This window comes from Castellaniella daejeonensis, assembly GCF_039523555.1.
Taxonomy (GTDB): domain Bacteria; phylum Pseudomonadota; class Gammaproteobacteria; order Burkholderiales; family Burkholderiaceae_B; genus Castellaniella; species Castellaniella daejeonensis.
On record NZ_BAAAFN010000006.1, the window covers coordinates 246,825 to 303,172 of the forward strand.

Sequence of the window (56,348 nt, forward strand, 5' to 3'; positions counted from 1 at the left end):
GAGCAGGTGGGCATCGATGCGCGAGACCTGGATGGTCATGTCGGCACGCACGCCCATGGTCAGCCCGGAAAGCTGATCCACCAGCTTGCAGGTGCGCAGGCGCAGGGCCTCGTCGTCGGCCGGCATCAGCGAATCCAGGTATTCCACCATCGGCGGCGCGACCAGCTCGAAGCCGTAGGTACGGTACAGGTCCAGCAATTCGCGGCGCAGGTCCTCGATGCGGCGCGCTTCGGCGGGCAGGACGTCCGACAGGTTTTCCGGCAATAGCCAGCTTGACATCATGGTCTGTCGATCCTCGTTCAGCGGACGGCGGGCTGCGCGGCGGTCTTGCCGCCTCCGGCGCGATCCCAGAAGCGGAAGAAATCCGAATCCGGACTCAGGACCAGGGTGCCGCTGCGGTCGGCGAAGGCCGAACGGTACGCGTCGAGGCTCTTGTAGAAGCTGTAGAACTCGGGATCCTGGCCGTAGGACTTGGCGTAGATGGCGGCCGCAGTGGCATCGCCTTCGCCGCGCTTGGCCTGGGACTCGGCATAGGCCTTGGCCAGGATTTCCTGGCGCTTGCGGTCGGCTTCCGCACGAATGCGTTCGCTGTCGGCGGCGCCGCTGGCCCGCAGGCGGTTGGCTTCCTGCTTGCGCTCGGCTTCCATGCGCCGGTAGACGGATTCGGAGATCTCGGGCGCGAAATCGATGCGCCGCAGGCGCACGTCGACCACATCCACGCCCAGGGGCTTGGCACGGCGCGCCACGGCCGTCTGGATTTCCTTCATGATGGTGTCGCGGTCGCTGGAGACGACCTGCTTGACCGTGCGCACGTTGACGGCGGCGTTCAATGCATCGCGGATCTGCGCCTGCAGGCGCTCGACCGCGGCATTGCTGTTGGCACCGAAGGTGACGTAGTACTGGCGGGGATCGGCGATGCGCCACTTGACGAAGGAGTCGATCAGCAGGTTCTTCTTTTCGGCGGTCTGGATGCGTTCCGGATCGCGCGTCTCGATGGTCTGCAGCCGCTTGTCGAGGTAGACGACGTTTTCGAAAGGCGGCGGGAACTTGAAGTACAGCCCGGGCTCGGTGATGGTTTCGCGGACTTCACCCAGGGCGAACAGGAGCGCGGAATCACGCTCGCGCACGACGAACATGCACGAAGACAGCACCGCGACCAGCACGACCAGACCGACCAGGGCGGGGAAAAAGCGTTGCATCTTGGGCTCCTAGTTCGAATACGGGCTGGTCATCAGGCTGTCGAGGCCGGACGGCACGCCGCGCTGCGACGCGCGGCCGGACCCGGATTGCCCCTGGGCAGCCTGCGCGGCTCCGGCCGCGGCCGATGCCGACCCGCCGGCATCGCGCGAACCCGACGACGAGGAACCCCCGGCCGCGCGCGCGGCCTGGCCCATGATCTTGTCGAGCGGCAGGTAGAGCATGTTGTTGCCCACCGGCGCATCGATCATGACCTTGGCGCTTTCGCTCAGGATGTCCTGCATGGTTTCCAGGTACAGGCGCTCGCGGGTGACGCCGGGCGCCTTGGCGTATTCGGCGGCGATGCTGTCGAAGCGCGAGGTGTCGCCCTGGGCCTGGCCGATGACCTGGGCGCTGTAGCCCTCGGATTCCTGGATCATGCGGGCTGCCTGGCCTTCGGCCTCGGGGATGACCCTGCTGGCATAGGCATTGCCTTCGTTGATCTGCCGCTCGCGGTCCTGGCCGGCCTTGACGGCATCGTCGAACGCGGCCTGGACCTGCTCGGGCGGCTGGACGTTCTGGATGGCCACGGTGGAAATCTGGATGCCGGTCTTGTAGCGATCCAGGATGGACTGCGCCAGGGACTGAACTTCGGACGCGACTTCGGTACGGCCCGAATACAGGACGAAGTCCATGGGCTTGCGGCCGACGATCTCGCGCATGGCGGTCTCGGCGGCCTGGCGCACCGATTCATCGGGCTGGCTGGTGTTGAACAGGTAGGCCGGCGCACCGTCGGGCAGCAGCCGGTATTGGACCACGAACTGCACGTCGACGATGTTCTCGTCGTTGGTGAGCATCAGCGATTCGGACAGCACCTTGTTGCGCGACGAGCCCCGGAAGCCGACTTCGAAGGTGCGCAGCTGGGCGATGTTGACCTGCTGGGAGGCTTCGATGGGATACGGCAGGCGCCACTGCAGGCCCGGGTTGAGCGTCTTGACGTACTGTCCGAAGCGGGTGACGACGGCCACCTGGCCTTCCTGGACGATCATGAAACCGCTGGCAAGCCACAGCAGGATGGCCGCCACGACCAGCAGCAGCACGAAACGGGGCGACGGGCCCGGCAGGGACGGCAGGCCGCCACCCGAGGGCATGCGGGGACCGCGTCCGCCGCCGCGGCGGCCGAACAGGCCGTTCAGCCGCTTGCTGAAGTCGCGCCAGACTTCGTCCAGATCGGGGGGACCGGAAGGCTGATCGGGTTTGCCGCGGGAGTCGTCGTCCTGGTTCTGGCCGCCCCGCCCCCAGCCCGGATCATTCAGGTTGAACAGTTTCATCAAACGCATTGTTTCCCGTAGGCTCCCCACCAAATTCAACGATCGACTGCCGCAAGCCGTCCAGCCCGCTGCGCTGCAAGGCGCTGACAAAGACTCGCGCAATCGTACCATGTTCGTTTCGCTCGACCCGGGGTTCATACCCCGCCCTGTCGATTTTGTTGTAGACCAGGATCTGCGGAATTTCGTGGGCTTCGATGTCCTGCAGGACCTGGTTGACCGCCATGGCCTGCTCGTCGCGCTGCGGGCTGGCGGCGTCGATCACGTGCAGCAGCAAGTCGGCGTGGACGGTTTCTTCGAGCGTCGCCCGGAAGGCCGCGATCAGCATCGGCGGCAGGGACCGGATGAAACCCACGGTATCGGATACGACGACCTGCCCCGCGCCCTCGATCCAGACACGGCGGGTCGTGGTGTCCAGCGTAGCGAAAAGCTGGTCGGCCGCATAGGCGTCGGCCCGGGTCAGGGCATTGAACAGGGTGGACTTGCCCGCGTTGGTGTAGCCGACCAGGGAGACCGACAGGGTCTTGCCGCGCACCCGCGCGCGGCGCTGGGTCAGGCGCTGGCGCTGGACGCGGTCCAGGCGTTCCTTCAGGGCGCGCACGCGCACGCCGATCAGGCGGCGGTCGGTCTCGAGCTGCGATTCGCCGGGGCCGCGCACGCCGATCCCGCCGCGCTGGCGCTCCAGGTGGGTCCACATCCGGGTCAGCCGGGTGGACAGGTGCTGCAGCTGGGCGAGCTCGACCTGGAGCTTGCCCTCGTGGCTCTTGGCGCGCAGGGCGAAGATGTCTAGGATCAGGGCCACCCGGTCGACGACCCGAACCTCGAAGTGGCGTTCCAGGTTGCGCTGCTGGGCGGGCGTGAGCGCCTGGTCGAACAGCACCACCTCTGCCCCGGTGGCCTTGACCAGGGCGGCGGCTTCCTCGATCTTGCCCGAACCGATGAAGCCCGCGGCATCCGGCCGGGAGCGCCGGGCGGTGAGCACCTCGACGATGTCGGCGCCCGCCCCGCTCGCGAGCATCAGGAATTCCTCGGCATGGGCCGCGTAGTCGGGTTCGCCCAGGTCGACGCTGATGACGAGCGACTTCATGGCAGCGTGCCCGTCACGCGGCGCAGGCCACAAAACGAATGCCCGCCGCGGCAGGGCGCGCGGCGGGCCGGGAAGAGAGGCTGCGGCGAATTATTCGGCAGAGTCGTCCACCTGGAAGGAAACGGGACGGGCAGGCACGACAGTGGAAATGGCGTGCTTGTAGACCATCTGGGTGACCGTGTTGCGCAGCAACACGACGTATTGATCGAAGGACTCGACCTGGCCTTGCAGCTTGATCCCGTTGACCAGGTAGATCGAGACTGGAACGTGGTCCTTGCGCAAGGCGTTCAGGAATGGGTCTTGGAGAATTTGCCCTTTGTTGCTCATGGCCGAGGCTCCGGTTATTGAAGTTATGGTGGAGGATCTATTTTAATGCGTTTCGATATTGATGCATTGCAGCGACGGCGCCGGCTCAGGCCGGCGGCAGCGCGCGCAGCGCGGCGCACAGGCGGGCGCATTGTTCCGGCGTGCCCACGGTGATGCGCAGGTGCTGGTCGATGCGCGGCGAGCGGAAATGCCGCACCAGGATGCCGGTCTCGCGCAGGCTGGCGGCGATCGCGGCCGCGTCGCGGCCCGGATGCCGGGCGAAGACGAAATTGGCCTGCGAAGGCAGGACATCGAACCCCAGGTCGCCCAGGTCGCGCGCCAGTTGCTCGCGCGCTTCGATCACGGCCCGCCGGGTGCGGTCGAACCAGGCTTCGTCTTCGATCGCCGCCTGGGCTCCGGCCAGGGCCACGCGGTCCAGGGGATAGGAATTGAAGCTGTCCTTCACCCGCGTCAGGCCCGCGATCAGGTCGGCCTGCCCCAGGGCGTATCCCACTCGCAGGCCCGCCAATGAGCGGGACTTGGACAAGGTATGGATCACCAGGATGTTGGGGCATTCGCCGATCAGCGCGGCCGCCGATTCCGCGCCGAAATCCACGTAGGCCTCGTCGACCACCACGGCACTGTCGGGGTGCGCCCGTGCGATGGCCGCGATCTCGTCCAGGGACAGGGCGCGACCGGTGGGTGCATTGGGATTGGCGAAGATGATGCCGGCGGGTTCCGGATCGGCCGGCCGGGTGTAGTCGCCGGCCCTCAGGACGAATTCCTCGTCGAGGGGAATCAGCCGGTGCGGCACGTCGTACAGGCGGCAGTAGGTCTTGTAGAAGCTGTAGGTCACGTCGGGCAGCCACAAGGGCCGTCCGCCGCGCAGGAAGAATGCGTTGAACACATGGGCCAGGATCTCGTCCGAGCCGTTGCCCAGGAACACCTGCCCGGGCGTCAGGCCGAAGCGGCGCGCAATCGTGCCGCGCAGGCCCTGCGCCTGGTAGTCGGGATACAGGCGCATGTCGTCGGACAGGGCGGCGCGCATGGCCTCGATCGCCTTGGGCGAAGGCCCGTACGGATTCTCGTTGGTATTCAGCTTCAGCAGGTTCGGGATGCGGGCCTGCTCGCCCGGCACGTAGGGAACCAGGCTGGCGATGTGATCGCTCCAGAGCGTGCTCACGTCTCGTCCTTCAGGTAGGGATTGCGAGAAGATTTGAATTCCACCGACAGCGGCGTGCCGGCGAGCTTGAAGGCTTCGCGGAACTGGCCTTCGAGGTAGCGGCGATAGGAATCCGGGACCGCGTCCAGGGCGTTGCCGTGGATGATGATGCGCGGCGGATTCTGGCCGCCCTGGTGGGCGTAGCGCATCTTCGGCCGGAAAATGCCCTTGCGCGGTGGCGGCTGCTGCTCCACGGCGGCCTGCAGGGTACGGGTGAGCCTGGGGGTGGACAGCTTGGCGAAGGCGGCGGCATGGGCCGCGTCCACGGCCTTGAGCACGGCGCCGACACCCTGCCCCTTCAGGGCCGACAGGTGCAGCACGCGGGCGAAGGACAGGAAACGCAGCTTGCGGTCGTACTCGCGCTGCACCCATTCGCGCTGCTCGCGGTCCACCGCGTCCCATTTGTTCAGACCCACGACCAGAGCGCGGCCTGTCTCGGTGATGAAACCGGCGATGTGGGCATCCTGGTCGGAAATACCTTCGCGCGCATCGATCAGCAGCAGCACGACGTTGGCGGCCTCGATGGCCTGCAGCGTCTTGATGACCGAGAACTTTTCCACGGTCTCGAAGACCTTGCCCCGGCGGCGCAGGCCGGCGGTGTCGATCAGCGTGTAGCGACGGTCGCCACGCTCGAATTCGATCTCGATGGCGTCGCGCGTGGTTCCCGGCAGGTCGTAGGCGATGACGCGGTCCTCGCCCACCAGGGTGTTGATCAACGTGGACTTGCCGACGTTCGGCCGGCCGGCGATGGCGAGCTTGATGCGATGATCGGGTTCGCCGCCGTCTTTTGCTTCCTCGGGGCTCTCGCCGGCCTGCGCAGCACGCTCGGCCAGCAGCGGGGCGAGCGCCTCGTCGGCCAGGGCCGCCACGCCGTCGCCGTGGGCTGCCGAGATCGGATGCGGCTCGCCCAGCCCCAGTTCGTGGAATTGGGCCAGGTCGGCATGGTGGCGCATGCCTTCGGCCTTGTTCACGGCCAGCAGCACGCGCTGACCGGATTTGCGCAGCAGGCGGGCGATCTCGTGGTCATGGGCGTTGATGCCTTCGCGCCCATCCACCAGGAAGATCACCACGTCGGATTCGGCAATGGCCTGGGCCGTCTGGCGGGCCATCTCGACCAGGATGCCGCGTGTGGCGACCGGCTCGAAACCGCCGGTGTCGACCACGATGTAAGGATATTCGCCCACCCGCCCTTCGCCATAGTGGCGGTCGCGGGTCAGCCCGGAGATGTTCGCCACCAGCGCCGCGCGCGAACGCGTCAGGCGGTTGAACAGGGTCGATTTGCCGACATTCGTGCGCCCGACCAGGGCCACGACCGGCTTGAAGCGAGTATCAGCCACCGACGCCCACCAGGATCAGCTTGCCATCGCCCGTCTGGACCACCACCCCGCGCGGAGTGGACACCAGGGCGGAGACGACCGGCCCGCCGCCCACCAGCAGCCGGGCCATCAGGGTGCCGTCGGCGCGCGACAGGAAATGCACGTAGCCTTCGTAGTCGCCCACGGCCACGGCGGAACCCGCCGGCGCGGGCGCACCCAGGCGGCGGTTGAGCAACGCGCCCTGCTTCCAGAACTCGTGGCCATCCTTCAGGTCGAGGGCGTGAACCACATCGCGCGCATCGGCCAGATAGAGACGCTGGCCATCGGTGTGCATGCCGGTCGCGGACGAGATTTCCTGGGACCAGACGGCGCGCCCGCCCTGGGACACGTCGAAGCAGGTCGTGCGGCCCTGGTAGCTGACACCGCACAACAGGGGGCCGGCGACGACGGGTTCGCCGACCACGTCGGTGATGCGTTCGAGATCGGAGGCACCCCGCGAGGTGGAGACCGTGCCTTCCCAGCGCACGGCGCCGGAGGCTGCGTCGATCACCATCAGGCGGCCATTGGGCATGCCGGCGATCAGCAGGTTGGGCACCGACAGCATGCGGATGCTGGTGCGCAGCGCCAGCGCGGGCCCGGGGCGCTGGACATTCCAGCGCAGCTTGCCGGAGGCCGCATCGAAGGCCTGGATTCGGTAGTCGGTGGTGCGTACGGCCACAATGCCGTTGCCCACGGTGGGCGGCACGTTGACGGCGCTGGCGGCCTGGCTGCGCCAGAGTTCCTTGCCCTGGGCGTCGTAGGCGATGACCATGCCCGACTGGCTGACCACGGCAACCACTCTTCCGTCGCTGCCTGCCCCGGCGGACAGCGGGCCGGCATCGATGCGCCAGCGCAACGCACCCGAGGAGGCATCCACCGCCGCCACGGCCCCGGAAGGCGTCGCGGCATACAGGGTGTCACCCACCAGTTCGGGCGAGAAACCATAGCCGCCCCCGCTGCCGATCGAGGCCGACCAGCGCGCCGACACCGCCAGAGAGGGCGCGTAGTCGGTCAGCGGCGCGGGGTCGAAGCGGGCATCGGAATGGGAAAACAGGCCGCAACCGGACAGCCCGGCGGCGACCAGGCCGACGAGCGCCGCACGAAACAGACGGGAGGTGGATCGCATGAGAGGTCAGGCTCCGTTCAGGGCATCGATTTTCAGCTGGACGATCTGGGCCGCAGGGTCTGCGCCCAGGGATTTCAGGGCCTCTTTCCAGGCCTGGACAGCCTGGGCGTTCTGGCCCTGGGCGGCCAGGATATCGCCGCGGCGGTCGGCATACAGGCTGGCGAAACCGGCGGGCGGCGTGCCCTGCAGCTGGGCCAGGGCGGGTTCGTATTGCTTCTGGGCCAGCAGCACGCCGGCCAGGCGCAGGCGGGCCACGGCGCGCAGCGCCGGGGCCGTATCGTCGCGCACCAGCCATTCGAGCTGCTCGCGGGCGCCATCCAGGTCCTTGCGCTGCTGCAGGGCCCAGGCCGCCACCAGCACGCCGCGCGCGGCATAGCCGGAACCGGCGTAATCGTCGCGCAGGGCCGCGCTGGCTGCCTTGATGCGGGCCACGGCATCATCGCCCGGCTGGGCCGCGGCGGCTTCGAGCGCCTCGTAGTAGCCCATGGCCTGATTGGCCTGATGCGATTGGTACCACTGCCAGCCGCGCCAGCCGGCGAACACGGCCAGCACGGCGAAGACCAGGGCCATGGTGAGCGTGCCGTAGCGTTCCCACCAGGCCTTCAGCGCGTCGATTTTTTCCTGTTCTTCGAGATCGTATGCCATGCCTGTGTTCAGATCCTTTGTTGGAGTTGCTCGGCCAGCCGGTCGAAGGCGACCGATTCCTGCTGTCCGTCGCCGGCCGCGCCGGTGCGCAGCCATTTCACCGTAGCCTGGCCGGAGGCCAGTTCGTCTCCGCCGATGACGACGGCGGCCACTGCGCCGCTGGCGTCGGCCCGGCGGAACTGTGATTTAAACCCAGTCGAACCGGCATGGACAAGTGCCCGCAGCCCGGCGTCGCGCAGGGACTCGGCGAGCTGCGCTGCGCGGCGCTGGGCGGCTTCGCCCTGGTGAACCAGGTAGACCTGGCACTCGGCCGGATCCTGGTCGGGCGCGTCCTGCTGCCAGAGATCGAGCAGACGTTCCATGCCGATGGCGAAGCCCACCGCCGGCGCCGGCTTGCCGCCCAGCAGCTCGATCAGGCCGTCATAGCGTCCGCCGCCGCAGACCGTGCCCTGGGCGCCCAGGCGGTCCGTGACCCATTCGAACACCGTCAGGTTGTAATAATCCAGCCCGCGCACCAGGCGCGGATTGAGCGTATGGGAAATTCCGGCGTCGTCGAGCCGGTCGCACAAGCCCCGATAGTGCGCCAGGGATTCTTCCCCCAGGAAATCAAACAGGCGCGGGGCGGCGTTGGCCATGTCCTGCATGGCCGGATTCTTGGTGTCCAGCACGCGCAACGGGTTGCTGTACATGCGGCGGCGCGCTTCCTCGTCGAGCACGTCGGCATGTTTCTCGAGGTGGGCCACCAGGGCCGCACGGTGGGCGGCGCGCTCTTCGGCCTGGCCCAGGGAATTGAGTTCCAGGCGGATGTCCTGCAGGCCCAGCAGGCGCCACAGGCGCGCCAGCATCACGATCAGCTCCGCGTCCACGTCGGGGCCGGGGAACCCCAGGGCTTCGACGTCGATCTGGTGGAACTGGCGATAGCGGCCGCGCTGCGGGCGCTCGTGCCGGAACACCGGCCCCATCGCATAGACGCGGCGCGGCCGGTCGTAGAGGAAATTATGCTCGATCACCGAGCGGACGATGCCGGCGGTGAACTCGGGCCGCATCGTCAGGCGCTCGTCGTTCAGGGGGTCGACGAAAGAATACATTTCTTTCTCGACGATGTCGGTGACTTCGCCGATGCCGCGCGCGAACAGGCGCGTGTGTTCCAGCACCGGCGTGCGCAGGTTCTGGTAGCCGTAGCTGGCCAGCCAGTCGCGCACGATGGACTCGAGCCGTTCCCAACGCGCCGTTTCCGGCGGCAAGGCATCCTTCATGCCGGTCAGGCCGGCGACTTTCTTGAATTCGGACATGGATTCAGTTTGTGTGGCGCGCCACGACGCCCGGGCGGCGCGGGGGCTCGGCGCCCTGCTCCTGCCCATAGCGCCGGGCCACGTAGTTCTCGACGATGGCCTGGAATTCCTCGGCGATATGATCGCCCTTGAGTGTCACGGTGCGCTCGCCATCCACGTACACCGGCGCGGACGGCACTTCGCCCGTGCCCGGCAGGCTGATGCCGATGTCCGCATGGCGGCTCTCGCCCGGCCCATTGACGACGCAGCCCATGACGGCGACGTGCATGTTCTCAACACCCGGGTAACGGGTCTTCCAGACCGGCATCTGGGCACGCAGGTAGGCCTGGATGCTGGCCGCCAGTTCCTGGAACACCGTGCTGCTGGTACGCCCGCAGCCCGGACAGGCCACGACCATCGGGGTGAAGGCCCGCAGGCCCATGGTCTGCAGGATTTCCTGGGCGACGACGACTTCGCGGCTGCGATCGCCGCCGGGCTCGGGGGTGAGCGAGATGCGGATCGTGTCGCCGATGCCTTCCTGGAGCAGGACCGCCAGGGCCGCCGTGGAGGCGACGATGCCCTTGGAGCCCATCCCGGCCTCGGTCAGGCCCAGGTGCAGGGGATAGTCGCAGCGGCGCGACAAATCGCGGTAGACGGCGATCAGGTCCTGGACATGGCTGACCTTGCAGGACAGCACGATGGCATCGCCCCGCAGGCCCAGTTCCTGGGCGCGCTCGGCATTGCTGATGGCCGAGACCACCAGGGCTTCGCGCATCACGGCATTGGCCGACCAGGGCACGGGCCGGGCGGCGTTCTCGTCCATCATCCGCGCCAGCAGTTCGTGATCCAGGCTGCCCCAGTTCACACCGATGCGGATCGGCTTGTCGTGGCGGCAGGCGACCTCGATCATCTGCGCGAAATTGTCGTCGCGGCGCTTGCCGCCGCCCATGTTGCCGGGATTGATGCGGTACTTGGACAGCGCCTGCGCGCAATCCGGAAACTGGGTCAGCAGCTTGTGGCCGTTGTAGTGGAAGTCGCCCACCAGGGGTACCGGCACGTTCATGCGGTCGAGTTCGTCGCGCAGGGCGGCGACCTGGGCGGCGGCCTCGGGGGTGTTGACGGTGACACGCACCAGTTCCGAACCGGCCCGCCAGAGCTCGCGCACCTGCTGCGCGGTGGCCCGGGGATCGGCCGTGTCGGTATTGGTCATGGACTGCACCACGACCGGCGCGGCGCCGCCCACCTGGACCGTGTGGCCGCCCCAGCGCACGGCGACGGCGCGGGTTGGCCGCCGGGGAGCGGCGGCCGGCTCGGGATTCACGGAAGGAACGGTCATTGACGCAAGGCCCTCAGCCAATCGAACACCAGCCATTCGTCGGGCACCCAGCCGCGGTTGACCGCATACACGCCGATCACGCAGAACAGCAGCAGGATCAGCAACAGCCAGGCCCAGGTGCGATGCGCCGGCTCGCCCTTGGGCGTCATGTCGGCCTGCTGCAGGGCGCGCCGCGCGCCCAGGGCCGTCACGGCGGGCCTGGGCCGGGTCGGCCCGACCGCCTCGTCGAGCAGCTTCAGGGCGGCATCCACGTCGGTTTCCAGGAAGCGCGCATAGTTGCGCACCAGCCCGCGCAGGGGCACGCCTTCTGGCAGCCGCGACCAGTCGCAGGCTTCCAGGTAGCCCAGCTGCACCGAGGAATACTTGATGCGTGCGGAGACTTCGGACAACGACAGGCCGCGCGTCTCGCGCATGGCCCTCAGCGCATCACCCAGCGACAGCGCATCCTGATCCTGAACCGCATCCTGGCGCCGCAGCCCCAGAGGGGAGGTTTCGCTCATCCATGCTCCTTTTTGCGTATGACGATCTTGGCCCGGTCGGGCAACCGTTCTGTAATGCGCGTCCGGTCGCGGACTTCCCCCGCCAGCTGGCCGCAGGCGGCGTCGATGTCGTCGCCGCGCGTCTTGCGGACCGTCACCACCAGCCCTGCGTCGATCAGTTGCTGGGAGAACAGGCGGATGCGCGCCGCCGGGGAACGCCGCAGGCCGGACTGCGGAAAGGGATTGAAGGGAATCAGGTTGAACTTGCAGCGCACGCGTTTCGCCACCTCGATCAGCTGGCGTGCATGCTCGTCGGCGTCGTTCACCCCGTCGAGCATAATATATTCGAAGGTGATGAAGTCGCGCGGCGCATGCTCCAGGTAGCGGTTGCAGGCGTCCAGCAGTTCATCGAGCGGGTGCTTGCGGTTCAGCGGCACCAGCCGGTCGCGCAGTTCGTCGTTGGGCGCATGCAGCGACACCGCCAGCGCCACCGGACAGTCGCGCGCCAGGCGGTCCATCATGGGAACCACACCGGACGTGGACACGGTCACGCGGCGGCGCGACAGGCCGTAGGCATGATCGTCCAGCATCAGGCGCAGGGCGCCCAGCACCTGGTCGTAGTTCAGCAGGGGCTCGCCCATGCCCATCATGACCACGTTGCTGACGGCCCGGTGGGTTTCGTCCGCCGGGGCGCCCAGCCGCGCGGCCGCCGGGTCGGCGCGCAGGGCGCGGTTCGCGTACCAGAGCTGGCCGACGATCTCGGCGGTGGTCAGGTTGCGGCTGAAGCCCTGGTAGCCCGTGGAGCAGAACGGGCAGGCCACGGTGCAGCCGGCCTGGCTGGAAATGCACAGCGTGCCGCGGTCGTCTTCGGGAATGAAGACGGTCTCGATGGCATTGCCCAGGCCCATGTCGAACAGCCACTTGCGGGTGCCGTCGGCGGAGCGTTTTTCCAGGTTCAGGGGGGGCGCCTGCACGACGCAATGCGCTTCCAGGCGGGCGCGGAAATCCTTGGCCAGGTCGCTCATGTCCTGGAACCGGTCGACGCCGCGCTGGTGCACCCACTGCGACAGCTGGCGCGCACGGAAGGGCTTGCCGCCCCACTGCGCCACGAGCGATTCGAGGGAGGCCGGGTCCAGACCCAGGATGTTGGTGGTTTCGGCGCCGGACATGTGCGTATTTTCTGCATGGAGTCCCGGCCACGGCCGGGACTCGTGCCGCAATCAGCGGCTGTGGATGTTGCTTTCGGGGAAGAAGAAGGCGATTTCGGCGGCCGCCGTTTCCGGGGCATCGGAGCCGTGCACCGCATTGGCGTCGATGCTCTCGGCGAAATCGGCGCGGATCGTGCCCGGCGCGGCCTTCTTGGGATCGGTCGCGCCCATCAGGTCGCGGTTCTTCGAGATGGCGGATTCACCTTCCAGCACCTGGACGAACACCGGGCCCGAGACCATGAAGTCGACCAGGTCCTTGAAGAAGGGGCGTTCCTTGTGCACGGCGTAGAAGCGTTCGGCTTCGCCGCGGGAGAGCTGGCGCAGCTGGGCGGCCACCACGGTCAGGCCGGCCTTTTCGAAACGGGAGACGATCTCGCCGATGGCGTTCTTGGCGACGGCGTCGGGCTTGATGATGGAAAGGGTGCGTTCAATAGCCATGAAAGTTTCCGGTAGGGAATGGAAAACAGGGTTTTCCGGTGAAAATGTGGAATGACACCGCCGCGGCCGCCCCGACGGATCGGGCCGGTGATCGGGTCTTGTGGTCAACCGCGCATTTTACCATGGGCGGTTTTCTCGCCATGCGCCTAAAATGATCGTTTTTTCGTCGCCGGCCCCCTGCCAAGAAAAACCCATGAGCGATCCCGCCTCCCCGTCCCTGCCCAAAAGTTTCGAACCCAAGGATATCGAGTCCCGCTGGTATGAAGAATGGAATCGCCGCGGTCTGTTCGCCGCGGGCCAGCATACCGAGCCCGCCGCAGGCCGCGCCCCGGAAGCCTTCGCCATCCAGTTTCCGCCGCCCAACGTGACCGGCACCCTGCACATGGGGCACGCTTTCAATCAGACCGTCATGGACGGTCTGATCCGCTATCGCCGCATGCGCGGCGACGACACGGCCTTCATCCCCGGCACGGACCATGCCGGGATCGCCACCCAGATCGTGGTGGAACGCCAGCTCGACGCCCAGGGCGTGTCGCGCCACGACCTGGGACGGGAAAAATTCCTGGAACGCGTCTGGGCCTGGAAGGAACAGTCCGGCAGCACCATCACCGGCCAGTTCCGCCGCCTGGGTTCGTCCTGCGATTGGTCGCGCGAATACTTCACCATGGACGAGCGCCTGTCGCGCGGCGTGGTGGAGGTCTTCGTGCGCCTGTACGAACAGGGCCTGATCTACCGCGGCAAGCGCCTGGTGAACTGGGACCCGGTACTGGGCACGGCGGTGTCCGACCTGGAGGTCGTCAGCACGGAAGAGGACGGCCACATGTGGGAAATCCGCTATCCGCTGGCCGAGCCCGTGGACGGGCTGACCCATCTGGTGGTCGCCACCACCCGCCCGGAAACCATGCTGGGCGACGTCGCCGTGATGGTGCATCCCGAGGACGAACGCTACGCCCACCTGATCGGCCGCAGCGTCGTCCTGCCCCTGGTCGGGCGCAAGATTCCCGTCATCGCCGACGACTACGTGGACCGCGAATTCGGCACGGGCGTGGTCAAGGTCACCCCCGCGCACGACTTCAACGACTACGCCGTCGGCCAGCGCCACGGCCTGGACATGATCAGCGTGCTGACGCTGGATGCGAAGATCAGCGACCAGGCCCCCGAGGCCTACCGTGGCCTGGACCGCTTCGAGGCCCGCGAGCGCGTCGTCGCCGACCTGGAATCCCAGGGTCTGCTGCGGCAGGTGCGCGCCCACAAACTCATGGTGCCGCGCGGCGACCGCACCAACAGCGTGATCGAACCCATGCTCACCGACCAGTGGTTCGTGGCGATGAGCAAGCCGGCGCCCGAGGGCAGCCTGCATCCCGGCCAGAGCATCACCCAGGTGGCCCTGGACGTGGTGGCCGACGGCCGCGTGAAGTTCGTTCCGGAAAACTGGACCGTCACCTACAACCAGTGGCTGGAAAAGATCCAGGACTGGTGCATTTCGCGCCAGCTGTGGTGGGGCCACCAGATCCCCGCCTGGCACGCGCCCGACGGCCGCATCTTCGTCGCCCGCTCGGCCGAAGACGCCGAACGCCAGGCCCGTGCGGCCGGCGTGGAAGGCCCGCTCGTGCGCGATCCCGACGTGCTCGATACCTGGTTCTCGTCCGCCCTGGTGCCCTTCACCGACCTGGGCTGGCCCGACCAAACGCCCGACCTGGAACGCTACCTGCCGTCCGGCGTGCTGGTCACGGGCTTCGACATCATCTTCTTCTGGGTGGCCCGCATGATCATGATGAGCATGCACCACACCGGCCAGGTGCCATTCCGCACGGTCTACGTCCACGGCCTGGTCTGCGACATGGAAGGCAAGAAGATGTCCAAGTCCAAGGGCAATACCATCGACCCGGTGGACCTGATCGACGGCATCGACCTGGACCCGCTGATCGCCAAGCGCACCTCGGGGCTGATGAACCCCAAGCAGGCCGACGCGATCCGCAAGCGCACCCGCAAGGATTACCCGGACGGCATCCCGGCCTACGGCGCCGATGCGCTGCGCTTCACCATGGCGGCCTACGCCACGCTGGGGCGCAACATCAACTTCGACCTGAAGCGCTGCGAAGGCTACCGCAACTTCTGCAACAAGCTCTGGAACGCCACGCGCTTCGTGCTGATGAACGTCGAAGGCCACGAACTGGGCCAGGCCCGCCCGGGCGACCTGTCCTTTGCCGACCGCTGGATCATCGACGGCCTGCAGCGGCTGATCGACGAAGTCGACGCCGGCTTCGCCCAATACCGCTTCGACCAGATCGCCGACCGCCTGTACCACTTCATCTGGGACGAATACTGCGACTGGTACGTGGAACTGGCCAAGGTGCGCCTGCAGACGGGCGATGCCGTGCAGCAGGCCGCCACGCGCCGCACCCTGATCCACGTGCTGGAAACCCTGCTGCGCCTGGTCCATCCGATCATGCCCTTCATCACCGAGGAACTCTGGCAGAAGGTATCGGTGGCGGCCGGCGTTCGCGCAGTGGACACGCCCGCCAGCATCAGCGTCCAGCCCTGGCCGGCCGCCCGCGACGACCTGCGCGACGCGGACGCCGCCGGGCGCATGACCGCGCTGAAATCGCTGACCGACGCGATCCGCGCCCTGCGCGGGGAAATGGGCCTGGCGCCGGGCCAGCGCGTGCCGCTGCTGGTCCAGGGCGCCGAGGCCGGGCTGGACGAACTGGCGCCCTACCTGGTGGCGCTGGCGCGCCTGGAAAGCGTCCAGGCCGTGGAGCATCTGCCGGACGTGGGCGCGCCCGTCCAGGTGGTCGGCACCACGCAGCTGATGCTGCACGTGGAGATCGACCTGGACGCCGAGCGTGCCCGCCTGGACAAGGAAATCGACCGCCTGGACAGGGAAATCGCCAAGGCCTCCGGCAAGCTGTCGAACGCCAGCTTCGTCGAGCGCGCCCCGGCGGCGGTGGTCGAACAGGAAAAGGCCCGCCTGGCCCAGTTCGGCGAGACCCTGGAACGGGTCCGGGCGCAGCGGGCGCGGCTGGGGAACTGAAGACGGACACCGCCGGCCGGATCCGCGCCCCGGATCCCGGTCGGCGACCTCGATGCTCAGACGCCGCCGTACTCGGAAGCCCGATCTGAGACGAGGCACGGCACCGGTCCGCACCAGGCCGGCAGCAATTCGGCCGTCCCCGGACCGCGCGCACCGGCGTCCGGCGCGTCGCGGACCAGCACGGACACGCCCAGGGCTTCCAATTCGCGCGCCAATGCGTCGGCCGGCCCCGCCTGCGCATGGGCTCTGGGCCCGGGCAGTTCGATGGACAAGCGCTGCGCCAGTGACGGACGCCCGCCCAGGTAGCTCGACAGTTCGCGCCAATAGGCGTCGAGCCGGAACGTCGCGGCCGAAAGGGCGCACCCTACCCGGCGGGCCGGATCGATCTCCAGCAGGCTGATCAGCGTCCAGAGCACGCTCCAGTCCAGCCGCCGGATCAGCCCCAGCCGTTCCAGCGCCTGGAACGCCTCGGCGGCCGGGGCGTCCGGGTCGGCCAGGCGCCGCGGCAGGGCCAGGAAATAGTCCAGACGGGACCCCGGACGGCGTGCCGGCGGGTGGCCGTCCACGCCTCCGGAGCCTGCCGGGACGGCGCGGCGCACAGGCCGGAAGGCCAGCGCCAGGCGGTCGCCGCGCAGGTCGTCCAACCACTGCGCGGCCAGTCTCAGGTCTGTTCCCAGGCGCTGATGCGCGAGCCCCGCGTAGGCGCCGGCGGCTGGCGGCGCCTCGTCCCGCAGATCCAGTCCCGGGCCCAGCCCCCACAGATCCATGTGGACCGAAGGATAGAACCGCAAGGCGCCGCATTCGACGGGGTCGCGGTCCAGGTCCGCTCGCAGGCCGCGCCAGAACTGATCCACCCGCCGGGGCGTGGCGGCGCCGCTGAAGGGCCAGGCCCTCGCCAGGTCGAGTTCGAGCGACTGCCCATTCAGATCGATCGCTTCGCCGGGTATGCCGCGGCAGGCCAGACGCGCGCCCAGCCGGCGCAGGATGCCCGCATGACTGGACACGCCCTGCAGGGCGGCGATCTCGAGCAGATGGGCGATCCGGATCGCGGCCCGCGGACCGGCGCCTCCCGGATCATCGGAATGGACCGGCCGCGGACCGGAAGCGCCCTTTTCCGGAAGGCCGGAAAGGTTCCTTTATTGTCAAACCAAAACCCCAATATTCGCTGATCTTTCAATGCGCAAACGCTATAAACATCAACAGACAAGTGTTTGAATTATTTAATTAGAAACATTAAATTTTTTATCCGTGGATGCCAAATCATCGGGTGGGAGATCATCCCTGCCCAGTTCCACCGGGGCGCCCTATCCCGCCGAGCAATAGGTCGCGACATGAAAACCTCTTCCTCCACCCCCGAAGGCAGGCTCGTGGGCTACGCCCGGGTCTCGACCGACGAACAGCACCTGGGCCTGCAGCTGCAGGCATTGCGCGAGGCCGGCTGCAAGACGATCTACCAGGATCACGGCGTCTCCGGCGCCACGATGCGGCGCGAGGGCCTGGGACGCCTGCTGCAATCCCTGGTCAGGGGCGACAAGCTGATCGTCTGGCGCCTGGACCGGCTGGGACGCTCGCTCGGCGGCCTGATTTCCCTGCTCGAACAGCTCGGGCGCCGCGGCGTGCGCTTCTGCTCGCTGTGCGAACAGATCGACATCGACTCCCCCGGCGGCAAGCTGGTGTTCCACATGATGGCCGCCCTGGCCGAGTTCGAACGCGCGTTGATCGGCGAACGCACCCGCGCCGGCATGGCCGCCGCCCGGGCCCGCGGGATCCGCCTGGGGCGCCCCCCTTCCCTGAGCCCCCCGCAGTGCCTGCAGGCCCGGGCCATGATCGACGCGGGCCATCCGCCCGCGCAGGTCGCGGCCCATTACGGGGTCAGCCCGCGCACGCTGAAACGGCTGCTGGACGCGGCCGCCCCCTTGCCCGAGGGGTGAGATGGGCTCTCCTCCGGATCCTGTAGAATCACGGGTTCCGGGTGTTAGCCGCATCGTGCGGCGGGACAGGACAACGCGCTGGTCGGGCCGCCACGCAGGAAACCCACGACCATGTCCCGGACCCCGTCGCACGAGATCCCGCGTGCCCAGCTGCTCGCCGAGCGCGCCTTCGCCACGCTCGAACGCTTTCTCCACATCGAGGCCGTCAGCGGCGCCATCCTCCTGCTGGCGGCCGCCGGCGCCCTGATCTGGGCCAATTCCCCGCTGGCCCCCAGCTACCATGCGATCTGGCACGCGCCCCTGTCCATCGGACTGGGGGACTTCGTCTTTTCGCAATCCCTGCATTTCTGGATCAACGACGCCCTGATGACGGTGTTCTTCCTGGTCGTCGGCATGGAAATCCGGCGCGAGATCCACGAAGGCGCGCTCAGCAGCCTGCGCCAGGCGGGCCTGCCCCTGGCCGCGGCCCTCGGAGGCGTGGCCGTCCCGGCGCTCATCTATACCGCGCTCAACACCGATCCCGCCAGCCTCCAGGGCTGGGCGGTCCCGACCGCCACCGACATCGCCTTCGCCGTCGGGGTGCTGGCCTTGCTGGGCCGCTCGATCCCGGGCAACGTCCGCGTGTTCCTGCTGGCGCTGGCCATCATCGACGACATCGCCGCGGTGCTGATCATCGCTTTCTTCTATTCCGGCGGGCTGCAGTACGGCGGCTTCCTGGTGGCGATCCTGGGCATCCTGATGGTCGTCGGCCTGCAGCGCATCGGCGCCGGCTCGGCCCTGGCCTACGTGATCCCGGGCGCGGTCGTCTGGAGCGGCCTGCTGATCACCGGCGCCCACCCCACCCTGGCCGGCGTGGTCCTGGGCCTGATGACGCCGGTGCGCTCGATCCCCATGCGCGAACAGCCGCTGGATGCGCTGTCGCGCTCGATCGGCGACCTGCTCGGCCGGAATGCAGGGACGGCCCCGGACGTCGGCCAACTGGCCGGACCGCTCCGGCAGCTGCGCCTGGCCCAGCGTGAAATGCGGCCGCCGGTCGTGCGGGTGCAGGCGGCGCTGCACCCCTGGGTGGCCTTCGGGATCATGCCGCTGTTCGCGCTGGCCAATGCCGGAGTCACCCTCGACGGCGTGGACCTGTCCCTGCCGGGTCCGCAATGGGTGATGGCCGGCGTGGCCGTGGCGCTGGTGGCCGGCAAGGCGGCCGGCGTGATCGGTGCAAGCTGGCTGGTGGTCCGCCTGGGCTGGTGCCGTCTGCCGCCCGGGGTGACCTGGGGCGGCGTGTGCCTGATCGGCTTGCTGGCGGGGATCGGCTTCACGATGTCGATTTTCATCGCCATGCTGGCCTTCGCCGACGAAGGCCTGCTGGCCGCCGCGAAGCTGGGCGTGCTGCTGGGTTCGCTGACGGCCGCGATCCTGGGGCTGGCCTGGGGATCGGTGCTGATCCGGCGGCGCGCCTGACCCGGTACGCGGTCCCCGTCTCAAGGAGCGGGAGGCCGCGACCGGCCGGAACGATCAATTCCGGGATTTCAGCGGGCAGGTGTTGACGCCCAGCAGCATGTACAGCGGGCAGAAGCGGAACAGGGCCGTGGCCACCGCCACCAGGCCCAGCCAGCCCCACCAGCCGATGGTGCCGTTGGCGGCCAGCACGATGAGGACGAGGCCGAGGACCAGGCGCAGGATGCGGTCGATCGTGCCGATATTGACTTTCATGAGGACTCCTTTCGAGAAAAGTCGGGGAGGGGGTCGGGCAGGTCTTCGCGCAGCGCGGCGAAGGCCGCCCGCTGCGCGGCCGACTGCTCGATCTGCCGCAGGATGCTGCCGCAGACGAGATCGCACAGGGCATTGACCGAGGGATCGGCGATCCGGTAGTAGACGCTGTTGCCGCGGGCCTCGCGCGCGACCAGCCCGTGCTTCTTCAGCACGGACAAGTGGCGGGAAATGTTCGCCGCCGTGTAGTCGCATTCCAGCGCCAGGTCGCCCACGTTGTATTCGCCCTGGCGCAGCAGGCTCAGGATGTGCAGCCGGGTCGGTTCGGACAGCGCCCGGAAATAGGCCGCGACCGGCTCGAGCACTTCGGGGGGCAGATGTCCCATTCCTGAAAACTCACAGAATGACGGACGAACCATGAGTGTATCCCGCTGATCCCGACAGATCAATGATGTGTCTAATTGACTATTTGCGTGATTAGTTAAATAATAACATCGAATCCGATGCCGTATCCACCGAAGACACGGGAACCATGTCCGCACACCGTCCGCCCTCATCCGCCCGGCCCGCCCCCTCCCGGTTCGTCCTTTGGGCCGGGTTCGGCCTGCTATGCGCGGGGACCGCGCTGGCCGCCCAGGCCCTTCCTCCGCCGCGGGCCGTCCAGGTCAGCGCCCTGTCAGCCCCCGACCGCCTGAATCTCGACGGCACGATCCAGGCCATCCGCGAAGCCACGCTGGCGGCCCAGGTGACCGGAACGGTCACCGCCGTGAACATCCAGGCCGGCGACGCGGTCCATGCCGGGCAGGTGCTGCTGCGCCTGGACGGCCAGGAAGCCGGACAGGCGCAGCGGGCGGCCCAGGCCCTGATCCGCGAAGCGGACGCGGAACTCGCCCTGGCGCAGACCGAACTGCGGCGCCGTGAAACCCTGTACGCGCAGCGCTACATCAGCCAGGCCGCCTACCAGCAGGCCCGGGCCCGCGCGGAAACGGCCCGGGCGCAGGCCGCGGCCCGGCACGCCCAGGCGGCGGCCGCGCAGACCCACCACGACCACTTCACGCTCAGGGCGCCGCACGACGGCCTGATCGGCCGCCTGGACGCCCATCCGGGCGACATGGTCATGCCGGGCCAGCCGCTGGCCACGCTCTTCGATCCAGGCGCGCTGAGGATCCAGGCCGCCGTGCCCCAGCGCCACATCGGCCAGCTGGCGCCCCGCGCTCACGTCGAATGGCCCCCGGGCTTTCCCGATCTGCCCGCGACCCTGCCCGTCCAGGTCCTGCCCGCGCGGGACGCCGCCAGCCTGACCGGCACCATCCGGCTGGCCCTGCCGCCCGGCGTGCGCGGCCCCGCGCCCGGCACGCCGGTGCGCATCGGGATCGACCTCGATGGCACCACCCGCATCCGCCTGTGGGTGCCGGCCGGCGCCGTGGTCCGCCGAGGCGATCTGTCCGGCGTCTACGTGCTGGACGCGAACGGCATGCCCCGCCTGCGCCAGGTCCGTCCGGGATCGCGGGACGGCGACCGCGTCGAAATCCTGAGCGGACTGGTCGAAGGAGAATCCATCGTGCCGGAACCGGGCAGCATGTCTCTGGAAGACCGCAGGCCATGAAGACCACGACGCCGGGTATCGCCGGGCGCATCACGGCCCTGTTCCAGGACAACCGCCTGACGCCCCTGCTCGCGCTGGCCCTGCTGCTGGCCGGACTGTTCGCGCTCGCGGTCACGCCCCGCGAGGAAGAGCCCCAGATCGACGTCACCATGGCCACGATCATGGTGGCATGGCCGGGAGCCTCGTCCGGAGACGTCGAGCGCGTCATCGCCACGCCCGGAGAACGCATCCTGGCCCGGATGGAAGGCACCGAGCACGTCACATCGATGTCCATGCCCGGACAGGCCGTGCTGACCGTCCAGTTCGAGGTCGGCATCCCGCGCACCGAGGCGCTGGTGCGCCTGCACGACACGCTGCGGACGGAATCGTCCGCCTGGATGCCGCCGGGGCTCGGCATCCAGCCGCCCGTGGTCCGGCCGCGCGGCGTCGACGACGTCCCCATCGTCGCGCTGACGCTGCACGCCGCGGACAAATCCCCGCGCGACCTGGAATGGATCGCCCGCGGCATCGAGCCCGAACTGAAACGCGTCCCCGGCACGCGCGACGTCTGGCTGATCGGCGGAGCCGACAACACGGTCCGCGTGAACCTGGATGCCGGCCGCATGGCGGCCGCCGGCGTGACGACCCAGGACATCGCCCGGATCCTGGACGACGCCAATCATCGCCTGCACGCGGGCGACTGGATCGCCGCCAACCGGAGCCTGACGGTGGACGCGGGCCAGTTCCTGCATTCGGTCGAGGACGTCGCCGAACTGATCGTGGCGCGCCGCGACGGGCGTCCCGTGCGCCTGCGGGAAATCGCCCGCGTCGAAGAAGGGCCGCCGCCCCCCGACAGCTACGTCGGCTACCGCGCGGCCGGGCGCGGCGGGGACGCCGAGACCGCCGTGACGCTCGCCATCACGAAGAAGCCCGGCGAAAACGCCATCGACGTGTCCAACGCCCTGATGCGCCGCGTGGACGAACTGCGCAACGCCCTCATTCCGCCCGACGTCCAGGTCACGGAAACCCGCAATTACGGAGCCACCGCCGACGCAAAGGCCGGGACGCTCATCCACAAACTGATCTTCGCCACCCTGTCGGTGGTCCTGCTGGTCCTGCTGGCTCTGGGCTGGCGTGAAGCCGTCATCGTCGGCCTGGCGGTCGGCCTGACCCTGGCCACCACCCTGTTCGCCTCCTGGGCCTGGGGATTCACCCTGAACCGGGTTTCGCTGTTCGCGTTGATCTTCTCCATCGGCATCCTGGTGGATGACGCCATCGTCGTCGTCGAGAACATCCACCGGCATGCCGGCCTGCATCCCGGACGCCCCGCGGCGCACCGCATCCCGATGGCCGTGGACGAAGTCGGCGGCCCGACCATCCTGGCCACTTTCACCGTCATCGCCGCATTGCTGCCCATGGCCTTCGTCACGGGCCTGATGGGCCCCTACATGAGCCCGATCCCGATCAACGCCAGCATGGGCATGCTGATCTCCCTGGGCATCGCCCTGACGCTGACCCCCTGGCTGGCCAAGCGCATGAGCGCGCCGGCCCGCCCACACGCGGGCCCCGGCCGCGCGCCGCGGTTCTTCCAGCGCCTGATGGCGCCCTTTCTGACGGCGCCCCGCGCCGGGCGCAACCGCGTCTGGCTGGGCCTGGCCACCCTGGGTCTGGTCCTCGGGTCGATGCTGATGCCCGTGCTCGGCTGGGTGGAACTGAAAATGCTGCCGTTCGACAACAAGTCCGAGTTCCAGGTCATGGTCAGGATGCCGGCCGGCACCCCGCTGGAACGGACCAACGCCGTCTTGCAGGCGCTCGGCGACCGGGTCCTGGCCGAGCCCGAAGTCACCGACATCCAGACCTACGCCGGCACGGCCTCGCCCATCAACTTCAATGGCCTGGTCCGCCAGTACGACCTGCGGCGCGACCCGGCGCTCGGCGACATCCAGGTCAACCTGGTGGACAAGTCCGGGCGGGACGCACAAAGCCACGACATCGCCATGCGCATCCGGCCGATTCTGCGGGAAACGGCCTCCCGCCTCGGCGCCGACATCCAGGTCGTCGAAGTGCCTCCGGGCCCTCCCGTCCAGGCGCCCATCGTGGCGGAAATCTACGGCCCGGACCCGGCCGGACGACATGAACTGGCCGGCGCCGTGCGCAAGGTGTTCGAACGGACCGAGGGCATGGTGGACATCGACGACAGCCGCATGGCCTCCGCCCCACGGATCGTGCTGGCCGTGGACCGCGAACGCGCGGCCCAGGCGGGCGTTTCGCAGGAAGCCGTCATCCAGACCCTGAAGGCCGGATTGAGCGGCATGCGCGTCGGCATCCTGCGCGACGGCCACTCCCGGCCCACGGCCATCGTGCTGGGCCTGCCGCCGGAATATCAGGGGGATCCCGGCGCGCTGCTGCGCCTGCCCGTCCGGGCCGCGGACGGCGCGATGGCGCCGATCGGAGAACTGGTCCGGGAAATCCGGACCACGCGGGAACAGCCGATCCATCACAAGGATCTGCTGCCGGTCCAGTACGTGACCGCGGACATGGCCGGACGGATCGACAGTCCGCTGTACGGCATGTTCGCGGCGCGCGCGGCCCTGAAACGGCTGAAAACGCCCGATGGACAGCCGCTGACGGAATTCTTCACCCACCAGCCGGAGGACGCCTACGGCGGCTACGCCATCAAATGGGACGGCGAATGGCAGATCACCTACGAGACCTTCCGCGACATGGGGCTGGCCTACGCGGTGGGCCTGCTGCTGATCTATCTGCTCGTGGTCGCGCACTTCGGCTCCTACCTGATGCCGCTCATCATCATGGCGCCCATCCCCCTCACGCTGATCGGCGTGATGCCGGGCCACGCCCTGATGGGCAAGCAGTTCACCGCCACCAGCATGATCGGCATGATCGCCCTGGCGGGCATCATCGTGCGCAATTCCATCCTGCTGGTGGACTTCATCCTGATGCGCCTGCGCGAAGGATCCGGCTTCGCGCAGGCGGTCGTGGAGTCCGCGGCCACCCGCGCCCAGCCCATCCTGCTGACCGGCCTGGCCGCGATGCTGGGCGCCTTCTTCATCCTGGACGATCCGATCTTCAGCGGCCTGGCGATCGCCCTGATTTCGGGCATCGCCATCTCCACGGCGCTGACGCTGCTCATCATCCCGGTCCTTTTTTTCAGCGCCTTCCACAGGCGCGCCCACACCCTCGTTCCTCAAGGAGACCCCTCATGACTTCCTGGCAACTCGTCCGCGTCCTCGCGGGCCTCTTCATCCTGCTGTCGCTGCTGCTGGGCGCCCCCGCCAGCCCCTGGTTCCACAGCCAGTGGTGGCTGGCCTTCACGGTTTTCGTCGGCCTGAACATCCTGCAAAGCGGCGTGACCAAATGGTGCCTGCTGGAGCGCATCATGCACCGCCTGGGCGCGCGCCGGGGCGACTGATGGCGCCATCCATGCGTCGCATCGCGCTCGCGCTGGCGGCCGCGCTGGCGCTCGCCTGCGCGCCGGGCGCCCGGGCGACCGACCTGCTCCAGGCCTGGCAGGCCGCGCAAACGCACGACCCGGAACTCGCCGAGGCCCGCCAGGGCCTGCTGGCGGGCCAGGCGCGCGCCGACCAGGCGGACAGCCTCTGGCGCCCCACGCTGGAGGCCCAGGTTTCCGTGGGACGCGCAACCCAGGAAAGCCAGACCCGGGGCGCCCATTTCTCGGCGGCCGGACTCGGCGCCATGGACGGAGCGGATTTCGACACGTCGATCCGCAATGGCGCCCGATCGGAATACGGCGTCCAGTTGCGCCAGCCCCTGATCGACCTGGGGCGCGACGCCCAGGCGCGGCAATTGCGCCATGCCTCCATGCAGGCCGAGGCGGCCTGGACCATCGCCGAACAGCAGGCCGCGCTGCGCATCGCCCGACGCTATTTCGACGTCCTGACGGGCATGCGGCGGCTCGACGCGCTGCAATCCCAGAAACGCGCCGTGGAGCGGCTGCTGGAACAGGCGCGCGCCCGCTATCGGGCCGGTGACGCCTCCATTCTCGACACCCACGAAGCCGAAGCCCGGCTGGGCCAGATCGACACCCAGGTGGACCTGGCCGCCACGCAACTGGAACTCGCCCGGTCCGCCTTCACCCAGGCGTCCGGTCTGCCCGCGAAGGGACTGGCGCCGCTCCGGGAAGACGCGCCCGCGCTCACGGCCCGGCCCGACCAGCCGCTGTCGGCCTGGCTGGACCGGATCGGCAAGGCCAGCCCCGAATTGCGCCAGGCGCTGGAGACGGCGGCCATGGCCGCCGAACACGCCGAGGGCCTGCGCGCCATCGCCCAGCCCACGCTGAGCCTGGTCGGCGCGGCGGGCCGCACGCACCTGAGCGGCGCCGGACAGTACGGCGACGCGGGCTACGCGGCGACGCAATGGTCCGTCGGCCTGGAATTGCGGATCCCCCTTTACACGGGCGGCATGCGCGACGCCCGGTACCGCGAGGCCCTGGCGGAACGCGACGGCGCGCGTTTCCGGATTTCATCGATGCAGCAACGCCTGAACCTGCGGACCCAGGCCGCATGGCTGAGCCTGGAGACGGGGCCGGCCCGCATCCATGCATTGCGCCAGGCGCTGCGGGCCGGCGCGGCGCGACGCGACGCGACCCGGCTGGGCGTCGAGGCGGGCGACCGCACCCTGCTGGACCAGCTGGACGCCGAACAGGCCCTGGCCCAAGCCGAACTGGATCTCCATCAGGCCCTGGCGGATCTCGTCATCGACCGGCTGGAGCTGCAGTCGCTGGCCGGAAGCCTGGGCCGGCATGAACTGGCCGCGGCCAACTGCGTCCTGCGCGGCACGCACTGCCCTGAAACGGCCAACAGATAAAAACGACACGAGGAGACAACACCATGGCACACATCGTCATCATGGGCGCCGGCATCGGCGGCATGCCGGCCGCCTACGAGATCCGGAGCCTGATCGAGTCCGGGCACAAGATCACGGTCGTCAACGCGACGGACCATTTCCAGTTCGTGCCATCGAACCCATGGGTCGCCGTGGGCTGGCGCACGCGCGCCGCGGTCACGATGGAAATCGCGCCGCTCCTGCGGAAAAAGGACATCGGCTTCATCGCGGGACGGGTGACGGGCATCGACGCGGACGGCCACACGCTGACGCTCGAGGACGGCATGACGCTCGGATACGACTACCTGGTCATCGCCACGGGCCCGAAGCTGGCTTTCGACGAAGTGCCCGGCGCCGGGCCCATCGACGGTCATACGCATTCCATCTGCACGGTGGACCACGCCGAGAAATGGTGGGCGGAATACCAGGAATTCCTGAAGGCCCCCGGGCCCATCGTCATCGGCGCCATGCCGGGCGCAAGCTGCTTCGGCCCCGCCTACGAATTCGCCTTCATCGTCGCGGCCGATCTGCGCCGGCGCAAGTTGCGCAACAAGGTGCCCATGACCTTCGTGACCAGCGAACCCTACGTCGGCCACATGGGCCTGGGCGGCGTGGGCGACAGCAAGGGCATGATCGAGAGCGATTTCCGCAACCTGGACATCCAGTGGATCGTCAACGCCAGGACGACCCGGGTGGAGGCCGACAGGATGTTCGTCACGGAAGTCGACGACGAGGGGGAGCCCCGCAAGGAACACGAGCTGCCGTTCAGGATGGCCATGATGCTGCCGGCCTTCAAGGGCGTGGACGCCGTGGCCGCCGTGCCCGGCCTGTGCAACCCGCGCGGCTTCGTCCTGGTCGACGAACACCAGCGCAGCAGGCAATACCGCAACATTTTTTCCGCCGGCGTCTGCGTGGCGATCCCACCGGTGGAAACCACGCCCGTGCCCACCGGAGCGCCCAAGACCGGCTACATGATCGAAACCATGGTCAGCGCCATCGCCCACAACATCGCGGCGGATCTGGCGGGCAGGCCGGCGACGGCCAAGGGCACCTGGAACGCCATCTGCCTGGCGGACATGGGCGACACCGGCGCCGCTTTCGTGGCGCTGCCCCAGATCCCTCCCCGCAACGTCAACTGGTTCAAGAAGGGGAAATGGGTGCACCTGGCCAAGGTGGCCTTCGAAAAATACTTCATGCGCAAGATGCGGCAGGGAACCTCGGAACCGATCTATGAAAAATACGTGCTCAAGGCGCTCGGCGTCATCCGCCTGGAAAAATGACGGCCGGCGTCGGATCCCCGCCCCGGCCTTCCCGGGGAGGTCCCGCCATGCCCGCTGATGCCCGCATCGTCATCCTGGGCGCGGGATTCGCGGCCCTGAAAGCCATCCGCGAAATCCGCCGGCGCGCGCCGGGCATCCGGCTCACCCTGGTGGCCCCGGCGCCGGAATTCGTCTACCAGCCCAGCCTGATCTGGATCCCCACGGGCCTGCGCGACGCGGAAGCGCTGCGCATGCCCCTGGAGGGTTTCCTGCGACGGCACCGGGTGACGTTCCTGGCGGCGCGGGCCATGGGCCTGGCCGACGGCGGACGCCGCGTGCTGACCGACCGGGGCGAGGTCCCCAACGACGGCCTGATCATCGCCACGGGCGGACGTTTCATCCGCAAGCTGCCGGGCATCGAGCACGCCCACGTTCCGTGCGCGGGCACCGAGGCGGCCCAGGCGATCCGCGAGCAGCTGGTGGCCATGGACCGGGGCCGCCTGGCCTTCGGCTTCGGCGCCAATCCCCACGAACCGGCGGCCATGCGCGGCGGCCCCGTGTTCGAGCTGCTGTTCGGGATCGACACCTGGCTGCGGCGGCGGGGATGCCGGGAACGGTTCGAACTGACCTTCTTCCACGCCAGCGAACGGCCGGGCCAGCGGCTGGGCGAACGGGCCGTCACGGCCCTGCTCGCCGGGATGCGGGCGCGCGGCATCCGCCTCGCCCTGGGGCATCCGCCCCGGGCATTCACCCGCGAGGGCGTGGAAACGGCGGGCGGCCCGATCCCCGCCGACTTGATCCTGTTCATGCCCGGCATGACCGGGCCGGACTGGGCCGAGGCCAGCGGCCTGCCCCTGTCGCCCGGCGGCTTCTTCCAGGCGGACGCCCACTGCCGCGTCCGGGAAGCGCGACGCGTCTATGTCGCCGGGGACGCCGGCAGCTATCCAGGCCCCGACTGGCTGCCCAAGCAGGCCCACATGGCGGAACTGCAGGCCGCGGCGGCCGTGCGGAACCTGCTGGCCGAACTGGAGGGCTCGACGCCGCGCGCACGGCCCCGGCCGGAACTCCTGTGCGTGATCGACGCGCTGGACACGGGCACGCTGGTCTACCGCGGCGCGCGCCGGTCATGGATGCTGCCCGGTTCGCGCCTGCTCCATTGGGCCAAGAAACGGTTCGAGGCCCGTTATCTGGACGGCCTGCGAGCAGGCGCCCCCCGGTAGCCCGGGGGGGTGTCACGGCCGCCGCTGCGGGCGCCGGAACGGAGGCCCCCCGGGATCAGAACGTCGAGGCGCAATGCCCGCCGCTGGGCGCCACGCCCGAACCCGCCGCGATCAGCGGCGGCTCCGTGCGCACGTTGACCGGCGCGCTGTGCGTCCAGTCCCAGGCGAAGAAGCCCACGAGCGCGATCCAGAAGGCGGCGGCCAGGAATCGGAAATGCATGGCGGTTGCCCCTTCAGAAAGCGTAGCGGCGGCGCACGCGCACGCCGATGAGCGACCCCAGGAAGGCCATGGGCACCCAGATCCAGCCGTGCAGGCTGCCGGTGGAGATCCCGCTGACCATGGCGCCGATGTTGCAGCCGAAGGCCAGCCGCGAGCTGTAGCCCAGCAGCAGGCCGGCGGCCAGGCCCACGGCCCATTGCGTCCCGTTCATGGGCCTGGCGGCGGCGGCCGGCTTGCCCGCCGCGATCCACAGGGCGCCCGCCAGGATGCCGATGTTGGTGATCGAGGTCACGTCGAGGAAGACCGACTGCGCCAGCGTCGCCGCGTTGACCGGCTCGCTCCAGAAGGCGTTGGCCGACGGGTCGAACAGGTGCGCGGCCGTGGCGATCTTGGCCGCCCACAGGCCGAAGCCATAGACGATGCCCCAGGGCTGGCCGGCGATCACCAGGTTCAGCACCGCCAGCGCCGCCAGCAGCACGGCGCCCCACAGCAGCTTGCGGTTCCACAACGGCGCCGCGCGGCCGGCCCAGCGCACCACGCCGAGGCCGACCAGGGCCAGGCCGGCCAGCGTCAGCAGCAGTGCGGCGGGCGCGCCGAAATGCGCCACCAGGCCGTAGGGCGGCAGGGCCCCCAGGGCCAGCCAGCGGTCCAGCGTGGCCGAGCCCAGAAAGCTGCCGATCGCGAACAGCGGCAGGATCGCCATGTTCAGGGGAATGCCCAGGCCCGCCTTGTACAGCGTGCCCGAACCGCAGCCGTCGGCGACCTGCATGCAGGCGCCGAAGACGAAGGCGCCCACGATCAGGCTGACGCTGGGCGGTCCCAGGGCGGCTCCCAGGTCGGTCGGATAGGCGGCCAGCAGGGGCATGGACACCGCCGCCGCGACCGCCAGCAGCACCAGTTGCGCCAGCACGCCGGACGGGTCGCGCTGCTCGATCAGCCGCCGCCAGCCGGTGGTGAAGCCGAAGCGCGCGCCCGCCAGCACCGCCCCCAGGCCGATGCCGACGAGAAACAGCAGCGCCTGGCGCAAGGCCACCGACCAGGCGAGGAAGACGCAGAACGCGAGGATCAGGACCGCGAGAGGGAGTCGTTTCATGCGTCAGCTCAACCGAACACGCCCTTCAGCTTGTCCAGGATCTGGCTGCCCCGGCCGGGCACGTGCTCCATCGGCCGGTTCGGGTCCTGGGACCATTCGGCCATGGATTCGGGGTACAGCCGCACGTTCTTCTGGCCGACGATCTCGGACAGCGCGAACCAGTCGGTGGCCGCCCAATGGCCGGTGTTGCAAAACGAGATCGTTTCGGACTTCGGGTCGGGCAGGAGTTCGGCGGCGATCCTGCGCGCTTCGTCGGCCGAGACGAAGATCGAGGTGCCGGGCTTGAACCAGCGGCCGTTTTCGACGTTGACCGCGCCCTGGATCGTGCCGGGCACCTGCGCCGTCGGCGCCTTGACCTTGCCCAGGTAGAAGTCCAGCGGCCGGGCATCCACCAGCCGGGTCTGCGGGTTGCCGACCTGCGCGGCCACCTGCTCGGTGGTGGCGATGATGGATTCGTTCAGTTCCGGCTCGAAGGCCGTCGCGGCGACCGAGGGCGCCGCCTGGTCCCGCGGCAGGCCGGCGTCCGCCCAGGCCTTCAGCCCGCCATTCAGGACGGACAGTTCCTTCAGGCCCAGGTATTTCAGGGTCCAGTACACCCGCGCCGAGGCGCCGAAGTCGGTGCCGTCGGCCCCCGACGAGATCACCACCGCGTGCGTGTCCCGGTCGACGCCCAGGCTGCGGACCAGTTGCGTCAGCCTGTCCAGCGGCGGCAGCTGGCCGGGATTGTCCGCCGGCCCGCGCCACTGGCCGTAAGGCGCCGACACCGCGCCGGGAATGTGGCCGGCGGCGTAGGCGTCGGGCGGACGGATGTCGATGACCCGCACCGACGGCTGCTGCCGGACGGCGTCCAGTTCGGCCGGCGTCAGCAGCGGCTGGGCCGACCAGGCGGCCGAGGAGGCCCCGAGAGCGAGGAAGAGCGCGCCCAGGCGGGCGGACAGGGATTTCATGACGATGCCTTTGGGAAACAAGAAAGCGATCGTTCATTCTCCCAGATTCGATCGCACGGCAAGCGATACATATAAAACCTCAAGTTATATCGAACACCGGCGGCATGCGATCCTCGCCACGCGGTCCTCAGGCTCGCAGCGGGCCGGCGAGGTTGGCGGGGATCACCTGGATCACCCGGGCGGCGCTGTCGGCGGCGGCGGCGAGCGCGTCCATCGGCGCGGCCCCGCCGGCCCAGGCGTGGACGAAGGCGGAAGCGAAGGCGTCGCCCGCGCCGATGGTGGACTGAGGAACGACGATCCGCGCGGGATGGAAATGGCCCTGTTCGCCGTCATGGAACAGGGCGCCGCCCTGCCCCAGCGTCACCAGGACGGACTGGCCGGGCCGGCGCAGCAGCCGCCGCGCCAGGTCCCGGGCGACGTCCGGCGCGGGGGCGTCGGTATCCAGGGACACGTCCCCGCACAGCCGGGCGGCTTCGCGGGCGTTGACGCACAGCAGGTCGGCCCGTTCCCAGAGGCCGCGCAGGGCGCGGGGATCGGCCAGCTGGCGCGCGCCGGGCGTCACCACCAGCCGGTGGCGCGACGCGGCCATGCGCGCCAGGGCCTGTTCCAGCCAGGCCTGGGATTCCAGCGACAGGCCCGTCACGTAGACGACGTCCGCCGACTCCAGGCCGGGAAAGCCCTGTTCCCCGACCCAGGTGCTGGCGCCGCGCTGCGCGTAGGCGCGCGCCGCGCCGGTCTCGTCCACCATCACCACGGCCTTGCCCGTGGGCAGCGCATGATCGGGGATGGCGGCCTGGATGCCGTGGCGCCGGAGGATGTCCCGCAGCAGGTCGCCTTCCAGGTCGCGGCCCACGCAGGCATGGACGGTGACGTGGGCGCCGCGCGCGGCCACGTTCAGCGCGGCGTTCACCGCGCCCCCGCCGGCGTACAGGCCAATGTGCTCCACGTCCTGCTTGGCGGCGCGCATGGGCTGGACGCGGGACACGACGATGTCGACGATGGCCGCGCCGATGGTGGTGAATTGCATGGATCTGTCCGCTCAAAAAACAGCCTGGGATGCCTGGGATTTCAGCACATTCGCCGCCCAGTCCGCGAAGACGCGCATGCGCCGGGGCGGATGGCGGTGATGGGGAAACAACAGATTAACCGGCATCGGCGGCGGCGGACAATCCGGCAGGACGCCGACCAGTCCCGGCGCGCGCGCGGCGCTGGCCAGCGGCACCTGGATCAGCCCGAGGCCCGCCCGGCAGGCGGCGTCATAGGCCGCGCTGTTGTCCACGGTGACCCGGGACCGCATCGGCACCCGGACGACGCGGCCGGCGGCATCCCGGTATTCGAACATCGCCGGCCCGTCCGAGGCATTGGGGCGGTAGTCCACCAGCCAGTGGCGCGCCAGGTCGTCGGGGCCGAGCGGCCGTCCGTGGGCGCGCAGGTAATCGGGGCTGGCGAAATTGCCCAGGGGCATCGCGCCCAGGGGACGGCAGGCAAGCGATTCATCGACCACCGCGCCGACCCGGATGACGCAGTCGAGTCCCTCGACGATCATGTCGGCGCGCCGGTCGGCACTGGAGATTTCCATCCGCAAGGCCGGGTGGCGCGCCAGGAATTCCGGCAACCGGGCCATCAGCGGGCCCGCCGCCATGCCCAGGGGCATGCCGACCCGCAAACGGCCGTCCAGCGGCCCGTCCGGACGCCGGAAGAAACCGCCGAGCTCGTCCAGACCGTCCAGCACGGGCGCGCACCGCTCCAGGAAGGCCTGTCCGTCCCCGGTCAGGCCGACCCGCCGCGTGGTCCGCTGGAGCAGCCGCGCGCCCAGGCGCTTTTCCAGGCGCTGAATGGCCGTGGACACCGTCGCGCGCGGCAGGCGGAGCTGTTCCGCCGCCTGGGTGAAACTGCCCAGGGTGGCGACCCGGATGAAGATCCGCAGGTCCTCGGCCGAAGGGGTATAGGCGGGCGCGGAGCCTGGCGAAGCCGAATTGATCGAAAAATTCGACATGTATTGTTGAATCAAGGCCATTTATCCATCCAGATTCAAACAATATAGTGTCCTCATCCGGCCCGCAAGCCCGGCGTCGCACGCAACGGACGCCCGGAAATCGCGACCGGCCGCCTCGAATACCCCGCCTACAGGAGATCCGCCATGACCACGACCGCCCCCCACGCCGCTCCCTCCGTCCCGCACCCCCTCGCCCTCATCACCGGCGGCAGCCGGGGCCTGGGCCGCGCCTCCGCCCTGCACCTGGCGCGGGCGGGATGGGACATCGTCCTGACCTACCAATCCCGCGAGGACCTGGCCCGGGAGGTCGTTGAGGAAATCCAGTCGCTGGGCCGCGCCGCGCTCGCCCTGCCGCTGGACACGGCCCGGACGGAGGACTTCCCCGCCCTGGCCGCCTCGCTGCCGGCGCGGCTGCGCGGCACCTTCGGCCGGGACCGCCTGGACGCGCTGGTGAACAATGCCGGAACCGGCATCGACGCCGCCTTCCTGGAAACCACCGAGGCGCAATTCGACCGGATGATGAACGTGCACCTGAAAGGCGTGTTCTTCCTGACCCAGGCGCTGGTCCCGCTGCTGGCGGACGACGCCCGCATCCTGAACGTTTCCAGCGGCCTGACCCGGTTCTCGTTCCCCGGCAAGGCGGCCTACGCCATGATGAAGGGCGGGATCGAAGTGCTGACGCGCTACCTGGCCAAGGAACTGGGACCGCGCGGCATCCGCGTCAACGTCCTGGCACCCGGCGCCATCGCCACCGATTTCGGCGGCGGCGTGGTGCGCGACGACCCGCGGGTCCACGCCGCCATCGCCGGCAGCACCGCCCTGGGCCGCGTCGGCGAGGCGGACGACATCGGCGGCGTCGTCGCGGCGCTGCTGGCGCCCGGCAGCGCCTGGATCACCGGCCAAAGGATCGAGGCCTCGGGAGGCATGCTGCTCTGACCCGTACCGGGCCGGCTCCGCAAGCCGCCGGCCCGCGCGGCGGCCCCCGTGATCAGGCGACCTTGTCGCGAGTGCGGGTGTCGAAGTCCGCCGCGTCGTGGCGTTCCCAGAGCTGCTCGGACGGCTCGCCGGACGTGCGATTCACCATCCGGCCGCGCCGCACCGCCGGGCGTTCGCCGATGGCCCTGGCCCAGCGCAGCGCATGGCGATAATCGCCGGCCGACAGGAATTCCGCCGCCCCGTAGACCTGGTTCAGCAGCAGCCCGCCGTACCAGGGCCAGATCGCCATGTCGGCGATGGTGTAGCTGTCTCCCGCCACGAACTCATGGTCCGCCAGGCGCTTGTCGAGCACATCCAGCTGGCGCTTGGTTTCCATGGCGAAGCGGTCGATGGCGTACTCGATCTTCACGGGGGCATAGGCATAGAAATGGCCAAACCCGCCCCCCACGTACGGCGCGCTGCCGACCTGCCAGAACAGCCAGGACAGGCACTCGGCCCGGGCCGCCGGCCCGGCCGGCAGAAAGGCGCCGAACTTTTCGGCCAGGTGCAGCAGGATCGCCCCCGACTCGAACACTTGGATGGGTTCCGGGCCGCTGCGGTCCACCAGCGCCGGAATCTTGGAATTGGGGTTGATGGCGACGAAGCCGCTGCCGAACTGATCGCCCTCGCCGATGCGGATCAGCCAGGCGTCGTATTCCGCGCCCGAATGACCCTGCGCCAGCAGTTCCTCCAGCATGATGGTGATCTTGACTCCGTTGGGCGTGCCCTGGGAATAGAGCTGCAACGGATGCCGGCCCACCGGCAGTTCGCGCTCGTGTGTCGGCCCCGACACGGGACGGTTGATGTTGGCGAACCGGCCGCCATTGGGCTGGTTCCAGGTCCAGACCCTGGGCGGCTGGTACTCGGACGACTGACTCATGCTGCACGCTCCTGACGAGCCCCCGCGCCGCGCCTTCGGCTTGCTGCCGTCTCCCGAAGAGACGTTGTCGGCCCAGGAGCGGCCCGGCGGCAAAAGCTTCTACGGTAACAGCATCGGCCGCCCCTGTGAACCGGATCCGGCCACGGCGCACGACGCATGCGCTTTTTCTGGACGCATCCCCCGGCCGGCCCTATGATGGCCCCACCAGATCATTGAAACCCAAAAGGAGTGGCGGATGGGAATCATCAGCATGATTGTCGTCGGTTTCATCGTCGGCCTGCTGGCGCGGGCCATCATGCCCGGCGACCAGAAACTGGGCTGGATCCTGACCACGGTCCTGGGGATCGTCGGCTCGATCGTGACCGGCTACCTGGGCGCGGCACTGGGCATCTACGAGCCCGGCCAGGGCGCCGGCTGGATCGGTTCCATCGTGGGCGCCCTGATCGTGCTGGGCGTGTACGGGCTCATCGCCAAGCGATCCTGACGCGCCTGCCCGGGGGCTCCGGGCTAATAATGCGGCGGCCGCTCGTCGACGCTGCCACCCAGGCCGGGCGTGCTGCCAGCCGCAAGCTGCTGACGCAGGGCCAGCAGCTCGCGCGCCAGGGATTCGATCTGCTGCTGCTGGCGAAATACCGCATGGTTCAGCTGGTCCAGCAGGTCGTCGGCGTACGCCGCCTTGACCTCCAGGTCCACCACCCGCTTTTCCAGAGCGGTGGAAGGGTCGATGTCGGCTTCATTCATATCCAGTGTCCTGACGGCGGGTTCATGCGGCGTCCGGAGACAGGAAATCGGCCAGCAGGCTGGCCACCACCCGGGTTGCGCCGCGCAAGTCTTCCAGCATAACGTGTTCGTCGGCCTGCTTGGCGCGCGACTCCATCACGGTGAGCGGCCCGGCGCCGTACATGACGGTCGGCACGCCATGTTCCGCATACAGGCGGGCATCGGCGTACAGGGGCGTACCCACGGCCGGGATGTCCTCGTCGAACACTGCGCGCGCATGCCGCTGCAGGCTGGCGACCAGCTTTTCGTGGCCGGGCAGCGGACGCAAGGCCCGCGCCAGCAGGATGCGGCGCACGTCGACGCCGATCCCCGGAATACCGGCCACGGCGGCGGCGATGAAGGCGCGCACCCTGGCCTCGACCTCGGCGGGATCTTCCTCGGGGATCAGGCGGCGGTCCATCTTCAGCACCACCCTGCCCGGAACCACATTGGTATTGGTGCCGCCATCGATGCGGCCCACGATCATGGTGGGATGCCGGATGCCGTCGATCCGGGACGCGATGGTGCCGAGCGCGTCGGCCTGGCGGTAGATTTCGTCCAGGATGCGGCTGGCCGCCCGCAGGGCGTCATGCCCCGTCTCGGGCGCCGATCCGTGCGTGGCCTTGCCGTTGACGACGATCTCGAACTGCAGGCAGCCATTGTGCGCCGTGACCACTGCGTGGCTGAAGCTGGCGCAGACGGCATAGTCCGGCCTGGTCAACCCGCGCTCCAGCAGCCAGCCCGGCCCCTTGAGCCCACCGTATTCCTCGTCGTAGGTGAAGTGCAGTTCCACCGCCCCCTTCAGGGGCGCCGCAACGGCTTCCAGCGCCCGCACGGCATGCAGGTAGGTCGTGAAATCGCTCTTGGAGACGGCCGAGGCCCGGCCATAGAGGCGTCCATCCGCGATTTCGCCGCCGTAGGGATCGCGGGTCCAGCCCTCGCCCGGCGGCACCACGTCGCCATGGGCGTTGAGCGCCAGCACGGGCCCGCCCTCGCCATAGCGGCGGCGCACGATCAGGTTGGTGATGCTGCGCATGCCGTAGGCCCGCACCTCCTCGTCGGGGACGCGATGGCGCTCCACTTCCCAGCCCCAGCCTTCGACCACGGCGGCCACGGCCTCGGCATGCGGGGCGTTGTCGCCCGGCGGCGTGTCGGTCGGCACGGCGACCAGGCGCTGCAGCAGCGCCACCTGCTCATCGAAGTGGGCATCCACCCAGGCGTGCAGGTCGGCGTGCATCGTTCTTGCCATCGTCAGCGCGCCAGCCGGCCCCAGATGCGCACGCGGCTGATGCCTCCGTCGGGGAACATGTTCACGCGCACGTGCGAGACCGGACCGATCTTCCGGATGGCTTCGCCTTCGTAGAAGTGCTGCTTGTCCATATCGGTCTTCTGCTCGCCCAGCAGCTCGGGCCAGAACATGGCCTGGGTGACCAGGGACTGGTCGGTCGATTCGGCCACCAGGGCACCCTGGACCGAGACCCGGTCCGGATAGTTGCCCTTGAAGTGCGCCGTATCGATCTCGATCTTTTCCACGGTGACGGGGTGACCCAGTTCGAGGATCAGCCAGTCGTAGCCCGGCTCCCGGCGGCGGCGGGTCTCCCAGCCATCGCCCATGTTGACTCCGCGGCCCGCCTTGATGACGCTGGTGGGCATGCCGAAGTGGGCATCGCTGTAGGCGACGACCCGCCCGCCGCTGGCCAGGGCCGAGACCTCGTACAGGGCGTCCGGGTCGCGCTGCTCCCAGTTGCAGGCCGGCTGGCCGTAGACGCGCAGGCGGGCCACGCCGCCGTCCGGAAAGATGTTCAGGCGCAGATGGGTCCAGACCCGGCCGTCGTCGATCTCGACGAAGTGATGGGAATTGCCCTGCAGCGAGCGGGCTGCGACGAGTTCGACCCATTCGGTCCCGGCGTCGGGCTCGCCTTCGCAAAACGCGGCCTGCACGGATGCGGCGGGCGGGAAATTGCCGGTGAAATGGCTGGTGTTGATGTCCAGTCCCCTGATCGTGCCCGGCAGTCCCAGCTTGACGATGGCGTGATCGTTGCCCCCATTGCGGCGGCGGCGGGTCTCCCAGCCATCCATCCACTTGCCATGGTCGTCGAACTTGCCGACGATGAAGACGGGTTCGGAGTCCTGCAGCATGCGCTGCGCCGCAGCGAAGAACTCGTCCGAGCAGGACAGCACCCGGGCGCCCAGGCTTTCGCTGGCAAGATTCGGGTGGCGGGTCGCAAAGGCCGGCAGATCGACGGACGGGGCGTCGATGACGGTGCCGACAGGCAGATTGGGGGAAGCCATGGGATACGCTCCAATGAGTCTGGGTAACACGCCGGGACGGCCCGAAGGCGCCCGGCGGAAAAGCCCGGGCGGTTGCCCGGTCGGGGATGGGTCGGGGCCCGGGTTCAGGCGGGCTTGTAGGGGTGTTCTTTCACCCAGTGGCGGGCGATGTCGGCCCGGGTGGCGATCCAGACGCGGTCGTGTTTCTGGATGTGGTCCAGGAAGCGCTGCAGGCCCGCGAACCGGCCCGGGCGGCCGATCAGGCGGCAATGCAGGCCGACCGACATCATCTTCGGCGTGGTCTCGCCTTCGGCATAGAGCACGTCGAACGCGTCGCGCAGGTAGCTGAAGAAATGATCGGCGGTATTGAAGCCCTGGGGCGATGCGAAGCGCATGTCGTTCGTATCCAGGGTATAGGGCACGATGAGCTGGGGGTGGATCTTGCCGTTGCCCAGGTCGACCTCGGTCCAGAACGGCAGGTCGTCGCCGTAGTAATCGGCGTCGTACAGGAACTTGCCTTCCTCGGCGACGATGCGCAGGGTGTTGGGACTGTCGCGACCGGTGTACCAGCCTTCGGGATGGCGGCCGAGCAGCTTGGTGACGATTTCCACGCAACGCTGGAAATGCTCGCGCTCGACGTCCTCGGACACGTCCTGGTAGTGGATCCAGCGGTAGCCGTGGCAGGCAACTTCGTGGCCCAGTTCGACGAAGGCGCGCGCGACCTCGGGGTTGCGCTCCAGCGCCATGCCCACGCCGAACACCGTCAGCGGCAGGCCGCGGCGCTCGAACTCGCGCAGGATGCGCCAGACGCCCGTGCGCGAACCGTATTCATAGATGGATTCCATCGACAGGTGGCGGGCCGGATAGGCAGCCGCGCCGATGATCTCGGACAGGAACTGTTCCGATCCCGGATCGCCATGCAACACGCAGTTCTCGCCGCCTTCCTCATAGTTGACGACGAACTGCACGGCCACGCGTGCCTGGCCCGGCCAGTTGGCATGCGGGGGGGTTCGTCCATAGCCGGCGAGATCGCGAGGGTAGTGCTGTGCTGCCATGAGAGTGTCTCCTGTGGAATGAAGCTCAGAGCGAAGGGTTCAGGGGGCGGCGCTGCAACGCGGACCAGGGATCGGCGCCGGTTTCGGGCGCGACATCCATCCGCTGCTCGCAGTCTTCCAGGTGATGATCCATGGCGGCCCGCGCGCCTTGCGTGTCGCGCCGGGCGATGCAGTCCAGGATGTCCCGGTGCTCCAGGTACGAGCAGGCGCTGCCCTCGGCGGTGTCGCCCAGGGCGATGATCAGCGTGGTGCGGGCGCACAGGCCGGCCAGCATCTCGATCAGCACCTGATTGTCGAGCAGGCGGGCGAGCTCGACGTGAAAGGCGTTGGACAGGCGCAGCCAACTGATGCGATCGCCCTGCTCGAAGGCGCGCTGTTCCCGATCGACCATCTCGCGCAAGGGCAGGAGCCGGTCGGCCACGTCATCCTGCGCCGTCAGCATGTCGATCACGATGCATTCCAGCGCGCGGCGCATGGCGAACACATCGCGCACTTCCTTGGGCGTCGCCTGCCAGACATAGGCGCCGCGGTTGGGCTCGATCGCCACGATCTTGTCATGCGCCAGACGCGCCAGCGCGGCGCGCACCGTGCCGCGCGAGCAGTCGAAGGCGGAGCACAGGGCGGATTCGGTCAGCTTCGCGCCGGGCAGCAGCCGGCGGTCCATCGCGGCGTCGAAGATTTCCCCGTAGACGCGATCGACGTCCGACGGCCCGCCGGCCGGCTGGGTCCCGCGCAGCGACGAGGCGCGCGGCGCCTTCAGGTCCTGGGTGGCGCGAGCGGGCTTCAGTTGGAGCATGGCCATAGGTGAAAACGACAGGATGGATTGAGGACGAAAATTGTTGACAATTATTGTGTACCGATCCAGAATCGTCAACACAAATTGTTCACAATGATTCGAATCCATCCTGCCCCGAAGTCCGCCGGCCAGTCCGGCGCTTCGCGAACCGGCGAACCGCTCGCCGGGTCCGGCCATACCGGGGGCCTATTGGCAGGATACTGACCGGCGTGAATCCCATGGGAAAACTCTCCACCCATGTCCTGGACACCGTGCACGGTGTGCCAGCCCAGGGCGTTGCCCTAGAACTCTATCGCCTCGACGGCGAATCCCGCACTCTCCTGACGCAGACGGCCACCAACCAGGACGGCCGCTGCGACGCGCCCCTGCTCAGCGGTCCCGCGCTGACCCGGGGCGTGTACGAACTGGTCTTCCATGCCGGCGACTACTTCGCCCGCAAGGGGGTGCCCCTGCCCGAACCCCGTTTCGTCGATCAGGTCGTGCTGCGCTTCGGCGTGGCCAACCCGGACGAAAACTATCACGTCCCCCTGGTCGTGACGCCGTGGACCTGGTCCACCTATCGCGGCAGCTGAGCCTCGCGCTCATCCCGGCAACCCCCAACATCGAAGAACCCAAGAGGAGACTCTCATGGAAGGCTTTTTCCTTGAGTATGGCAACCTGCTGCTGCGCTGGCTGCACGTGATCGCCGCCATCGCCTGGATCGGCGAATCCATCTATTTCGTCATGCTCGACCTGAGCCTGCACGCCCCCAAGGGCGAGCAGGCCAAGAAGCTGGGCGTATACGGCGAAATGTGGGCCGTGCACGGCGGCGGCTTCTACCACAACCAGAAATACCTGACCAACCCCGCCGAACTGCCCGACGACCTGCACTGGTCGTTCTGGAAGTCCTACACCACCTGGCTGTCGGGCTTCGGCCTGTTCATGCTGCTGTACCTGCTGCGCGCCGACATCTACCTGGTCAACCCGGCCAGCCCCTGGGAATGGGCGCGCAACATGAGCGGCTTCCAGGCGGGCCTCCTGGCCGTGGCATTCCTGGTGATCGGCTACAACGTCTATTCGCGCCTGTGCCGCATCATCAGCCCCACCGTCGAGCGCGACGGCCTGCTGAGCGTGGCCGTGGGTGTGATGATGGTGGTCGTCGCCTGGCTGACCACGCAGATCTTCCCGGGCCGCGCCGCGTTCCTGATCACCGGCGCGCTGATGGCGACCTGCATGTCGGCCAGCGTGTTCTTCTGGATCATCCCCGGGCAGCGCCGCATGGTCAAGGCGCTGAAGGCCGGCGAAAAACCGAACCCCCTGGACGGCGCCCTGGGCAAACAGCGCTCGGTGCACAACACCTACTTCACCCTGCCGGTGATCTTCCTGATGCTCAGCAATCATTATTCGTTCACCTACACGAACGAATACGCCTGGGTCATCATGAGCCTGTTCATCTTTGCCGGCGCGGCGATCCGCCAGTATTTCGTGCTGCGCCACACGGGCAAGAACGACCTGCGCTACCCGTTGGCCGGCATCGTGATGCTGGCGATCATCGGCTGGATTGCCGCCCCGTCGCCCGCGCCGGCCCAGGCACCCGCCGCGCAGGTCAGCCAGGCCGGCGGCACGGCCGCGGCGTCCCAGGCAGCCGTCACGATCGAACAGGTCCACGGCATCATGCTCGCACGCTGCACCGAATGCCACTCGGCCAAACCCACTCAGCCCGGCTTCGCCGCCGCGCCGGCCGGGATCATGCTGGATACCAACGCGCAGACCCTGCAGCACGCCGACCAGATCAAGCAGGTCGTCGCCAGCAAGTACATGCCGCTGGCCAACCTGACGCAGATGACGGACGAGGAACGCGCCGTGATCGCCGCCTGGAACGGCAAGTAAGACCCGCCGCGGGGCGATCACGCGCCCCGCGGCCATGGGCGCCCTGGCCACGCCCCAGGCGCCGGGACGGACCCGCCATCCGCAGGACTCATCTCTGCGGCAGGCAAAGATACCCCACGGTCAGCCCTTCCGGCGCGGTGGCGGATCCGCTTTCGGCCACTTGCGCCATGGCATACCCTGCAGGGCAAGAGCAATTGCCGGTCACCGGATTGGCCGAAGAAATGCCCAGCGCGCTGGAGCAGCCGCGGCGGCTGTTGAGCATGTAGCCGCCTCCGGCTGGGCGCGCCACCAGCGACCAGACCCCCTGCCTGCAGACCAGCACGCCGGAGCCCTCGCCAGTGCGGCCCAGCGTCCCCTCGGGTGCGCAGGGATCACCGACGTTCCAGCCTTTTTCCAGATGCAGGCTGTCGCGCGCCTGCAGGTGCGTTCCGCTTCGCACCACGCCCTGGATCGTGGCATCGCCCTGGAAATCGGGATTCCGCGTATCGCGCACCCGCAAGTAGGCATCGCCGGCTCCTGCCCCACCCTGCTGCCCCAAGAGAGGCCGGACCGCCAGGGCCACGGTGCCCGGCGCCCAATCGGCGGCCCCCTCTTCGGGCACAGGAAAGCGCAGTCCGGCCCCGCTCAGGAAACCGGGCCGGTGCGGCCACACCACCAGCCCGCGTCCCTCGGCTGCCTGCAGCCATTCGGCCACCAGGGCCTCGTCCACCCCGCCCGTGCGGCCCTGCAGCGCAGGACGCGCATGCACCAGCGCCCAGACCCGGCAGGACGCCCCCGGACACGCGCCCTCGCGCATCACTCGCAGCCCCAGTGTCCGGCGCAACGGCCCCGCGGTCTGCCAGCTCCCGGCCAGCAAGCCGGCCGACCGCAATTCGTCCCAGCGCGGAGCCGTCCAGTCGGCATAGCCCTGTACCGCCAGGGCATCGCCCGATTCAGCCTCGCCAAGATCGGCAGCGTGGCGCGACAGGAAAGCCTCGGCCGCATCACGGGCGGCATCCATCCACGCGGCCAGGGAACGGGCCTGAAGCGCCCGGACGCGATGCGCCCATTCCTGGCCGGCCCAGACCGCGGCGACCAGGGCCAGCAATGCAACGACCATGCTCTCAAGGAGCAGGGAGCCTTTCTGAGCGCGGAACACCGGCCGTCCTCCGGACACGGGATCAGCTGACATGGAACACGAACTGGTTGACGTCGCCCCTGGCGCATGCCGACTCCACCGACAGCGCGTTGTAGGTCGTGTCCTCGTCCTTGACCGTGCGGGCGGCGCCGCTGCCGGCCTCGACCGTGATGCGTCCGGCGACGCGCTGCAGCACGGACGCGATCGAGGGGCAGGCCACATGGTTCACCTTTTTCAGGCGCAGCAGGAACGCCGCGCCGGCATCCGCCGATTCAACCTCGACGGTACCGCCGCTTCCCAATCCATGCAGCACGGCCCCGTCGTTCGACAAGGTCAGTACGGTGGAATCCGCCACCATGGCCGCCAGATTGGCCGTGCCGACGTTCTCGTACGGCGCATCCGCCGCGGTGCCGGCATTGACACGCACATGCATGACGAAGCGGGCCAGTTCCTGGCCGACCTTGGGCACTTTGTTCTCCATCACGTAGCCGCCGATGGCGGGAATGCCGATGACCGCGATCAGCAGCACGATGGCCGTGACGATCGAGACTTCGACCAGGGAGAACCCCGCCTGCCCCGTCCGGCGCCGCGCCGCGCGCGATTGATCCAAGCTTTGCATGAAGACTCCTTTGCCGGATGACCGGCTCACGAAAGAACCGGTCCGTCAGGAACCGGCATGAAACATCATCCAGCCGCGCCGCAGTTCGTCGAGCGCGGCGTAGTGCCACAGGCCGATCCCCAGCACGGCCGCCGCCCCCAGCAGCAGCGCCGTCCAGCGCAGCGCCAGGGCCTGGCCGCGGACCCGGTCCAGCCACCGGCCCGCCATCCGCCGATGGACGGCCTGCAGCCCGGCCTGCAGGCCGCACGCCGCGGCCATATCTTCCAGGTACCAGTACAGGTCGCGATCCAGCAGCCCGGTATCGAAAGCCTCCGCACCGGCCAGTCCCTGGTCGATCCGTTCGGCGGCGCATTCCAGGTGGTCGCCCAGCCAGGGGCTGGCGTCCTCCAGGAACAACAGGATCACGGGCCGCAATTGAACCGAACCGCCCGCGCCGGGCTGCAGCAGGATGGAAACCAGGGCCAGAAGGCGCAGCGCCTGCACCTGGCGATACAGGCGCCAGGGGCCGTGGCGGTCCAGCCGGCGGCGCAAAGGACCGCGCCAGCGTGGCAGGGAATGCAGGCCGGCCACCAGCAATGCGCAGATTCCCGCCGGCAGCCAGGCACCCCACGCCCGCAGCCAATCCGCGCCTGTGAACAGCGCCCGCGACCAATCACCCAGATAGGCATCCGGCAGGCCCAGGAAGGCCTGCCGCAGGGCGGGCACCGTCCATTGCGGCAAGGCCAGGAGCAGCAGGCTGGCCGCCAGCAGGGCCGCGGCGGCCGAGCCCAGCGTGGCCCAGAGCATGCGCCGGGCCCTGATCAGCAGCGCCAGATGGTCGGACAGGGCCCGGAAGCAGGCCAGCAGCCGGGCATTGCCGTACGCCTGGGCTGCACGCACCAGTGCCAGTTCGTCCGCCGGGAAGCTGCCCAGCCAGGTGGCGTGCAGGTCGCCGCCGCTTGCTTCGCAGGCCCGCGCCCAGGCTCCCGACAGGCGTCCGCGCACCGTGCCCTGGCCGTGGCGCGCGGCATCGCGATCGAAAAGCTCCCGCAGGGTCAGGCGGCCCTGCGCCCCCAGCAGCACCGCCTGGAGATAATCGAAGTAATCCGCGCGCGCCCCCGCGAACCGCCAGGCATCCAGGCGCAGGCGCAGCCGTGCCAGCATCGCTCCGAACCGCGTCATCCGTGGCCTCCCGATTCAGCCGGACAGGAAGGCGCGCGCACACCGGCCGGCAGCCGGCCCTGTCGCAACAGCAGGGTTTCGAACGCCATGAACCGGGTCTCGACATCGCGCGGATCCACCAGGCCCGCAGCGGCCTTTTCCATCGCGTGCGCCATGGCGCTGGCACGCGGATCCGGCACATAGCCGTTGTCGCCTGCCGTGCCGGGCAGGCCGGGCTCCAGGCACTCGGCGGCCACGGTCCGCCCGTCATAGCCGAAGAGCTCCGGCAGCGCCACCTGGCGGCAATGCGCGCAGCCCCCGGGATTGCGCAGGCGCAACGCCGATGGATCGCCTCCCCAGGCCAGGGCGATCCACCCGAGCCACTCCCGCCAATGCCCGGCATCGCCGCTCCGTTGCTGGCGCACGAGTTCTGCGGGATCGGCCGGAACCGCGCAGCGCGCGCACAGTTGGGGCAGCAGCGCCTGGTAGACGAGCAGCTTGAGAATGCCCGGCGTGGCCAGGAAGTCGCGCGGCACCGCGATGAAATCGGAAGCCAGCCGGTCGACGATGGCCCGTGCGGAAGGCGCATGCACGGTGGTATAGACATTCACACCGGATCCGGCCAGATCCATGAAGGCCAACCCGCTTTCCGCGTCGCGAATTTCCCCCAGCAGCACATCGGTCATGGCCGAACGCTTCAGGGTGCGCAGCTTGGCGGCATAGCGGCCATGAGCCTGCTGATCCAGATCCCTGCCGATGGTGTTCTGCACGGCGCGGTCGATCCGGTATTCCACCGGCTCTTCCAGCGTGATGATCTTGCGGTGTGCCGGCAAGCCGCGGATCAGGGTCGCCAGCGTCGTCGACTTGCCCGAGCCCACGGTTCCCGCGAACACCAGGGCCCCGCCTTCGGATTTCAAGACCCGCTCGAAGCAGGCGATCTGGTCGGACCGGTAGCCCAGCCCCGCCAGGGTCGCGGGGCTGACTGCGGCATCGCGCGAAAGGAAGCGCAGGCAGACGCTGGGTCCCCGATCGGCCGCGAGCGAAGCCCAACGCAAGGTATAGGCGCGGCCATCCACGCGGCGCAGCAGGCTGCCCTGCTGCTCCAGCAGCGGATCGAACACCGCCCCATTGCCGCCCAGGATGTCCATCCAGGCCACCGCAAGCACGTCCTGCAGCAGCCCGGTCGGCATGCGGCGGAAGCGTTCGGGGGCCACATAGCGGCCGGCCACGGTATAGCGGACCTCGGATTCCGCCGCATCGCGGTGAATGTTCAGGTGCAGGTCCGTCGCGCCCTGGCGCACGCCCCATTCGACCAGATCCTGGAACACCCCGGCCAGGGCGGTCGGCGTGCGGTCGCCCCCCTGCGCCAGCACCGCCGCGCCGCCCTCGCGCGACAGGGCCAGCAGCAGGGCCGCGGGCAGGACGTAACGGGCCGGATCGGACAGGACGCGCCCGGCTTCGCGCAAACGCCGCTCCAGCGCGTCGGCCTGGTCGCTGCCGACATATTCGGCCCGTGCCAGCAGCGTGACGCTGCCGTCGGCCCGCTCGACCGGACAGATCCGGTCGGCAAGCGACTGGACGCCCAGGTCCCGCGCCAGCACGCGCCTGACCTCGGGGCGCAGCGCCGACAGCTGGCCGGAGTGATCGATGACGCCGGCCCGGGCCGGATCGAAAGGCTGCGGGGGCTCGGCCAGCGACAGAGCGTGAGACCAGGGTCTCATGGCCGCGCCTCGCCCAGCAGCATGCGCAGGCACAGGGAGTGGCGGTCCTGGCCGCGTTCGAGCTGCACGCAGGCGCCGTTCATGCCGCGCAACTGATACACCCCCGGATCACCCGCATGGCCGGCTGGCCAGGCCTGCCCACGCACATACAGGTAGGCGCGGCGGCCAACCTGGACCTCGGCCATCAGGGCTCGCCCGACCCCGTACAGCGCCACCAGGCGGGGTTCCAGCACGGGGCGCACGGCCTGCTCGGGTACCGGACGGCCGCCCTGTCCGCCGCCGACAGGCGGGTGCAGGGCGTCCCTGAGATCCTGTTGCATGAGTTCGCGCACCGACTGGCTTTCCCAGCGGGTCTGGGGATCCTCCGGCATGCGGCCGGCCGTGGCCGGCACCCCAGGAGGCACGACCCCGGCCTGCGTCTGCGCATGGGCTGGAACCGGGGTGCACCACGCCAGCGCCAGCCACAGCCACGCTGCAGGCAGGCTGCGCAGGGATGGAATGAACGGGCCCCGGCTCACGGCGCGGGGCGCCCACGTCTGGCGCACGGCTTCACGATCGGTTTTCATAAACGCTTCCTTCGAGATGCAGGATCAGACGGCTCGCACGCACGCCCGGACGAACACCCGGCGCCAATGTCAGCGCAGCCTTGTGCCAGGAGACGGCGCGAGCCAGCGGCGCCAGCAGCGCGCCCGAACGCAGCGGCCCTTCGACTCGCAAGGCGCGGACGGCCAGGACAGGGAAATCCTGGGGCGGCGGCAACGGCCGGCCCCGGACATCGTGCGGCGCCGGCACCGTCAGCGGCCGTGCCGCATCCAGCCGCAGCACGGAAAAGGCCGGCAGCACCGCCTGCAGCGCGCTGGCCCAGTCGCGGTCCAGGAGCGCCGCACGCGGCAGGCTGCGCGGTTCGGAGCGCTGCCCCGGCAAGGACAGGGTCCAGGTGGCGCGGGCGATATCCAGGGAAGGGAAATCCAGCCGCCAGCCGGCAGGCGCGGCCTGCAGCAGGGAACGGTTGTCCGCTGGCGGCCCCTGGCGGCGGTACTCGCCCACGCATTGCCAGAGCGCGCCTTCGGGCCGCGGCTGGCAACGCAACGCATGCAAGCTCCAGCCCCCGAGCCGCGCCGGCTGCCGGTACAGGGAATCCAGCAGAGCCCGGGTACCCGCTTCACCATGGAGCGGACGCTGCGCCAGCACACGATCCAGCGCCGCATGCCAGCCAGCGCTGGCATCGGGGTCGGGTGCGGCAGCCGCATCCGCGCCGCCGGCTCGGTACAGCCAGCCGGCCACCCCCAGGCCGGTCATCAGGACCAGCAGCGCAAGATGCAGTCCCCGCCGCCGCACCGGTTCCAGGGGACGGCGTGCGGCTGCCTCGCCGGCCAGGTCTTCCGCCAGTCCCGCCGCCGCGAGCAGCTCCAGCTTCGGGTGCGCCAGGCGCAGGGCGTCCACCGCTTCGCATGCCAGGCCGGGATCGGGATAGCCCCGGTCGGCACGAGCCAGGGCCACGCCTTCGTGTGCAGCGAGCACATGCCAGGTCTCCGCATCCAGCGGCAGAACGCAGGCCACGCTGCCGCGCGGGTGGCGGCGTGCCAGCAAGTCCGCCGCGGACCAGCAGGCCAGCCCGGGAGGCAGGCCGCGGGCCAGCCCCAGCGCGGCGGGCGGATCGCCTGAGACCGCCTGGTGGGAAGCCCCCAGGCGGCGCGCTTTGCCTCGGGCCGCCTCCGGGTCGCCCAGCAGCGGCACCCAGTCCAACCCGAAGGCCAGGGGCACGCCACCCACCCAGACGAGCCGTGCCGCCCGCGCCATGTCAGAGGCCCTCCTCGACTTGGGCGGTGATGATCAATACCGTGGTCAGCCGCTGGGCGTTGAGCTGGTTGCCGCCGCCGAACAGCGCGGGCACGCCCGGGTTCAGGCGGCGCTCGGTCGACTCGGCGGTCTGCCGGTCGAACCCCGACACCACCAGCGGCTGCCCCGGCTGCAACGCCAGTTGCTGGACGGTCCCGTTGCCCTCGATGGTCAGCTGCTGCAACTGCAAGGGGTGGTCCTTGTCGCCGAAGGTCACGGTCTTGAGAGGCTGGGCCACGGTATTGTCATAAGCCAGCGACAGCAGGATACGGCCATCTTCCTGGGCATCGGGCACCAGGGTCAGCAGGGATCCGACGGTCTCGGCCTTCTGGTTGACGGACACGGCGGGAACCGCCAGGCCGGTGGCGCCGGTGACTGGCGTGGTCTCGATCCGGTCGATATAGGAAAACGTCGTGCGCACCGCATGCGACACCGGCCGGCGGTTCAGGCTGAGCATCGGGACGCTGCTGCGCCGCACCAGCTGGACGGACTCTCCCAGGGCCCGGATGACGGCCTCGCTGCCGGAAAAGGAACCCTGGACGACCTCGGCGCCCAGCCGCCCGCTCGCCCCGCCGGCCAGGGCAGGCACCGCCAGGCCGGCTGCCAGGCGGGCGCCGGAAAAGACGAGATTCCAGTCGATGCCCGCATGGGCATGCTCGCTGAGCGCCACGGTCAGCTCTTCGAAGACCAGGCGCACGCGCCGCGTCATGGCGCGGTTTTCCTGGTCCAGGTAGCGGGCGATGCGATCCAGCACGTCGGGCGTATCGGTGACGACCACCGATGCCCCGGCCCCGGATTCCGCCACCAGCACACCGGCCCGGGACAGGAACGGCTCGATCCGGGCGCGGACGGTTTTCATCACATCCTGGTCGCCGCTGCTGAGATGCGTGCCCGAAGTGCTGACGAAACCGCCTTCGGACGCATCCCGCCCCTGCCCCAGCGACGCCTGGACACGTGCATCCAGCGCCAGCGCCTGGACATTGAAGACCCGCGTGTCGGTGCGGAAGAATTCGATGCGGTCCCGCTCGTAGCGCCAGCGCACTCCCAGATGCGCGCACAGGCGGTCGAGGATCTGAGGCAGGGGGGCCGGGCCGGACGCCAGGTCGAATTGCCCGGCCGGGTCGTCTGCCGCCGCACCCTGCCCCGCCCCGCCCGCCAGGCGCGGCAGGAAAAGCCCGGCCGGCAACAGGGCATCCGGGCGCACGTGGACGGGGATCCCGGTGACGGCTGCGATGCGCCGCGCGATGCGGCGCAGATCGCCGGTGCCATCGGCGAACAGCAGCGTCGTCTGGACACGGGCGCGCAGCGGTGCCGGCAGCGTCAGTTCGCGGTCCAGCGGCCGGGCTCGCCCTGCGATCCAGGGGCGGTCGATGTCCTGGGCGTCCCGGCGCGCCCCGGCGTCGGTTGCGGCTCGGGAAAACCGGCCGTGCTCGCGGGATGCGGTTTCACCCGCCCGCTGGAAATCTCCCGCGGCCTGGCGCAGGCGTTCGGAAAACGCGCAGCCGGACAACCCCAGACACAGGCACAGCAGGGTGGGACCCAGGCGGCGGGGCTTCACGAGTCGGCTCCCGGCACCCGGGTGCGGTCGCAGCGCTGCGCCAGCGGCACCACGCGCAGGACCCGGTTGGCGTAGAAACAGGGCTGGACAGGGCGGTCCCCGAGTTCGGTGGCGGACAGCAGGCCGCGCACGGCAGCGCGGAACGAATCCCCGAAGGCGGCCGAGCCGGCCAGGGGAATATCGGCATCCACGTCCCAGTGTTCGGCTTCGAAGGTCCAGCCCGCGGCATGCGCCCAGCGCCCCAGCGCCCGCCGCACGTTGCCATCGGCCGGCGAGACCTGGAAGGAAAGAGGACGGTTTCCCGCCGCATCCCGGCCGTTGGGTGCGGGTCCGTTCCGAACGGCCGCATCACCGGCGGGCATGGCCGGGGGCGCCATGGGCGCAGGCGGCACGGATGGCGGCGGCGGCACCGGCGGGGATCCTGCCGGCGCCACCACCATCCGGACCGGGGACCGCGAGGATTCGGGGCCTGGTTCAGGCGCCGCCGCGGCAGGCATCACCGCGCCCGCGCCGTTTTCCGCAAAGGGCGTGGACGCAGGCGCAAATGCAGCGGCGTTTCCGGGCGAGCCCGCGGATTCGCGCCAGGCCTGGGCCTGCGACAGGCCGCCGCGCAGGACGATGTGCGCCGGCACGCCGCTCAGGACCAGGTAGTCTCGATCCCGGCGGGGCCGCAACAGCCGGTCGCCTCGGGCGGTACGCTCGAACAGGGCGGGCGCCGCCTGGCCCTGGGGATACTGCAGCCAGGTCTCGCGCCCGTCGTCGAAGACCTGCAGCGGCGCCAGGGCCGGATCGCCCGCGATCCGCCAGTCGAAGCGGTAGACGGCGGGCTCCGCCCGCATCCCCGCCAGCCCGCGCCACAAGGCGTTGTCCGCGGGGACGGCACAGCCCCCGATACCCGCCAGCAACAGCACCGCTCCCAGCAACCTGACCATTTTTCCCCCTCGACGACACTGTCGTGCATCACGGGGGTCATGGTGACGCGGCCGGGAGCGAGCCGCCAGACTGGGAAATACGAACGGATCAATCGGTCCGCGTCCGCATGCGATCCGGAGGAAGGGAACCCAGTCCCGCGGCCGTCTCAATCAAGCGGTGAGGACAAGCTCCCTGCCTTCTCTTCAGGAGATCTCATGCGCGCAGAATCCCCGCAACCCTTCGGGCAACGGGGGGAGCGGTCAGCGCTGGCGCACCAGCTTGTTGGCTTCGGCCGCCGCCACGTTCAGCGCCGTGACGGCTGGCTGTTGGCCGCTCAGGGCGGAATCCAGGATCTGCTGGAAACGCGAACGGATGGCCGGATAGTTGTGGATGCGGAAGCCCTGGGCCGTCAGGGTCGCCTTGCGGCTGTAGACGGCCACCAAGTCGCGCCACTGGCCCAGGTTGGCGTAATAGCCGGCCGGCGTGGCATCGAACGCGGCCTGGGTCAGCGGCAGGTAGCCGGTCTGCTGGTACCAGCGTGCCGCCTGCTCGGGCTGCGACAGCCAGCCCAGGAAGGCAGCCGTGGCATCGGTGACCGGCTTGGCGGTCTTCATGACCCACAGGCCCGCGCCGCTGACGAAGGGGTTGCCGGGCGTGCGCGTGACTTCGGGATAGTACGGCAGGCCGGACACCGCGTAATGCAGCTTGCGCTGGCTGAGGAATTCGCCGATATGGCCCGAGCTGGACATCAGCACGGCGCATTCGCCCTGTGCGAAGCGGCTGATGGAACGCATGCCGGCATCCGGGCGCACCATGATCTCGGAGCGTACCCAGCTGATCATCAGGGACAGATGGCGCACGTACGTGGAATCGAAGGAAAAACTGGGCAGGCCCTTGGCCTTCAGGCCGTTGTCGGCGCTGGCATAGAGCTGGTTGTTGACCGCCGCCAGGTTTTCGAGATTGATCGACACCGGCAGGTCGGAAGTCAGCGGGCACTTGCGCGAGCCATTGTTGGCCAGGGTGACGAGCTGGCCCTGCAGTTCGATCCAGGTGCGCTGCGGCACCGCGGGGGCCAGGCCGGCCTTCTTGAAGGCGTCCTGGTTGTAATACATGACCGGGATTTCCAGCATGTACGGGAAGGCCATCAGCTGACCCTTGGCGTCGTGGATGAAGGCATTGTCCGGCGACACGAACCAGCGCGTGTTCTTCAGCGCCGAGGACTTCTGCAGCACGTGGAACGGCTGCACGTAGCTGCGCTGGGCAATGTCTTCCAGCGTGTGGCTGTCGCCGATCTGCGCCAGGGCGGGCAGGTTCTTGGACTGGGCCGCGGCCCCCAGCGCCTGGTCGAGCGCCTCCGGCGTGTCGAACGCGCGCACCACGACCTTGACGTCGGACTGGCTGCGGTTATAGGCCTTGACCAGGTCCTGGAAAATTTCGGCATTGTGGCCGTGAAGGGTATGCCAGACCGGCACTTCGGTCGCCGCCCAGGCGGGGACGACGGCAACGGCGGCGGCAAGCGTCCAGACAGCGCGCATCCCCGGACGCAACACGCCGGAGCCGAAAGAAAGATTCATGATGAGTCAATCCAAAAAAGGAAAGTCGATATCCGGCGTCCGGCCGGACACCAGGTCAGCCAGCACCCTGCCGGAACCCGCTCCCATGGTCCAGCCAAGACTGCCATGGCCCGTGTTCAGGTAGAGATTGCGTATGCGGGTACGGCCGATCAGTGGGACGTTGGAAGGCGTCGTGGGCCGCAGGCCGGACCAGAACTGAACATTAGCAAAATCGAGGGCACTTGGGAACAGCGCACGGGCGTGCTCGACCAGGTGATTGCAACGGCCGGTATCCAGGGCACGGGAATAGCCGCCGATCTCGGCCGTGCCCGCCATGCGCAGCCGGTCGCCCAGGCGTGAAAACACGATCTTGGCTTCCTGGTCGACCAGGCTGACCATGGGCGCGGCATCCGGGTCCCGCAGGCGGAAGGTGGCCGAATAACCCTTGGCCGGCCAGACCGGGCAGGCCAGGCCCAGCGGCACGGCGATCCCGGGGGTGAAACTGCCCAGGGCCAGCACGTAGGCATCGGCCTGCAGGGGCCGGAAATAACCGTCGGGCTCGATCAGCTCGGCCACGGAAATGCGCCCGTCCACGGGCACCAGCCGGTTCACCCGGGTTCCGTAGCGGAAGGTCACGCCCGCTTCCCGCGCCTTTTCGGCCAGGGCCCGTGTGAACAGGTGCACGTCGCCGGACTCGTCGTCGGCCGTGAAATCGCCGCCGATGATCGGATCCCGGGACGCCGCCAGGGCCGGCTCGATGCGCAGCACCTCGGCCGCATCGACGATGCGCCGGTCGATGCCAAGTTCGCGCATCTGCGCGGCGCTGGCCTGCGCATGTTCGAATTCGCGCGGATCGCGATAGAAGGCCAGGATGCCGCGTTCCAGGTGATCGTATTCGATGTCCAGTTCCGCCCGCAGCTCGCGCAGCGTGGCGCGGCTGTACTTTGCCAGGGTCACCATGGCGCGCAGGTTCGGCGCGAAACGCGATTCGCGGCATTCTGCCAGGAAGCGCGCGCACCACAGCCATTGGCGAGGATCCAGGCGCGGCGACACGCGCAGCGGCGCATCGGCGCGCCCGAGCCAGCGCAGCACCTTGCGCAGCGTATGCTTGCTGGCCCAGGGCTCGGCATAGCAGACGGAGATCTGGCCGCCATTGGCCCGGCTGGTCTCCAGGGCCGCGCCCGCCCGGCGCTCGATGACCTCGACTTCATGGCCGGCGCGCGCCAGCCACCAAGCGCTGGACACCCCGATGATGCCCGCGCCAAAGACCGCAACTTTCATCGCTGGGCCGTCCCGATACGGAAAACGCCCCCGTCGGGCCGCAGCCCCCGGGCGGCACGCGGACTGCGAGGCAGGGAGCAGCCCGACAAAGCATGGAGGGCCGGTTTCATGCCTCGGCTCCGATCCGGTCCGCGACGGACGTGAAGGCGTCTGCGTGGAAGGCGTCGGGCTGCAGCCCGCAAGATTTCACGAAGTCGCGGCGCGCGGCCTCGACCATGACCGGGGCGCCGCAAGCGTAGACCTGATGGCCGGACAGGTCGGGCAGATCTTCCATGACGGCCTGGTGGACCAGGCCGGTGCGCCCCGTCCAGCCATCGCCGGCAACGGCCTCGGATAAAACCGGCACGAAACGGAAGCCAGGCAGTTGATCCTGCCATCCGAGTGCCATGTCCTGCCGGTACAGGTCGGCGGGGCGGCGCCCGCCCCAGTACAGCGTGGCCGGGCGCGTATCGCCCCGGGCCAGCATGCCTTCGATCATGGCCTGGATGGGAGCGAATCCCGTACCGCTGGCCAGGAAGACGATCGGCCGGACGTCGTCGGGATCCAGGAAGAACGACCCCAGCGGTCCTTCGATGCGCAGGATTTCGCGCGGCTTGAGCGGCTCGGCGCCTTCGCCGAAGACCCGGCTGGTGAACAGCCCGCCGGGCATGTGGCGCACATGCAGGCGCACCCGATGGTCTTCGGCCCGGGCGCAGGCCATGGAGTAGCTGCGCCGGCTGCCGTCCTTGAGGATGAATTCCAGGTACTGCCCGGGCTGGAAGCGGAAGGCCTCGGCCGAGGGCAGCTGCAGGGTGATTTCCATCACATCGGGTGCCAGGGGCTCCAGGGACAGCACGCGCACGGGCATCTTGCGCACCACGATATCGTCGGCCATGCGGATTTCGCGGGCCTCGATCACCAGGTCGGAGGCAGGATGCGCCTGGCACAGCAGGGTGTGCCCCCGCGCCAGGTCGGCTGCGTCCAGGATGCGGGCCGGCGCGGGTCCCGCGTCGTATTCGCCCGAGACCACCCGGCCCTCGCAGGTGGAGCAGGTGCCGTTGCGGCAGCTGTAGGGCAGGACGATGCCGGCCGCCAGGGCTGCATCCAGGACCGTCTGCCCCGGCTCGACCGTGAATTCCCGGTTGGCCGGCAGCACCGTGACCTTGAAACTCATGTTGTGGATTCCATCGGCATGTTGCAGGAGCCCTATTCTAGTCCCCCGATCCCGGCCAGAGGCTGGGCTGCTTGATCTTGACGTCCAGCAGGCGTCCCTTGCGGGCCCGGCGGCCGGCATACTGGGCCAGTTCCTCGGGCGTCAGGATCAATTCCGTATCGCGCGCCCGGTAGACGCCCCGCAGCACCACGCCCGAGGCACCCACGCCGGCCCACTGGGCAATGCGGTCGTCCTCGTCCAGCCCCATCAGGATGGTGCCGCGTCCGCCGCTGGACAGGGTCTTGAGCTCGTCGAGCGCCACCACCAGGAACTTGCCCTTGCGGCTGAGCAGGGCAACGGCCGTGTCGTCCGGCCGCAACAGCAGCGGCTTGAGCAGCGTATCGCCCTTGTCCAGCGTCATGTATTGCTTGCCGGCATGCTGGCGCGTGGACAGGTCGCCGACCCGCGCCAGGAACCCATAGCCGGACGCCACGCCCAGCAGCACCCGGCGGTCCGGCTCGCCAGCCAGCATATGGACGATGCGGCTGCCCGGCTCCAGGTCGATCATCGAGGTCACCGGCTGCCCGTCGCCGCGGGCCGAGGGCAGGCTGGCCACCGCGATGCTGTAGGAACGGCCGGTGCTCGACAGGGCCATGAGTTCGTGCGTGCTGCGGCATTCGATGGCGTCGTACAGGGCGTCGCCGGTCTTGAAACCGAACTGTGCCGGGTCGTGGCCATGGCCCTGGCGGGCGCGCAGCCATCCCTTCTGGGAGACCACCACCGTGACGGGCTCGTCCACCACCTGGGCCTCCAGGACGGCGCGCTCGGCCGGCTCGATCAGCGTGCGGCGATCGTCGCCGTACTGCTTGGCGTCGGCCTCGATCTCGCGGATCATCAGGCGCTTGAAGGCGGCGGGATCATCCAGCAGTTCCTGCAGCGCCTGCCGTTCCTCGCGCTTCTGCGCCAGTTCCTGCTCGATGCGGATGCCCTCGAGGCGAGCCAGCTGGCGCAGGCGCATTTCAAGGATGTCGTCGGCCTGGCGCTCGGTGAGGCCGAAGCGCTCCATCAGCGCCGCCCGGGGCTCGTCCGCCTCGCGGATGGTGCGGATGACCTCGTCCACGTTCAGGTAGACGATGCTGCGGCCTTCCAGGATATGGATCCGGTCCAGCACCTTGTCCAGGCGATGGCGTGTGCGCCGCGTGACCGTCTGCGCGCGGAAGGCCAGCCAGGATTCCAGGACCTGGCGCAGGCTGCGCTGGCCGGGGCGCCCGTCGGTATCGATGCACACCAGGTTGATCGGCACATTGCCTTCCAGGCCGGTGCGCACGAGCAGCATGTTGACGAATTCGTCGCGGTCGATGCGGCTGGTCTTGGGCTCGAAGACCAGCCGCACGGCATCCTGCTTGCCGGACTCGTCACGCACCGAGTCCAGCATGCCCAGCACCAGCGCCTTGGTCTGCTGCTGCTCGGCCGACAGGGACTTCTTGCCGGCACGCGGCTTGGGATTGGTCAGGTCCTCGATGGTTTCCAGGATCTTCTGGGCCGAGGCGCCGGGCGGCAGCTCGGTGACCACCAGTTGCCACTGGCCGCGGGCCATGTCCTCGAAATGCCAGCGCGCGCGGGCCTTCAGGGTGCCCCGGCCGCTGGCGTAGACCTGCGCGATGTCCTCGGCAGGCGTGATGATCTGACCGCCGCCGGGGAAATCCGGCCCCGGCACCAGGGTGTACAGGTCCTCGTCGGGCAGGTTCGGCTTGCGCAGCAGGGCCACGCAGGCGCTCGCGATCTCGCGCAGGTTGTGCGAAGGAATTTCGGTGGCCATCCCCACCGCGATGCCCGAGGCGCCGTTCAGCAGCATGACGGGCAGGCGCGCAGGCAGGCACACGGGCTCCTGCTGGCTGCCGTCGTAGTTGGGCACGAAATCGACCGTGCCCTCGTCCAGTTCGTCGAGCAGCAGCCGGGAAAACGGCGTCAGGCGCGCCTCGGTGTAGCGCATGGCGGCGGCGTTGTCGCCGTCGCGCGAGCCGAAATTGCCCTGCCCGTCG

General features: G+C 69.1%; 54 protein-coding genes (2 of these 54 cut by a window edge). 14 read left to right on the top strand and 40 right to left on the bottom strand.

Going from position 1 to position 56,348, the window contains the following annotated elements; all coding sequences use genetic code 11:
• The 14 genes from ABD022_RS03055 to ndk all read right to left on the bottom strand — a co-directional run.
• Window positions 1-279: the 5' end (the start) of an ATP phosphoribosyltransferase regulatory subunit gene (locus ABD022_RS03055; protein WP_343820186.1), read on the bottom strand. The gene continues 891 nt to the left of window position 1, outside the view; 279 of the gene's 1,170 nt are visible here — the first part of the coding sequence; the start codon lies at window positions 277-279; the stop codon falls past the left edge of the window.
• Window positions 280-299: 20 nt separating this feature from the next.
• A complete protein-coding gene (gene hflC / locus ABD022_RS03060) occupies window positions 300-1,199 on the bottom strand; it encodes a protease modulator HflC (protein WP_325124156.1) in 900 nt (299 codons plus the stop codon).
• Between the two features lie 9 nt (window positions 1,200-1,208).
• On the bottom strand, window positions 1,209-2,516 hold the full coding sequence (gene hflK / locus ABD022_RS03065) for an FtsH protease activity modulator HflK (protein WP_325124155.1): 1,308 nt from the start codon (window positions 2,514-2,516) through the stop codon (window positions 1,209-1,211).
• On the bottom strand, window positions 2,485-3,591 hold the full coding sequence (gene hflX, locus ABD022_RS03070) for a GTPase HflX (RefSeq protein ID WP_325124154.1): 1,107 nt from the start codon (window positions 3,589-3,591) through the stop codon (window positions 2,485-2,487). Before hflX ends, hflK begins: the two co-directional genes overlap by 32 nt.
• A gap of 90 nt (window positions 3,592-3,681) precedes the next feature.
• Window positions 3,682-3,918 (bottom strand): RNA chaperone Hfq, encoded by a 237-nt coding sequence (gene hfq / locus ABD022_RS03075; protein ID WP_043681925.1) that lies wholly within the window; start codon window positions 3,916-3,918, stop codon window positions 3,682-3,684.
• 85 nt (window positions 3,919-4,003) lie between these two features.
• Window positions 4,004-5,080 (bottom strand): histidinol-phosphate transaminase, encoded by a 1,077-nt coding sequence (gene hisC / locus ABD022_RS03080; protein ID WP_325124153.1) that lies wholly within the window; start codon window positions 5,078-5,080, stop codon window positions 4,004-4,006.
• Window positions 5,077-6,456 (bottom strand): ribosome biogenesis GTPase Der, encoded by a 1,380-nt coding sequence (gene der / locus ABD022_RS03085; RefSeq protein WP_325124152.1) that lies wholly within the window; start codon window positions 6,454-6,456, stop codon window positions 5,077-5,079. Before der ends, hisC begins: the two co-directional genes overlap by 4 nt.
• The gene (bamB, locus tag ABD022_RS03090; protein WP_325124151.1) at window positions 6,449-7,600 is read right to left on the bottom strand and encodes an outer membrane protein assembly factor BamB; all 1,152 of its coding nucleotides are present in this window, start codon (window positions 7,598-7,600) and stop codon (window positions 6,449-6,451) included. The genes der and bamB overlap by 8 nt, the downstream gene beginning before the upstream one ends.
• 6 nt (window positions 7,601-7,606) lie before the next feature.
• The gene (locus ABD022_RS03095; RefSeq protein ID WP_325124150.1) at window positions 7,607-8,245 is read right to left on the bottom strand and encodes a YfgM family protein; all 639 of its coding nucleotides are present in this window, start codon (window positions 8,243-8,245) and stop codon (window positions 7,607-7,609) included.
• 8 nt (window positions 8,246-8,253) lie between these two features.
• Window positions 8,254-9,537 carry a histidine--tRNA ligase gene (gene hisS, locus ABD022_RS03100; RefSeq protein ID WP_325124149.1) on the bottom strand — a complete coding sequence of 428 codons (1,284 nt, stop codon included), beginning with the start codon at window positions 9,535-9,537 and terminating at the stop codon, window positions 8,254-8,256.
• Between the two features lie 4 nt (window positions 9,538-9,541).
• Complete coding sequence (ispG, locus tag ABD022_RS03105) at window positions 9,542-10,852, bottom strand: flavodoxin-dependent (E)-4-hydroxy-3-methylbut-2-enyl-diphosphate synthase (protein ID WP_325124148.1); 1,311 nt, start codon at window positions 10,850-10,852, stop codon at window positions 9,542-9,544.
• A complete protein-coding gene (locus ABD022_RS03110; RefSeq protein WP_325124147.1) occupies window positions 10,849-11,352 on the bottom strand; it encodes a helix-turn-helix domain-containing protein in 504 nt (167 codons plus the stop codon). Before ABD022_RS03110 ends, ispG begins: the two co-directional genes overlap by 4 nt.
• Window positions 11,349-12,500, bottom strand: a complete 1,152-nt coding sequence (gene rlmN, locus ABD022_RS03115) for a dual-specificity RNA methyltransferase RlmN (RefSeq protein WP_325124146.1) — start codon at window positions 12,498-12,500, stop codon at window positions 11,349-11,351. The genes ABD022_RS03110 and rlmN overlap by 4 nt, the downstream gene beginning before the upstream one ends.
• A gap of 51 nt (window positions 12,501-12,551) precedes the next feature.
• A complete protein-coding gene (gene ndk / locus ABD022_RS03120) occupies window positions 12,552-12,977 on the bottom strand; it encodes a nucleoside-diphosphate kinase (protein WP_343819985.1) in 426 nt (141 codons plus the stop codon).
• A gap of 193 nt (window positions 12,978-13,170) precedes the next feature.
• Between ndk and ABD022_RS03125 the strand changes: the two genes are divergently transcribed.
• Complete coding sequence (locus ABD022_RS03125) at window positions 13,171-16,011, top strand: valine--tRNA ligase (RefSeq protein ID WP_343819986.1); 2,841 nt, start codon at window positions 13,171-13,173, stop codon at window positions 16,009-16,011.
• Between the two features lie 56 nt (window positions 16,012-16,067).
• Here ABD022_RS03125 and ABD022_RS03130 read toward each other — a convergent pair whose 3' ends face one another.
• Window positions 16,068-17,015 (bottom strand): hypothetical protein, encoded by a 948-nt coding sequence (locus ABD022_RS03130; RefSeq protein WP_343819988.1) that lies wholly within the window; start codon window positions 17,013-17,015, stop codon window positions 16,068-16,070.
• On the opposite strand from ABD022_RS03130, the gene ABD022_RS03135 reads away from it, so the two are divergent.
• The 3 genes from ABD022_RS03135 to nhaA all read left to right on the top strand — a co-directional run bounded on the left by ABD022_RS03135 (window position 17,004) and on the right by nhaA (window position 19,397).
• On the top strand, window positions 17,004-17,180 hold the full coding sequence (locus tag ABD022_RS03135; RefSeq protein WP_343819989.1) for a hypothetical protein: 177 nt from the start codon (window positions 17,004-17,006) through the stop codon (window positions 17,178-17,180). The genes ABD022_RS03130 and ABD022_RS03135 overlap by 12 nt on opposite strands.
• A gap of 162 nt (window positions 17,181-17,342) precedes the next feature.
• Complete coding sequence (locus ABD022_RS03140; RefSeq protein ID WP_343819990.1) at window positions 17,343-17,942, top strand: recombinase family protein; 600 nt, start codon at window positions 17,343-17,345, stop codon at window positions 17,940-17,942.
• A 111-nt stretch (window positions 17,943-18,053) separates the two neighbouring features.
• Entirely contained in the window at window positions 18,054-19,397 is a 1,344-nt protein-coding gene (nhaA, locus tag ABD022_RS03145) for a Na+/H+ antiporter NhaA (RefSeq protein WP_343819992.1), read from the top strand.
• 54 nt (window positions 19,398-19,451) lie between these two features.
• On the opposite strand, the gene ABD022_RS03150 is transcribed toward nhaA, so the two are convergent.
• A complete protein-coding gene (locus ABD022_RS03150; protein ID WP_323023716.1) occupies window positions 19,452-19,649 on the bottom strand; it encodes a YgaP family membrane protein in 198 nt (65 codons plus the stop codon).
• Window positions 19,646-20,032 carry an ArsR/SmtB family transcription factor gene (locus ABD022_RS03155; RefSeq protein ID WP_343819999.1) on the bottom strand — a complete coding sequence of 129 codons (387 nt, stop codon included), beginning with the start codon at window positions 20,030-20,032 and terminating at the stop codon, window positions 19,646-19,648. Before ABD022_RS03155 ends, ABD022_RS03150 begins: the two co-directional genes overlap by 4 nt.
• Before the next feature lie 146 nt (window positions 20,033-20,178).
• On the opposite strand from ABD022_RS03155, the gene ABD022_RS03160 reads away from it, so the two are divergent.
• Genes ABD022_RS03160 through ABD022_RS03185 form a run of 6 tightly spaced genes read left to right on the top strand, consistent with a single transcriptional unit; the run spans window position 20,179 to window position 28,573 of the window.
• On the top strand, window positions 20,179-21,252 hold the full coding sequence (locus ABD022_RS03160) for an efflux RND transporter periplasmic adaptor subunit (RefSeq protein WP_343820001.1): 1,074 nt from the start codon (window positions 20,179-20,181) through the stop codon (window positions 21,250-21,252).
• Entirely contained in the window at window positions 21,249-24,455 is a 3,207-nt protein-coding gene (locus ABD022_RS03165) for an efflux RND transporter permease subunit (RefSeq protein WP_343820003.1), read from the top strand. Before ABD022_RS03160 ends, ABD022_RS03165 begins: the two co-directional genes overlap by 4 nt.
• Window positions 24,452-24,661 carry a YgaP-like transmembrane domain gene (locus tag ABD022_RS03170; RefSeq protein ID WP_343820005.1) on the top strand — a complete coding sequence of 70 codons (210 nt, stop codon included), beginning with the start codon at window positions 24,452-24,454 and terminating at the stop codon, window positions 24,659-24,661. Before ABD022_RS03165 ends, ABD022_RS03170 begins: the two co-directional genes overlap by 4 nt.
• A gap of 11 nt (window positions 24,662-24,672) precedes the next feature.
• The gene (locus ABD022_RS03175; protein WP_343820007.1) at window positions 24,673-26,076 is read left to right on the top strand and encodes a TolC family protein; all 1,404 of its coding nucleotides are present in this window, start codon (window positions 24,673-24,675) and stop codon (window positions 26,074-26,076) included.
• A 23-nt stretch (window positions 26,077-26,099) separates the two neighbouring features.
• Window positions 26,100-27,374 (top strand): NAD(P)/FAD-dependent oxidoreductase, encoded by a 1,275-nt coding sequence (locus ABD022_RS03180; protein WP_343820009.1) that lies wholly within the window; start codon window positions 26,100-26,102, stop codon window positions 27,372-27,374.
• Between the two features lie 47 nt (window positions 27,375-27,421).
• Window positions 27,422-28,573 (top strand): NAD(P)/FAD-dependent oxidoreductase, encoded by a 1,152-nt coding sequence (locus tag ABD022_RS03185; protein ID WP_343820011.1) that lies wholly within the window; start codon window positions 27,422-27,424, stop codon window positions 28,571-28,573.
• A gap of 55 nt (window positions 28,574-28,628) precedes the next feature.
• Here the strand turns inward: ABD022_RS03185 and ABD022_RS03190 are convergent, their stop codons facing one another.
• From ABD022_RS03190 to ABD022_RS03210, 5 genes are all read right to left on the bottom strand, one after another.
• Complete coding sequence (locus tag ABD022_RS03190; protein WP_343820013.1) at window positions 28,629-28,793, bottom strand: hypothetical protein; 165 nt, start codon at window positions 28,791-28,793, stop codon at window positions 28,629-28,631.
• A 13-nt stretch (window positions 28,794-28,806) separates the two neighbouring features.
• Window positions 28,807-29,886 carry a YeeE/YedE thiosulfate transporter family protein gene (locus ABD022_RS03195; RefSeq protein WP_343820015.1) on the bottom strand — a complete coding sequence of 360 codons (1,080 nt, stop codon included), beginning with the start codon at window positions 29,884-29,886 and terminating at the stop codon, window positions 28,807-28,809.
• Window positions 29,887-29,894: 8 nt separating this feature from the next.
• Complete coding sequence (locus ABD022_RS03200; RefSeq protein ID WP_343820017.1) at window positions 29,895-30,833, bottom strand: sulfurtransferase; 939 nt, start codon at window positions 30,831-30,833, stop codon at window positions 29,895-29,897.
• Between the two features lie 127 nt (window positions 30,834-30,960).
• Complete coding sequence (locus tag ABD022_RS03205; RefSeq protein WP_343820019.1) at window positions 30,961-31,860, bottom strand: carbohydrate kinase family protein; 900 nt, start codon at window positions 31,858-31,860, stop codon at window positions 30,961-30,963.
• 12 nt (window positions 31,861-31,872) lie between these two features.
• On the bottom strand, window positions 31,873-32,850 hold the full coding sequence (locus ABD022_RS03210; protein ID WP_343820021.1) for a LysR family transcriptional regulator: 978 nt from the start codon (window positions 32,848-32,850) through the stop codon (window positions 31,873-31,875).
• A gap of 123 nt (window positions 32,851-32,973) precedes the next feature.
• Here ABD022_RS03210 and ABD022_RS03215 point away from each other — a divergent pair, with 123 nt between their 5' ends.
• Window positions 32,974-33,765 (top strand): SDR family NAD(P)-dependent oxidoreductase, encoded by a 792-nt coding sequence (locus tag ABD022_RS03215; RefSeq protein WP_343820023.1) that lies wholly within the window; start codon window positions 32,974-32,976, stop codon window positions 33,763-33,765.
• Between the two features lie 52 nt (window positions 33,766-33,817).
• On the opposite strand, the gene yghU is transcribed toward ABD022_RS03215, so the two are convergent.
• Complete coding sequence (gene yghU / locus ABD022_RS03220) at window positions 33,818-34,684, bottom strand: glutathione-dependent disulfide-bond oxidoreductase (protein ID WP_343820025.1); 867 nt, start codon at window positions 34,682-34,684, stop codon at window positions 33,818-33,820.
• Between the two features lie 235 nt (window positions 34,685-34,919).
• Between yghU and ABD022_RS03225 the strand changes: the two genes are divergently transcribed.
• Complete coding sequence (locus ABD022_RS03225; protein ID WP_343820026.1) at window positions 34,920-35,168, top strand: GlsB/YeaQ/YmgE family stress response membrane protein; 249 nt, start codon at window positions 34,920-34,922, stop codon at window positions 35,166-35,168.
• Window positions 35,169-35,191: 23 nt separating this feature from the next.
• Here the strand turns inward: ABD022_RS03225 and ABD022_RS03230 are convergent, their stop codons facing one another.
• The 5 genes from ABD022_RS03230 to ABD022_RS03250 all read right to left on the bottom strand — a co-directional run bounded on the left by ABD022_RS03230 (window position 35,192) and on the right by ABD022_RS03250 (window position 39,571).
• The gene (locus ABD022_RS03230) at window positions 35,192-35,425 is read right to left on the bottom strand and encodes a SlyX family protein (protein ID WP_325124131.1); all 234 of its coding nucleotides are present in this window, start codon (window positions 35,423-35,425) and stop codon (window positions 35,192-35,194) included.
• Between the two features lie 22 nt (window positions 35,426-35,447).
• Entirely contained in the window at window positions 35,448-36,692 is a 1,245-nt protein-coding gene (locus ABD022_RS03235; RefSeq protein WP_343820028.1) for a M20/M25/M40 family metallo-hydrolase, read from the bottom strand.
• A 2-nt stretch (window positions 36,693-36,694) separates the two neighbouring features.
• Window positions 36,695-37,735, bottom strand: coding sequence for an allantoicase (gene alc, locus ABD022_RS03240; RefSeq protein ID WP_425545195.1), 1,041 nt, complete (start codon window positions 37,733-37,735; stop codon window positions 36,695-36,697).
• A 104-nt stretch (window positions 37,736-37,839) separates the two neighbouring features.
• Window positions 37,840-38,769: an allantoinase PuuE gene (gene puuE / locus ABD022_RS03245; protein WP_325124129.1), complete on the bottom strand. Its 930-nt coding sequence runs from the start codon at window positions 38,767-38,769 to the stop codon at window positions 37,840-37,842.
• Window positions 38,770-38,794: 25 nt separating this feature from the next.
• Window positions 38,795-39,571 (bottom strand): GntR family transcriptional regulator, encoded by a 777-nt coding sequence (locus ABD022_RS03250; RefSeq protein WP_325124128.1) that lies wholly within the window; start codon window positions 39,569-39,571, stop codon window positions 38,795-38,797.
• 212 nt (window positions 39,572-39,783) lie between these two features.
• Here ABD022_RS03250 and uraH point away from each other — a divergent pair, with 212 nt between their 5' ends.
• Window positions 39,784-40,137 (top strand): hydroxyisourate hydrolase, encoded by a 354-nt coding sequence (gene uraH, locus ABD022_RS03255; protein WP_325124127.1) that lies wholly within the window; start codon window positions 39,784-39,786, stop codon window positions 40,135-40,137.
• Window positions 40,138-40,192: 55 nt separating this feature from the next.
• The gene (locus ABD022_RS03260) at window positions 40,193-41,434 is read left to right on the top strand and encodes a urate hydroxylase PuuD (protein WP_343820029.1); all 1,242 of its coding nucleotides are present in this window, start codon (window positions 40,193-40,195) and stop codon (window positions 41,432-41,434) included.
• A gap of 88 nt (window positions 41,435-41,522) precedes the next feature.
• Here the strand turns inward: ABD022_RS03260 and ABD022_RS03265 are convergent, their stop codons facing one another.
• From ABD022_RS03265 to parC, 12 genes are all read right to left on the bottom strand, one after another.
• Window positions 41,523-42,533, bottom strand: coding sequence for a hypothetical protein (locus ABD022_RS03265; protein ID WP_325126231.1), 1,011 nt, complete (start codon window positions 42,531-42,533; stop codon window positions 41,523-41,525).
• A gap of 61 nt (window positions 42,534-42,594) precedes the next feature.
• On the bottom strand, window positions 42,595-43,170 hold the full coding sequence (locus tag ABD022_RS03270; RefSeq protein ID WP_325126233.1) for a type 4 pilus major pilin: 576 nt from the start codon (window positions 43,168-43,170) through the stop codon (window positions 42,595-42,597).
• Window positions 43,171-43,215: 45 nt separating this feature from the next.
• Complete coding sequence (locus tag ABD022_RS03275; RefSeq protein WP_343820031.1) at window positions 43,216-44,331, bottom strand: pilus assembly protein; 1,116 nt, start codon at window positions 44,329-44,331, stop codon at window positions 43,216-43,218.
• Window positions 44,328-46,031 (bottom strand): ATPase, T2SS/T4P/T4SS family, encoded by a 1,704-nt coding sequence (locus tag ABD022_RS03280; protein WP_325126237.1) that lies wholly within the window; start codon window positions 46,029-46,031, stop codon window positions 44,328-44,330. The genes ABD022_RS03275 and ABD022_RS03280 overlap by 4 nt, the downstream gene beginning before the upstream one ends.
• Entirely contained in the window at window positions 46,028-46,597 is a 570-nt protein-coding gene (locus tag ABD022_RS03285) for a hypothetical protein (RefSeq protein ID WP_325126239.1), read from the bottom strand. Before ABD022_RS03285 ends, ABD022_RS03280 begins: the two co-directional genes overlap by 4 nt.
• Window positions 46,581-47,831 carry a hypothetical protein gene (locus ABD022_RS03290; protein WP_325126241.1) on the bottom strand — a complete coding sequence of 417 codons (1,251 nt, stop codon included), beginning with the start codon at window positions 47,829-47,831 and terminating at the stop codon, window positions 46,581-46,583. Before ABD022_RS03290 ends, ABD022_RS03285 begins: the two co-directional genes overlap by 17 nt.
• Window position 47,832: 1 nt before the next feature.
• Entirely contained in the window at window positions 47,833-49,428 is a 1,596-nt protein-coding gene (locus ABD022_RS03295; RefSeq protein ID WP_325126243.1) for a hypothetical protein, read from the bottom strand.
• Complete coding sequence (locus ABD022_RS03300) at window positions 49,425-50,360, bottom strand: TrbG/VirB9 family P-type conjugative transfer protein (RefSeq protein ID WP_325126245.1); 936 nt, start codon at window positions 50,358-50,360, stop codon at window positions 49,425-49,427. Before ABD022_RS03300 ends, ABD022_RS03295 begins: the two co-directional genes overlap by 4 nt.
• Before the next feature lie 240 nt (window positions 50,361-50,600).
• A complete protein-coding gene (locus ABD022_RS03305; protein ID WP_325126247.1) occupies window positions 50,601-51,914 on the bottom strand; it encodes an extracellular solute-binding protein in 1,314 nt (437 codons plus the stop codon).
• A 6-nt stretch (window positions 51,915-51,920) separates the two neighbouring features.
• Window positions 51,921-53,174, bottom strand: coding sequence for a D-amino acid dehydrogenase (locus ABD022_RS03310; RefSeq protein ID WP_325126249.1), 1,254 nt, complete (start codon window positions 53,172-53,174; stop codon window positions 51,921-51,923).
• A 106-nt stretch (window positions 53,175-53,280) separates the two neighbouring features.
• Entirely contained in the window at window positions 53,281-54,327 is a 1,047-nt protein-coding gene (locus ABD022_RS03315; protein ID WP_325126252.1) for a CDP-6-deoxy-delta-3,4-glucoseen reductase, read from the bottom strand.
• A 37-nt stretch (window positions 54,328-54,364) separates the two neighbouring features.
• On the bottom strand, window positions 54,365-56,348 hold the 3' portion of the coding sequence (gene parC / locus ABD022_RS03320; protein ID WP_325126254.1) for a DNA topoisomerase IV subunit A. It continues 320 nt past the right edge of the window; the window shows 1,984 of its 2,304 coding nt (coding positions 321-2,304); its start codon lies off the right edge, out of view — the gene reads right to left on this strand; its stop codon occupies window positions 54,365-54,367.

Coding starts and splice junctions, on each gene's coding strand:
- hflC (WP_325124156.1), bottom strand. CDS start 1,199: ATGCAACGCTTTTTCCCCGCCCTGGTCGGTCTGGTCGTGCTGGTCGCG.
- hflK (WP_325124155.1), bottom strand. CDS start 2,516: ATGCGTTTGATGAAACTGTTCAACCTGAATGATCCGGGCTGGGGGCGG.
- hflX (WP_325124154.1), bottom strand. CDS start 3,591: ATGAAGTCGCTCGTCATCAGCGTCGACCTGGGCGAACCCGACTACGCG.
- hfq (WP_043681925.1), bottom strand. CDS start 3,918: ATGAGCAACAAAGGGCAAATTCTCCAAGACCCATTCCTGAACGCCTTG.
- bamB (WP_325124151.1), bottom strand. CDS start 7,600: ATGCGATCCACCTCCCGTCTGTTTCGTGCGGCGCTCGTCGGCCTGGTC.
- ABD022_RS03095 (WP_325124150.1), bottom strand. CDS start 8,245: ATGGCATACGATCTCGAAGAACAGGAAAAAATCGACGCGCTGAAGGCC.
- hisS (WP_325124149.1), bottom strand. CDS start 9,537: ATGTCCGAATTCAAGAAAGTCGCCGGCCTGACCGGCATGAAGGATGCC.
- ispG (WP_325124148.1), bottom strand. CDS start 10,852: ATGACCGTTCCTTCCGTGAATCCCGAGCCGGCCGCCGCTCCCCGGCGG.
- ABD022_RS03110 (WP_325124147.1), bottom strand. CDS start 11,352: ATGAGCGAAACCTCCCCTCTGGGGCTGCGGCGCCAGGATGCGGTTCAG.
- rlmN (WP_325124146.1), bottom strand. CDS start 12,500: ATGTCCGGCGCCGAAACCACCAACATCCTGGGTCTGGACCCGGCCTCC.
- ndk (WP_343819985.1), bottom strand. CDS start 12,977: ATGGCTATTGAACGCACCCTTTCCATCATCAAGCCCGACGCCGTCGCC.
- ABD022_RS03125 (WP_343819986.1), top strand. CDS start 13,171: ATGAGCGATCCCGCCTCCCCGTCCCTGCCCAAAAGTTTCGAACCCAAG.
- ABD022_RS03135 (WP_343819989.1), top strand. CDS start 17,004: ATGACTGGACACGCCCTGCAGGGCGGCGATCTCGAGCAGATGGGCGAT.
- ABD022_RS03140 (WP_343819990.1), top strand. CDS start 17,343: ATGAAAACCTCTTCCTCCACCCCCGAAGGCAGGCTCGTGGGCTACGCC.
- nhaA (WP_343819992.1), top strand. CDS start 18,054: ATGTCCCGGACCCCGTCGCACGAGATCCCGCGTGCCCAGCTGCTCGCC.
- ABD022_RS03150 (WP_323023716.1), bottom strand. CDS start 19,649: ATGAAAGTCAATATCGGCACGATCGACCGCATCCTGCGCCTGGTCCTC.
- ABD022_RS03155 (WP_343819999.1), bottom strand. CDS start 20,032: ATGGGACATCTGCCCCCCGAAGTGCTCGAGCCGGTCGCGGCCTATTTC.
- ABD022_RS03160 (WP_343820001.1), top strand. CDS start 20,179: ATGTCCGCACACCGTCCGCCCTCATCCGCCCGGCCCGCCCCCTCCCGG.
- ABD022_RS03165 (WP_343820003.1), top strand. CDS start 21,249: ATGAAGACCACGACGCCGGGTATCGCCGGGCGCATCACGGCCCTGTTC.
- ABD022_RS03170 (WP_343820005.1), top strand. CDS start 24,452: ATGACTTCCTGGCAACTCGTCCGCGTCCTCGCGGGCCTCTTCATCCTG.
- ABD022_RS03175 (WP_343820007.1), top strand. CDS start 24,673: ATGCGTCGCATCGCGCTCGCGCTGGCGGCCGCGCTGGCGCTCGCCTGC.
- ABD022_RS03180 (WP_343820009.1), top strand. CDS start 26,100: ATGGCACACATCGTCATCATGGGCGCCGGCATCGGCGGCATGCCGGCC.
- ABD022_RS03185 (WP_343820011.1), top strand. CDS start 27,422: ATGCCCGCTGATGCCCGCATCGTCATCCTGGGCGCGGGATTCGCGGCC.
- ABD022_RS03190 (WP_343820013.1), bottom strand. CDS start 28,793: ATGCATTTCCGATTCCTGGCCGCCGCCTTCTGGATCGCGCTCGTGGGC.
- ABD022_RS03195 (WP_343820015.1), bottom strand. CDS start 29,886: ATGAAACGACTCCCTCTCGCGGTCCTGATCCTCGCGTTCTGCGTCTTC.
- ABD022_RS03200 (WP_343820017.1), bottom strand. CDS start 30,833: ATGAAATCCCTGTCCGCCCGCCTGGGCGCGCTCTTCCTCGCTCTCGGG.
- ABD022_RS03205 (WP_343820019.1), bottom strand. CDS start 31,860: ATGCAATTCACCACCATCGGCGCGGCCATCGTCGACATCGTCGTGTCC.
- ABD022_RS03210 (WP_343820021.1), bottom strand. CDS start 32,850: ATGGCCTTGATTCAACAATACATGTCGAATTTTTCGATCAATTCGGCT.
- ABD022_RS03215 (WP_343820023.1), top strand. CDS start 32,974: ATGACCACGACCGCCCCCCACGCCGCTCCCTCCGTCCCGCACCCCCTC.
- yghU (WP_343820025.1), bottom strand. CDS start 34,684: ATGAGTCAGTCGTCCGAGTACCAGCCGCCCAGGGTCTGGACCTGGAAC.
- ABD022_RS03225 (WP_343820026.1), top strand. CDS start 34,920: ATGGGAATCATCAGCATGATTGTCGTCGGTTTCATCGTCGGCCTGCTG.
- ABD022_RS03230 (WP_325124131.1), bottom strand. CDS start 35,425: ATGAATGAAGCCGACATCGACCCTTCCACCGCTCTGGAAAAGCGGGTG.
- ABD022_RS03235 (WP_343820028.1), bottom strand. CDS start 36,692: ATGGCAAGAACGATGCACGCCGACCTGCACGCCTGGGTGGATGCCCAC.
- alc (WP_425545195.1), bottom strand. CDS start 37,735: ATGGCTTCCCCCAATCTGCCTGTCGGCACCGTCATCGACGCCCCGTCC.
- puuE (WP_325124129.1), bottom strand. CDS start 38,769: ATGGCAGCACAGCACTACCCTCGCGATCTCGCCGGCTATGGACGAACC.
- ABD022_RS03250 (WP_325124128.1), bottom strand. CDS start 39,571: ATGGCCATGCTCCAACTGAAGCCCGCTCGCGCCACCCAGGACCTGAAG.
- uraH (WP_325124127.1), top strand. CDS start 39,784: ATGGGAAAACTCTCCACCCATGTCCTGGACACCGTGCACGGTGTGCCA.
- ABD022_RS03260 (WP_343820029.1), top strand. CDS start 40,193: ATGGAAGGCTTTTTCCTTGAGTATGGCAACCTGCTGCTGCGCTGGCTG.
- ABD022_RS03265 (WP_325126231.1), bottom strand. CDS start 42,533: ATGGTCGTTGCATTGCTGGCCCTGGTCGCCGCGGTCTGGGCCGGCCAG.
- ABD022_RS03270 (WP_325126233.1), bottom strand. CDS start 43,170: ATGCAAAGCTTGGATCAATCGCGCGCGGCGCGGCGCCGGACGGGGCAG.
- ABD022_RS03275 (WP_343820031.1), bottom strand. CDS start 44,331: ATGACGCGGTTCGGAGCGATGCTGGCACGGCTGCGCCTGCGCCTGGAT.
- ABD022_RS03280 (WP_325126237.1), bottom strand. CDS start 46,031: ATGAGACCCTGGTCTCACGCTCTGTCGCTGGCCGAGCCCCCGCAGCCT.
- ABD022_RS03285 (WP_325126239.1), bottom strand. CDS start 46,597: ATGAAAACCGATCGTGAAGCCGTGCGCCAGACGTGGGCGCCCCGCGCC.
- ABD022_RS03290 (WP_325126241.1), bottom strand. CDS start 47,831: ATGGCGCGGGCGGCACGGCTCGTCTGGGTGGGTGGCGTGCCCCTGGCC.
- ABD022_RS03300 (WP_325126245.1), bottom strand. CDS start 50,360: ATGGTCAGGTTGCTGGGAGCGGTGCTGTTGCTGGCGGGTATCGGGGGC.
- ABD022_RS03305 (WP_325126247.1), bottom strand. CDS start 51,914: ATGAATCTTTCTTTCGGCTCCGGCGTGTTGCGTCCGGGGATGCGCGCT.
- ABD022_RS03310 (WP_325126249.1), bottom strand. CDS start 53,174: ATGAAAGTTGCGGTCTTTGGCGCGGGCATCATCGGGGTGTCCAGCGCT.
- ABD022_RS03315 (WP_325126252.1), bottom strand. CDS start 54,327: ATGAGTTTCAAGGTCACGGTGCTGCCGGCCAACCGGGAATTCACGGTC.